The 50,753-nt window shown below is 67.1% G+C and carries 50 protein-coding genes and 3 pseudogenes; 16 read left to right on the forward strand and 37 right to left on the reverse strand.

All coding sequences use genetic code 11. The features are described from left to right. Positions 1-7: 7 nt before the first annotated feature. The 4 genes from prcA to dop all read right to left on the reverse strand — a co-directional run bounded on the left by prcA (position 8) and on the right by dop (position 3,489). The gene (prcA, locus tag AC2VOK_RS09945; protein WP_428900325.1) at positions 8-757 is read right to left on the reverse strand and encodes a proteasome subunit alpha; all 750 of its coding nucleotides are present in this window, start codon (positions 755-757) and stop codon (positions 8-10) included. Continuing rightward, on the reverse strand, positions 754-1,632 hold the full coding sequence (gene prcB / locus AC2VOK_RS09950) for a proteasome subunit beta (protein WP_428900326.1): 879 nt from the start codon (positions 1,630-1,632) through the stop codon (positions 754-756). The genes prcA and prcB overlap by 4 nt, the downstream gene beginning before the upstream one ends. Continuing rightward, positions 1,629-1,823, reverse strand: a complete 195-nt coding sequence (locus AC2VOK_RS09955) for a ubiquitin-like protein Pup (protein WP_428900358.1) — start codon at positions 1,821-1,823, stop codon at positions 1,629-1,631. The genes prcB and AC2VOK_RS09955 overlap by 4 nt, the downstream gene beginning before the upstream one ends. Before the next feature lie 157 nt (positions 1,824-1,980). Beyond that, positions 1,981-3,489, reverse strand: a complete 1,509-nt coding sequence (gene dop, locus AC2VOK_RS09960; protein ID WP_428900327.1) for a pup deamidase/depupylase — start codon at positions 3,487-3,489, stop codon at positions 1,981-1,983. Between the two features lie 161 nt (positions 3,490-3,650). On the opposite strand from dop, the gene AC2VOK_RS09965 reads away from it, so the two are divergent. Beyond that, complete coding sequence (locus tag AC2VOK_RS09965; protein WP_428900328.1) at positions 3,651-4,841, forward strand: hypothetical protein; 1,191 nt, start codon at positions 3,651-3,653, stop codon at positions 4,839-4,841. A 9-nt stretch (positions 4,842-4,850) separates the two neighbouring features. Further along, positions 4,851-5,495 carry a hypothetical protein gene (locus tag AC2VOK_RS09970; protein ID WP_428900329.1) on the forward strand — a complete coding sequence of 215 codons (645 nt, stop codon included), beginning with the start codon at positions 4,851-4,853 and terminating at the stop codon, positions 5,493-5,495. Positions 5,496-5,550: 55 nt separating this feature from the next. On the opposite strand, the gene arc is transcribed toward AC2VOK_RS09970, so the two are convergent. Further along, positions 5,551-7,380 (reverse strand): proteasome ATPase, encoded by a 1,830-nt coding sequence (arc, locus tag AC2VOK_RS09975; RefSeq protein WP_428900330.1) that lies wholly within the window; start codon positions 7,378-7,380, stop codon positions 5,551-5,553. A 278-nt stretch (positions 7,381-7,658) separates the two neighbouring features. On the opposite strand from arc, the gene lppK reads away from it, so the two are divergent. Then, on the forward strand, positions 7,659-8,237 hold the full coding sequence (gene lppK, locus AC2VOK_RS09980; protein WP_428900359.1) for a lipoprotein LppK: 579 nt from the start codon (positions 7,659-7,661) through the stop codon (positions 8,235-8,237). An 8-nt stretch (positions 8,238-8,245) separates the two neighbouring features. Continuing rightward, a complete protein-coding gene (locus AC2VOK_RS09985) occupies positions 8,246-8,557 on the forward strand; it encodes a DUF503 domain-containing protein (RefSeq protein WP_421530109.1) in 312 nt (103 codons plus the stop codon). Here the strand turns inward: AC2VOK_RS09985 and trmI are convergent. After that, positions 8,554-9,405, reverse strand: coding sequence for a tRNA (adenine(58)-N(1))-methyltransferase TrmI (gene trmI / locus AC2VOK_RS09990; RefSeq protein ID WP_421530105.1), 852 nt, complete (start codon positions 9,403-9,405; stop codon positions 8,554-8,556). The two genes, AC2VOK_RS09985 and trmI, sit on opposite strands and share 4 nt — an antisense overlap. Before the next feature lie 73 nt (positions 9,406-9,478). Here trmI and AC2VOK_RS09995 point away from each other — a divergent pair, with 73 nt between their 5' ends. Beyond that, a complete protein-coding gene (locus AC2VOK_RS09995; RefSeq protein ID WP_428900331.1) occupies positions 9,479-10,402 on the forward strand; it encodes a RecB family exonuclease in 924 nt (307 codons plus the stop codon). Here the strand turns inward: AC2VOK_RS09995 and AC2VOK_RS10000 are convergent. The 4 genes and pseudogenes from AC2VOK_RS10000 to AC2VOK_RS10015 form a co-directional block, all read right to left on the reverse strand. Further along, positions 10,384-11,748, reverse strand: a pseudogene (locus tag AC2VOK_RS10000) (FAD-containing oxidoreductase); the annotation flags it as partial. The gene AC2VOK_RS09995 and the pseudogene AC2VOK_RS10000 overlap by 19 nt on opposite strands. Beyond that, complete coding sequence (locus AC2VOK_RS10005; RefSeq protein WP_428900332.1) at positions 11,745-12,227, reverse strand: DUF4126 family protein; 483 nt, start codon at positions 12,225-12,227, stop codon at positions 11,745-11,747. The gene AC2VOK_RS10005 and the pseudogene AC2VOK_RS10000, both read right to left, overlap by 4 nt. Positions 12,228-12,342: 115 nt before the next feature. Further along, positions 12,343-13,197 (reverse strand): ATP phosphoribosyltransferase, encoded by an 855-nt coding sequence (hisG, locus tag AC2VOK_RS10010; protein ID WP_428900333.1) that lies wholly within the window; start codon positions 13,195-13,197, stop codon positions 12,343-12,345. 2 nt (positions 13,198-13,199) lie between these two features. Further along, positions 13,200-13,481 carry a phosphoribosyl-ATP diphosphatase gene (locus AC2VOK_RS10015; RefSeq protein ID WP_421529472.1) on the reverse strand — a complete coding sequence of 94 codons (282 nt, stop codon included), beginning with the start codon at positions 13,479-13,481 and terminating at the stop codon, positions 13,200-13,202. Positions 13,482-13,554: 73 nt separating this feature from the next. On the opposite strand from AC2VOK_RS10015, the gene AC2VOK_RS10020 reads away from it, so the two are divergent. Then, a complete protein-coding gene (locus AC2VOK_RS10020) occupies positions 13,555-14,355 on the forward strand; it encodes an enoyl-CoA hydratase/isomerase family protein (RefSeq protein WP_428900334.1) in 801 nt (266 codons plus the stop codon). Positions 14,356-14,471: 116 nt separating this feature from the next. Here the strand turns inward: AC2VOK_RS10020 and metH are convergent, their stop codons facing one another. Both metH and AC2VOK_RS10030 read right to left on the reverse strand, forming a co-directional pair. After that, on the reverse strand, positions 14,472-18,257 hold the full coding sequence (gene metH, locus AC2VOK_RS10025) for a methionine synthase (protein ID WP_428900335.1): 3,786 nt from the start codon (positions 18,255-18,257) through the stop codon (positions 14,472-14,474). A 94-nt stretch (positions 18,258-18,351) separates the two neighbouring features. Next, the gene (locus tag AC2VOK_RS10030; protein ID WP_428900336.1) at positions 18,352-18,645 is read right to left on the reverse strand and encodes a hypothetical protein; all 294 of its coding nucleotides are present in this window, start codon (positions 18,643-18,645) and stop codon (positions 18,352-18,354) included. A 172-nt stretch (positions 18,646-18,817) separates the two neighbouring features. On the opposite strand from AC2VOK_RS10030, the gene AC2VOK_RS10035 reads away from it, so the two are divergent. The 3 genes from AC2VOK_RS10035 (at position 18,818) to AC2VOK_RS10045 (ending at position 21,533) form a co-directional block, all read left to right on the forward strand. Then, entirely contained in the window at positions 18,818-19,693 is an 876-nt protein-coding gene (locus AC2VOK_RS10035; protein ID WP_421529475.1) for a PAC2 family protein, read from the forward strand. A 114-nt stretch (positions 19,694-19,807) separates the two neighbouring features. Next, positions 19,808-21,316, forward strand: coding sequence for an amino acid permease (locus tag AC2VOK_RS10040; protein ID WP_428900337.1), 1,509 nt, complete (start codon positions 19,808-19,810; stop codon positions 21,314-21,316). A gap of 76 nt (positions 21,317-21,392) precedes the next feature. Then, positions 21,393-21,533, forward strand: a complete 141-nt coding sequence (locus AC2VOK_RS10045; RefSeq protein WP_421529477.1) for a hypothetical protein — start codon at positions 21,393-21,395, stop codon at positions 21,531-21,533. A gap of 24 nt (positions 21,534-21,557) precedes the next feature. Here AC2VOK_RS10045 and AC2VOK_RS10050 read toward each other — a convergent pair whose 3' ends face one another. From AC2VOK_RS10050 to AC2VOK_RS10080, 7 genes are all read right to left on the reverse strand, one after another. Next, positions 21,558-22,442, reverse strand: a complete 885-nt coding sequence (locus tag AC2VOK_RS10050) for an SDR family oxidoreductase (protein ID WP_428900338.1) — start codon at positions 22,440-22,442, stop codon at positions 21,558-21,560. A gap of 25 nt (positions 22,443-22,467) precedes the next feature. Continuing rightward, positions 22,468-23,715 carry a cysteine--1-D-myo-inosityl 2-amino-2-deoxy-alpha-D-glucopyranoside ligase gene (gene mshC / locus AC2VOK_RS10055; protein ID WP_428900339.1) on the reverse strand — a complete coding sequence of 416 codons (1,248 nt, stop codon included), beginning with the start codon at positions 23,713-23,715 and terminating at the stop codon, positions 22,468-22,470. Between the two features lie 23 nt (positions 23,716-23,738). Then, positions 23,739-24,530: a 3'(2'),5'-bisphosphate nucleotidase CysQ gene (locus AC2VOK_RS10060; RefSeq protein ID WP_428900340.1), complete on the reverse strand. Its 792-nt coding sequence runs from the start codon at positions 24,528-24,530 to the stop codon at positions 23,739-23,741. A gap of 30 nt (positions 24,531-24,560) precedes the next feature. Continuing rightward, positions 24,561-25,391, reverse strand: coding sequence for an SCO1664 family protein (locus tag AC2VOK_RS10065; RefSeq protein ID WP_428900341.1), 831 nt, complete (start codon positions 25,389-25,391; stop codon positions 24,561-24,563). Then, entirely contained in the window at positions 25,375-25,962 is a 588-nt protein-coding gene (locus AC2VOK_RS10070; RefSeq protein ID WP_428900342.1) for a DUF3090 domain-containing protein, read from the reverse strand. The genes AC2VOK_RS10065 and AC2VOK_RS10070 overlap by 17 nt, the downstream gene beginning before the upstream one ends. 73 nt (positions 25,963-26,035) lie before the next feature. Next, positions 26,036-26,773: a histidine phosphatase family protein gene (locus AC2VOK_RS10075; RefSeq protein WP_428900343.1), complete on the reverse strand. Its 738-nt coding sequence runs from the start codon at positions 26,771-26,773 to the stop codon at positions 26,036-26,038. A gap of 105 nt (positions 26,774-26,878) precedes the next feature. Then, positions 26,879-27,181, reverse strand: coding sequence for a hypothetical protein (locus AC2VOK_RS10080; protein WP_421529483.1), 303 nt, complete (start codon positions 27,179-27,181; stop codon positions 26,879-26,881). Between the two features lie 182 nt (positions 27,182-27,363). Between AC2VOK_RS10080 and AC2VOK_RS10085 the strand changes: the two genes are divergently transcribed. Genes AC2VOK_RS10085 through AC2VOK_RS10095 form a run of 3 tightly spaced genes read left to right on the forward strand, consistent with a single transcriptional unit; the run spans position 27,364 to position 29,776 of the window. After that, positions 27,364-28,380, forward strand: a complete 1,017-nt coding sequence (locus tag AC2VOK_RS10085; RefSeq protein WP_428900344.1) for a YncE family protein — start codon at positions 27,364-27,366, stop codon at positions 28,378-28,380. Next, on the forward strand, positions 28,377-28,646 hold the full coding sequence (locus AC2VOK_RS10090; RefSeq protein WP_428900345.1) for a DUF5703 family protein: 270 nt from the start codon (positions 28,377-28,379) through the stop codon (positions 28,644-28,646). The genes AC2VOK_RS10085 and AC2VOK_RS10090 overlap by 4 nt, the downstream gene beginning before the upstream one ends. Positions 28,647-28,678: 32 nt before the next feature. Further along, entirely contained in the window at positions 28,679-29,776 is a 1,098-nt protein-coding gene (locus AC2VOK_RS10095) for a quinone-dependent dihydroorotate dehydrogenase (RefSeq protein ID WP_343709118.1), read from the forward strand. On the opposite strand, the gene AC2VOK_RS10100 is transcribed toward AC2VOK_RS10095, so the two are convergent. Genes AC2VOK_RS10100 through AC2VOK_RS10115 form a run of 4 tightly spaced genes read right to left on the reverse strand, consistent with a single transcriptional unit; the run spans position 29,723 to position 33,328 of the window. After that, positions 29,723-30,706 carry an SDR family oxidoreductase gene (locus AC2VOK_RS10100; protein WP_428900346.1) on the reverse strand — a complete coding sequence of 328 codons (984 nt, stop codon included), beginning with the start codon at positions 30,704-30,706 and terminating at the stop codon, positions 29,723-29,725. The two genes, AC2VOK_RS10095 and AC2VOK_RS10100, sit on opposite strands and share 54 nt — an antisense overlap. Before the next feature lie 53 nt (positions 30,707-30,759). After that, positions 30,760-31,578, reverse strand: a complete 819-nt coding sequence (locus AC2VOK_RS10105) for an HAD-IIB family hydrolase (protein WP_428900347.1) — start codon at positions 31,576-31,578, stop codon at positions 30,760-30,762. A 5-nt stretch (positions 31,579-31,583) separates the two neighbouring features. Beyond that, positions 31,584-32,723 (reverse strand): hypothetical protein, encoded by a 1,140-nt coding sequence (locus AC2VOK_RS10110; protein WP_428900348.1) that lies wholly within the window; start codon positions 32,721-32,723, stop codon positions 31,584-31,586. Positions 32,724-32,758: 35 nt separating this feature from the next. Further along, positions 32,759-33,328 carry a helix-turn-helix domain-containing protein gene (locus tag AC2VOK_RS10115; RefSeq protein ID WP_428900349.1) on the reverse strand — a complete coding sequence of 190 codons (570 nt, stop codon included), beginning with the start codon at positions 33,326-33,328 and terminating at the stop codon, positions 32,759-32,761. Between the two features lie 414 nt (positions 33,329-33,742). Here AC2VOK_RS10115 and AC2VOK_RS10120 point away from each other — a divergent pair, with 414 nt between their 5' ends. Continuing rightward, positions 33,743-33,889, forward strand: a complete 147-nt coding sequence (locus tag AC2VOK_RS10120) for a hypothetical protein (RefSeq protein ID WP_428900350.1) — start codon at positions 33,743-33,745, stop codon at positions 33,887-33,889. Positions 33,890-34,181: 292 nt separating this feature from the next. On the opposite strand, the gene AC2VOK_RS10125 is transcribed toward AC2VOK_RS10120, so the two are convergent. From AC2VOK_RS10125 to AC2VOK_RS10175, 11 genes are all read right to left on the reverse strand, one after another. After that, entirely contained in the window at positions 34,182-34,571 is a 390-nt protein-coding gene (locus AC2VOK_RS10125) for a hypothetical protein (RefSeq protein ID WP_428900351.1), read from the reverse strand. Positions 34,572-34,780: 209 nt separating this feature from the next. Continuing rightward, complete coding sequence (locus tag AC2VOK_RS10130) at positions 34,781-36,652, reverse strand: phosphoenolpyruvate carboxykinase (GTP) (protein WP_343709107.1); 1,872 nt, start codon at positions 36,650-36,652, stop codon at positions 34,781-34,783. Beyond that, entirely contained in the window at positions 36,649-37,014 is a 366-nt protein-coding gene (locus tag AC2VOK_RS10135; RefSeq protein WP_428900352.1) for a hypothetical protein, read from the reverse strand. The genes AC2VOK_RS10130 and AC2VOK_RS10135 overlap by 4 nt, the downstream gene beginning before the upstream one ends. A 30-nt stretch (positions 37,015-37,044) precedes the next feature. Then, a complete protein-coding gene (locus tag AC2VOK_RS10140; RefSeq protein WP_428900360.1) occupies positions 37,045-37,371 on the reverse strand; it encodes an ArsR/SmtB family transcription factor in 327 nt (108 codons plus the stop codon). A gap of 115 nt (positions 37,372-37,486) precedes the next feature. Next, positions 37,487-38,965: a hydrogenase large subunit gene (locus tag AC2VOK_RS10145; RefSeq protein WP_428900353.1), complete on the reverse strand. Its 1,479-nt coding sequence runs from the start codon at positions 38,963-38,965 to the stop codon at positions 37,487-37,489. Continuing rightward, complete coding sequence (locus tag AC2VOK_RS10150; RefSeq protein WP_343709110.1) at positions 38,962-40,434, reverse strand: proton-conducting transporter transmembrane domain-containing protein; 1,473 nt, start codon at positions 40,432-40,434, stop codon at positions 38,962-38,964. Before AC2VOK_RS10150 ends, AC2VOK_RS10145 begins: the two co-directional genes overlap by 4 nt. After that, complete coding sequence (locus tag AC2VOK_RS10155; protein ID WP_343709111.1) at positions 40,434-41,087, reverse strand: hypothetical protein; 654 nt, start codon at positions 41,085-41,087, stop codon at positions 40,434-40,436. Before AC2VOK_RS10155 ends, AC2VOK_RS10150 begins: the two co-directional genes overlap by 1 nt. Before the next feature lie 10 nt (positions 41,088-41,097). Next, positions 41,098-42,057: a respiratory chain complex I subunit 1 family protein gene (locus tag AC2VOK_RS10160; protein ID WP_343709112.1), complete on the reverse strand. Its 960-nt coding sequence runs from the start codon at positions 42,055-42,057 to the stop codon at positions 41,098-41,100. Next, positions 42,054-44,000, reverse strand: a complete 1,947-nt coding sequence (locus AC2VOK_RS10165) for a proton-conducting transporter transmembrane domain-containing protein (protein WP_428900361.1) — start codon at positions 43,998-44,000, stop codon at positions 42,054-42,056. The genes AC2VOK_RS10160 and AC2VOK_RS10165 overlap by 4 nt, the downstream gene beginning before the upstream one ends. 29 nt (positions 44,001-44,029) lie before the next feature. Beyond that, positions 44,030-44,509 carry an NADH-quinone oxidoreductase subunit B family protein gene (locus AC2VOK_RS10170; protein WP_428900354.1) on the reverse strand — a complete coding sequence of 160 codons (480 nt, stop codon included), beginning with the start codon at positions 44,507-44,509 and terminating at the stop codon, positions 44,030-44,032. Positions 44,510-44,522: 13 nt separating this feature from the next. After that, a complete protein-coding gene (locus AC2VOK_RS10175) occupies positions 44,523-44,870 on the reverse strand; it encodes a lsr2/espR transcriptional regulator (protein ID WP_343709114.1) in 348 nt (115 codons plus the stop codon). A gap of 238 nt (positions 44,871-45,108) precedes the next feature. Between AC2VOK_RS10175 and AC2VOK_RS10180 the strand changes: the two are divergent. Beyond that, positions 45,109-45,804, forward strand: a pseudogene (locus AC2VOK_RS10180) (thiolase family protein); the annotation flags it as partial. Positions 45,805-45,806: 2 nt separating this feature from the next. Here the strand turns inward: AC2VOK_RS10180 and AC2VOK_RS10185 are convergent. Beyond that, positions 45,807-46,703, reverse strand: a pseudogene (locus AC2VOK_RS10185) (acetyl-CoA C-acyltransferase); the annotation flags it as partial. A gap of 281 nt (positions 46,704-46,984) precedes the next feature. On the opposite strand from AC2VOK_RS10185, the gene AC2VOK_RS10190 reads away from it, so the two are divergent. Then, on the forward strand, positions 46,985-47,377 hold the full coding sequence (locus tag AC2VOK_RS10190; RefSeq protein WP_343709115.1) for a DUF5313 domain-containing protein: 393 nt from the start codon (positions 46,985-46,987) through the stop codon (positions 47,375-47,377). A gap of 196 nt (positions 47,378-47,573) precedes the next feature. Next, on the forward strand, positions 47,574-48,719 hold the full coding sequence (locus AC2VOK_RS10195) for a thiolase family protein (RefSeq protein ID WP_428900355.1): 1,146 nt from the start codon (positions 47,574-47,576) through the stop codon (positions 48,717-48,719). A gap of 328 nt (positions 48,720-49,047) precedes the next feature. Here AC2VOK_RS10195 and AC2VOK_RS10200 read toward each other — a convergent pair whose 3' ends face one another. Both AC2VOK_RS10200 and AC2VOK_RS10205 read right to left on the reverse strand, forming a co-directional pair. After that, on the reverse strand, positions 49,048-49,575 hold the full coding sequence (locus tag AC2VOK_RS10200; RefSeq protein ID WP_428900356.1) for a YbhB/YbcL family Raf kinase inhibitor-like protein: 528 nt from the start codon (positions 49,573-49,575) through the stop codon (positions 49,048-49,050). A 32-nt stretch (positions 49,576-49,607) separates the two neighbouring features. Continuing rightward, on the reverse strand, positions 49,608-50,753 hold a 1,146-nt coding region (locus AC2VOK_RS10205), incomplete at its 5' end, for a M20/M25/M40 family metallo-hydrolase (RefSeq protein WP_428900357.1).

Below are 50,753 nucleotides of genomic sequence, written 5' to 3' on the forward strand. Positions count from 1 at the left end.
GGTCCCGTCACTGCGACGAGTTGGTGTCTTTCGCATCACTGACATCGGCTTTGGGCAGCAGCTCTTCCAACGCCGACCCGGTGATCCGCCGAAACGCCCGCCGCGGACGGTTGGCATCGAGGATCGCCACCTCCAGGCTGGACACACCGAGTTGGGGCTGATCGTTGCCGGTGCCGTCGGCATTGCCCGCCCGCAGCGCGTTCAGCGCGATCCCCAACGCGTCGGTAAGTTCGGCGTTCTCGGCGTAGGTCTGCTTGAGCGCATTGGTCACCGGCTCGGTGGTGCCGCCCATGACCACGAAATACGGTTCGTCCGCGATCGACCCGTCATAGGTGACGCGATACAACTCGGGCGGTTTCGTCTCGCCGACATGGGCGACCTCGGCGACGCACAGCTCGACCTCGTAGGGCTTGGCCTGCTCGGTGAAGATCGTGCCCAGCGTCTGCGCGTAGACATTGGCCAACTGGCGACCGGTGACGTCCCTGCGGGCGTAGGCGTAGCCGCGGGTGTCGGCGAATTGGATGCCACCGCGCCGCAAGTTGTCGAATTCGTTGAACTTGCCCGCGGCCGCGAAACCGACCCGGTCATACAATTCGCTGATCTTCTGCAACAACCGCGACGGATTGTCAGCGACGAATAGCACGCCGTCGGCGTAGGTCAGGGCCACCACGCTGCGGCCGCGCGCGATGCCCTTGCGCGCGAGTTCGCTGCGCTCGCGCATCGCCTGCTCGGGCGAGATGAAATACGGGAAACTCATGACTCACCCCAGAGGTCTGCCTCCGGGCCGAAAGTGTCGGCGCGCGAACGACTTTCGATGACCTCGCGCGCGAGTTCGGCGATGCGTTCCTCGGGCACCTCGACCGCGCCGTCGGCGCCGATGGTGGCCGCCGTGGGGTAGATACCCCGCACCAGATCGGGACCGCCGGTGGCCGAGTCGTCGTCGGCGGCATCGTAGAGCGCCTCGACGGCCACCCGCAGGGCAGAGTCGGCATCGGTTACCCGCGAGTACAACTTCTTCATCGACGACTTGGCGAACACCGACCCGGACCCCACCGACTGGTAACCCTCTTCCTCCATGTTCCAGCCGCCGGCCGCATCGAAGGACACGATCCGCCCCGCCTTTTGCGGGTCCGCGGCGTTGATGTCGTAGCCGGCGAGCAACGGCAGCGCCACCAAGCCCTGCATCGCGGCGCCCAGGTTGCCGCGCACCATGGTGGCCAGCCGGTTGACCTTGCCGGGAAAAGTCAGCGGCACGCCTTCGAGCTTCTCGTAATGCTCGAGCTCGACCGCATACAGCCGGGCGAACTCGACCGCGATCGCGGCGGTGCCTGCGATGCCCGTCGCCGTGTAGTCGTCGGTGATGTACACCTTGTTGACGTCGCGGCCCGCGATCAAGTTTCCCTGCGTGGAGCGCCGGTCACCGGCGATGACGACGCCGCCGGGGTATTTCAGCGCAACGATGGTGGTGCCGTGCGCCAGTTGGCCACCGGCCTGCGCGCCTCCACCCCAACCCGCCGGCAGCAATTCCGGCGCTTGGCGGCGGAGCAGGTCGGCGAACGAGGACAGATTGAGTGCTGAGGCGTCGGAAATCGCGGGGTTAGTGGGCAGGCGGTCGGAGAACTGCCAGGTCACTGTCCACCCTTCTGCACGTACGCGCGGACGAAGTCCTCCGCGTTCTCCTCGAGGACGTCGTCAATCTCGTCGAGCAGATCGTCGGTGTCTTCGGCCAATTTCTCACGGCGCTCCTGGCCCGCGGCCGTGGTGTCGGTGAAGTCGTCGTCATCGCCGCCACCACCACCACGCTTGGTCTGCTCCTGCGCCATCGCCGCCTCCTGCTTGATGAACAGCCGCGTCACGCGCCTGCTGGTATTGCTCTACCCTACCGTTCCACTCCGACGTTTCTCGGCTCCACACCGGTATTGTCGGCCCGTCCCGCCATGTCGCACGTCGTGCGCCCGCAAACAATCGACTCACCCGATATCAGCTGGTCAACTGCTGGACCAGCTCGGCAGCACTGTCCACCGAGTCCAGCAGCGCGCCAACGTGGGCTTTGCTGCCCCGCAGCGGTTCCAGGGTGGGAATGCGGACCAGCGAATCGCCGCCCAGGTCGAAGATGACCGAGTCCCAACTCGCCGCCGCGATGTCGGCACCGAACCTGCGCAGGCACTCACCGCGGAAGTAGGCGCGGGTGTCCGTCGGCGGACTGTCGACGGCGTTGAGTACCTGCTGCTCGCTGACCAGACGCTTCATGGATCCGCGCGCCACCAGCCGGTTGTACAGACCCTTGTCCAGCCGGACGTCGGAATATTGCAGATCCACCAGGTGCAGCCGCGGCGCCGACCAGCTCAGGTTCTCCCGCTGCCGAAAGCCTTCCAGCAGTCGCAACTTGGCCGGCCAGTCGAGCAGCTCGGCGCAGTCCATGGGGTCGCGTTCGAGTTGGTCGAGCACGTGCGCCCAGGTCTTGACGACGTCGGACGCGCGCGGATCAGGGTCGCGGTTGTCGACCAGCTTCGCCACCCGATCCAGGTAGATACGCTGGAGTGCCAGACCCGTCAGCTCACGACCGTCGGCCAGGGCAACGGTGGCGCGCAGCGCGGGATCGCGGCTGATCGCGTGGACGGCCTGCACCGGACGGGCCAGAGTCAGGTCGCTGAGGTCTATCCCGTGGGCGGGGCCCTCTTCGATCACGTCGAGCACGAGCGCGGTGGTGCCGAGCTTGAGGTAGGTCGAGGTCTCGGCAAGGTTGGCGTCCCCGATGATCACGTGCAGCCGTCGATACCTGTCCGCATCGGCGTGCGGTTCGTCACGGGTGTTGATGATCCCGCGCTTCAGCGTGGTCTCCAGCCCGACCTCGACCTCGATGTAGTCGGAGCGCTGGGACAGCTGGAAGCCCGGCTCGTCACCGGATGGCCCGATACCCACCCGGCCGGAGCCGGTCACCACCTGACGCGACACCAGGAACGGGGTCAGCCCGGCGATGATCGCCGAAAATGGCGTCTGCCGGCTCATCAGATAGTTTTCGTGCGTGCCGTAGGAGGCGCCCTTGCCGTCGACATTGTTCTTGTAGAGCTGCAGCTTCGCTGCGCCTGGCACGCTGGCGACGTGGCGGGCTGCGGCTTCCATCACGCGCTCGCCGGCCTTGTCCCAGATCACCGCGTCGAGGGGGTCGGTGCACTCGGGCGCGGAGTACTCGGGGTGGGCATGGTCGACGTAGAGCCGCGCCCCGTTCGTCAGGATCATGTTGGCAGCACCGACCTCGTCAGCGTCGACCACCGGCGGCGGTCCGGTCGACCGGCTCAGATCGAAGCCACGGGCGTCGCGTAGCGGCGATTCGACCTCATAGTCCCAACGGGTGCGTTTGGCGCGCTGAATGCCGGCGGCGGCGGCGTAGGCCAACACCGCCTGTGTCGAGGTGAGGATCGGGTTGGCGGTCGGGTCCGAAGGCGACGAGATACCGTACTCGACCTCCGTCCCGATAATCCGTTGCATGCCATCAGCCTAGGCCCGCCGACCCCGGACCTCCGAGCGGCCTGCGAGGCGGGGCGGGAGGAGGCGGGCGCGACGCAGATGCCGGGGACGTGTCCGTCGCCGGACCCCGACACGGCGCTGTCGCCGGCGCACCGGGCGCGCCGGCCGTAGGGTGAGCCGTCATGGGCCTTACTCTTCGCCGCCCGCCGGCCGGACCGTCGCCAGGCGACGCGACCGAAAGTTGGTTCCTGGCAAGAGGCTTGCCGTTGGTGCTGACTCCGCGGGCGCGGGGACGGCGGCTCTGGCCCCGGTCGGCTCCCGTGTTGGCGGCCTACGCGACAACCGAGGGCTGCGAACTCGCGATCTGGATGATCACCGGCGACCGCAACGTCGACATCGTCGGAAACCCGACTGCTGTCGAATGGGGACTGCTGGCCATACTCGGCGCCATGCTGCCGCTGGCCGCCGTCGTCGGCTGGCTGGTGTCCCGAATGTCGGGCAGCCGCAGCCGCACGGTCGTCGCATCCATGGCGGTGGCCTTCGCAACGATGACCGGAACCCTCGAAACCGGCCCGATTCACGTGCTGCGGATCGCCGGCCTGGTAGCGCTGGTGTTGCTCCTGACCTCCTCCGGCGCCGGGGCGGTGCTTGCCTGGGCCGTGCGGATGACCTTGTCGCACCTCGCGGCGGTCGGCTCAATGGCGGTGCGGGCCCTGCCCGTCGTGTTGCTGACCGTCCTGGTGTTCCTCAACCCCTACGTCTGGCTCATGGCGGCGACGATCAGCCAGCAGCGGCTCTGGCTGGCGCTGCTGTTTCTGGTCGCCATCGCGGCGGCGTTCGTCGTATCGGGAAGTCTGGAACGGGTCCGGCCAATGCTCCGGGCGACTGCCGCACCGCCCCATGACTGCGAACGGCTGACGGGCACGCCCTTTGCGAACATGACCGACCCGCCGAACAGCCCTCCACTTACCCGGGCCGAACGCGTCAACGTGGTGTTCGTGCTCGCCACCTCGCAGCTGGTGCAGATCCTGGTGGTGGCCGCGGTCATCGCCACGATCTTCTTCGTGCTCGGGCTGACCCTGCTCAGCGAACCGCTGCTCGCCGAATGGACCCACAACAAGGGATCGACCCACGGGACGCTGCTGGGAACGACGATTCCGGTGCCGCAGCCGCTGATCAACACTTGTCTGTTCCTCGTCGCGCTGTCGTTCATGTACATCGGTGCCCGTGCGGTCGGCGACGGCGAATACCGTTCCACCTTCCTCGACCCGCTGATCGAGGACCTGCATGTCACCCTGATCGCGCGCAACCGCTACCGCGGTGCCCTCGCAACGGCCGCGCCCGCTGTTGACGCCTCGCACGGCACTGGCTAATTTCACCGTGTGTCCGCCCCCGAATCCGACCCCGTAGCGGGTCAAGATGCGACCGACTTGGCCGGGAAGCGTTACGGCGAAGTGCTTCTGGTCCAGGTTGACGAGTCGGGCCCGCAGGCCACCGTCTACAACAGCTTCCCGCTCAACGACTGCCCCGCCGAGCTGTGGTTGGCGCTCGATCCCCGGGCCATCGCCACCGAACACGGCGCGGCCGCGGCACTACTCAACGGCCCGCGCTACTGGCTGATGAACGCCATCGAAAAGAAGCCGCAGGGCCCGCAGGAGACGAAGACCTTCGGCGGGATCGACATGATCCGCCAAGCCACGGTCGCGATGTCGTCGATGAACCCGGCTCCTTACAGCGTCAACGAGGTGGACCGCAACACCGTCTTCGTCTTCAACGCCGGCGAGGAGATCTACGAACTGCTCGACCCCGACGGGCGATGCTGGGTCATGCAGACCTACAGCCAGGTCGCCGATCCGGGCCTGTCACGCACGGACCTGCCCGGGCTTGCCGACCGGCTCACGCTGCCCGAAGGCTGGAGCTACCAACCGCGGGTGCTCACCGAGACCCTGCGCATCGACACCACGACCAAGCCGGCCAAGGTCACTCAGGACGACCTCACCAACAGCTATTCACTCGCCGAGACATAAAATACGAACACCCTGCCCGGCGTGTCGTGTGCGTGGCTTATGTGTCGCTGTGGCGCTACAAGTACTGGCCCAGGTTGGACTCGGTGTCGATGGCCCGCGACGCGCTCGACGACTTGCCGGTGACCAAGGTGCGGATGTAAACGATCCGCTCGCCTTTCTTGCCAGAGATCCGGGCCCAGTCATCGGGGTTGGTGGTGTTGGGCAGGTCCTCGTTCTCGGCGAACTCGTCGACGATTGAGTCGAGCAGGTGCTGGATGCGCAGACCCGGCTGCCCCGTTTCGAGCACCGACTTGATGGCGTTCTTCTTCGCCCGGTCGACGACGTTCTGGATCATCGCCCCGGAGTTGAAGTCCTTGAAGTACATGACTTCCTTGTCGCCGTTGGCGTAGGTCACTTCCAGGAACCGGTTGTCGTCGATCTCGGCGTACATCCGGTCGACGACCTTTTCGATCATCGCCTTGATGCACGCCCCGCGGTCGCCGCCGAATTCGGCGAGGTCGTCGGCGTGCACAGGCAGCGACTCGACGAGGTACTTCGAGAAGATGTCCTGTGCCGCTTCGGCATCGGGCCGCTCGATCTTGATCTTCACGTCGAGGCGGCCGGGGCGCAGGATCGCCGGGTCGATCATGTCCTCGCGGTTGGAGGCGCCGATCACGATGACGTTCTCGAGCCCCTCCACGCCGTCGATCTCGCTCAAAAGCTGCGGGACGACCGTGGTTTCGACGTCCGATGAGACACCGGTTCCCCGGGTGCGGAAGATCGAGTCCATCTCGTCGAAGAACACGATCACCGGCGTTCCCTCCGACGCCTTCTCCCGGGCGCGCTGGAAGATCAGCCGGATGTGCCGCTCGGTCTCGCCGACAAACTTGTTGAGCAGCTCGGGGCCCTTGATGTTGAGGAAGTACGACTTGGCCTCGCGGGCGTCGTCGCCGCGCACCTCGGCCATCTTCTTGGCCAGCGAGTTGGCCACCGCCTTGGCGATCAGCGTCTTACCGCAGCCAGGCGGACCGTAGAGCAGCACGCCTTTGGGCGGACGCAGCGCGTACTCCCGGTAGAGTTCCTTGTGCAGGAACGGCAACTCGACCGCGTCGCGGATCTGCTCGATCTGGCGGGTCAGCCCACCGATATCGGAGTAGCTGACGTCGGGCACCTCCTCTAGGACCAGGTCTTCGACCTCGGCCTTGGGAATGCGCTCGAAGGCGTAGCCGGCTTTGCTGTCGACCAGCAGCGAGTCACCGGGGCGGAGCTTGCGGGGCTTGGTGTCGTCGTTGAGCGCATCCGGGACACCGTCGGGCAGGTCCTCGGCGACCAGCGGCTCGGCGAGCCACACGATGCGCTCCTCGTCGGCGTGGCCGACGACCAGAGCCCGGTTGCCGTCGGCCAGGACTTCCCGCAACGTCGAGATCTCGCCGACCGATTCGAACGTGCCGGCCTCGACGACGGTCAGGGCCTCGTTGAGCCGGACCGTCTGGCCCTTCCGCAGCACCGTGGCATCGATGTTCGGCGAGCACGTCAGGCGCATCTTGCGGCCTGACGTGAACACGTCGACGGTTTCGTCGTCGTGGGTGCCCAGCAGGACGCCGTAGCCACTGGGCGGCTGCCCGAGCCGATCGACCTCCTCGCGCAGCGCCAGCAGTTGCTGGCGGGCTTCTTTGAGGGTCTCCATCAACTTGGAGTTGCGGGCCGCCAGCGAGTCGATACGGGCCTCGAGTTGGTGCACCTCACGGGCTGTGCGGCCACCACCGTTCGTGCCAACGGCCTGCTCGAGTTGCTCGCGAAGCAGCGCCGCCTCACGCCGTAGTTGCTCCAATTCGGCAGCGTCGCCACTGGACGGGTTCGGCCCCCGGGTGTCACCGAATGCATCAGAACGCTCTGAGTCACCCATGTTGCGCTCCTTTCCCGCACCAGGAATTGGTGCAGCGGATACTTCAACGCTACCGGCGATTGGCTCGTGATGTGTGGATCCGAATGCCGCCGAAAGGTTAAAACTGTGATGCCGCTGGTAACGTCGCGTTGCAGTCGGCGGATCGGAAGGGAATGCGTGACCCCAAAACCCCTTGCCACGGGAATAACCAGCGCCGACGTCACCGGCGCGGGAACCTCCGATGTGGCATGTACTGCGGTCGCCGACGCGGACGGGCAATGGCGGGGCTGAGCGACTGGATGCGCCGGCAACTCTGCCTTGCACTGGCCGCTGTGGCCGCGTTCGGAATCTCGGCGTGTTCACCCTCCAAGCCCACGGTGGCGTTGCCGCTGTCCTCGCGGGCGGTACCGACGTCGCCACCTCCGGTGGCCACTCCCCCGAAGGTCGACTTGCCCACACCCCAGGCGCTGACCGACGTGCTGAACCGGCTCGCCGACCCGAATGTCCCTGCCGCCGACAAGGTCGACCTCATCGAGGGCGCGACCCCCGAGAATGCGGGCACCCTGGACAAGTTCACCACCGCGCTGCACGACAACGGCTATCTGCCGATGACCTTCGGTGCCGACGACATCGCGTGGTCGGACACCAACCCCTCGGACGTCAAGGCCACGGTCACTGTCCACACCGCCAAGGCGGACAACCGCAACTTCACCTTTCCCATGGAGTTCACTCCCTCCCAGGAAGGCTGGCAGTTGTCGCGACCGACGGCGGAGATGCTGTTAGCGCTGGGCAAGTCGTCATCGCCGACGACCTCCGGCCCGCCGGCCGCCCCCGCACCGGCTCCTCCCCAGGCTCCGGTTCCGGCTCCGCCGCGTTGACCGGCGTGATGTGGATCGGCTGGATCGAGTTCGACGTGCTGCTCGGTGACGTGCGATCACTGAAACAGAAGCGCTCGGCGGTTCGTCCGGTGGTCGCCGAGCTGCAGCGCAAGCTCGGTGTGTCGGCGGCCGAAACCGGTTCCCTCGGGCTGCATCGGAGGGCCGGCATCGGTGTGGCCGTGGTTTCCGGCGACCGCAGCCATGCGGCCGACGTCCTCGACGCCGCCGAGCGTCTCGTCGCAGCGCATCCCGAGTTCGAACTGCTGTCCGCGCGGCGCCGACTGGTGCGCAGCGGCGACCTGGACGGCCACCAGCGCTAGCCGTCGCGTCCCGGGCGCTTGCGGCCCAACGGCGCCGGGGCCACCGCGCCGGGAGCGAGCCGCCGCGTGAAGATCAGGAACGCGGTGTGCCCGCGCATCGTGTGTTGCGGCCGCACGGCCAGGCCGACCACGTTCCAGCCCCGCTGCAGGGTCTCCCAGGCGCGCGGCTCGATCCAGCACTGCTGGGCCCGCAGCGCCTCGACCGCCTTGGACAGCTGAGTTACCGTGGCAACGTAGATGATCAGGACCCCGCCGGCCACCACCAGCCGAGACACCGTGTCCAGCACGTCCCAGGGCGCGAGCATGTCCAGCACCGCGCGGTCGAAAAAGCCGTCGGGAAAGTCGGAGTCGCAGACGTCGCTGACGATCAGCTGCCAGTTCCCGGGCGGACGGCCCGGATCGCCGGAGAAGTCAGCGACGTTGCGCCGGGCGTGCTCGGCGTGCTCGGCGCGCTGCTCGTAGGAGACCACCCGCCCGTCGGGCCCGACCGCGCGCAGCAGCGAAAGGGTCAGCGCGCCGGACCCGGCCCCGGCCTCGAGCACGCGCGCGCCCGGGAATATGTCGCCCTCGTGCACGATCTGGGCGGCGTCTTTGGGATAGATCACCTGCGGCCCGCGTGGCATCGACATCACGTTGTCGACGAGCAGCGGGCGCATCACGAGGAACAGGGCGCCGTTGCTGGATTTGACGACGCTGCCCTGCTGCAGACCGATCAACGCGTCGTGGGCGATCGAGCCGCGGTGGGTGTGGAACTCGGCGCCGGGGGCCAGCGACAGCGTGTAGCGCCGGCCCTTGGCATCGGTGAGCTGGACGCGTTCCCCGCTGGTGAACGGACCGGTGGCAAACACGCCGTCCAGCGTGCCAGCCGACTCACCGTCGCCGGTGCCCGGGGTTGTCGGCGCGCAGACCTAGGCTGCGGGAATGACCGTCCAACCGGAGACACGCCCGCCGCGGCCGGCTCCAAAACCGGCTCCAAAACCGGCACTGTCACCGTCGCGGGCGGCGGACTTCAAGCAGTGCCCGCTGCTGTACCGGTTCCGGGCGATCGACCGGTTGCCCGAGGCCCCGTCGGCGGCGCAGTTGCGGGGTTCGGTGGTGCACGCCGCATTGGAGCAGCTCTACGGCCTGCCGGCAGTGCGGCGCGGCCCCGACGCAGCGCGGTCCCTGGTGGAGTCGGCGTGGGAGCACGTGGTCGCCGCGGAGCCCGACCTGGCCGGCCAGTTCGATCCCGACCAGCGGAGCCGGCTGATCGAGGAGGCCCGGGACCTGCTCTCCGGCTACTACCGGCTCGAAGACCCGACCCGGTTCGACCCGCAGTGCTGCGAAGAGCGGGTGGAAGTCGAACTTGCCGATGGCACGCTGCTGCGCGGCTTCATCGACCGCATCGACGTCGCCGCCACCGGCGAGGTGCGGGTGGTGGACTACAAGACGGGCAAGGCGCCGCCGGCCGCACGGGCTGCGGGGGGCTTCACGGCCGAGTTCAAGGCGATGTTCCAGATGAAGTTCTACGCGGTGGCACTGCTGCGTTCCCGCGGTGTGCTGCCCACCCGGCTGCGCCTGATCTACCTCGCCGACGGTCAGGTGCTGGACTACTCGCCGGATCACGACGAGCTGCTGCGCTTCGAGAAGACGCTGATGGCGATGTGGCGCGCCATCCAATCCGCCGGCCAGAGCGGCGATTTCCGGCCCAAGCAGTCGCGGCTGTGCGACTGGTGTCCCCACCAGCAGCACTGCCCACTGTTCGGGGGAACGCCCCCGCCCTACCCCGGCTGGCCGGAGACCTCTGCGGTCGAAGGTGTTCCGCCTTGCCCCTCAGCGCTGTCACAGAGCGGCGAGAGCTCCTGAAGCATCGTGGGGACGAGCTCGCTGACGGTGGGGTGGATGTGCATGGTGCGCGACAGCGTGGTGTAGGGCGCGTCGGCGGACATGACATCCAGGATGGCGTGAATCGCCTCGTCGCCGCCGACCCCCAGGATCGCCGCCCCCAGGATCTTCTCGGTGTCGGCGTCGACGATGATCTTCATGAAGCCTTGCGTTTCGCCCTTTTCCACAGCTCTGCCGACCCGGGTCATCGGCCGCTTACCGAGCAACGCCCTGCGACCCGAGGCCCGCACCTGGGCGACGGTCATGCCGGCCCGCCCCAGCGGCGGGTCGATGTAGAGCGCGTAGGCGGTGATGCGGTCGCTGACGTGCCGCGTATCACCGTCGAGCAGGTTGGCGGCCACGATCTCGAAGTCGTTGTACGAGGTGTGGGTGAACGCACCCCGGCCGTTGCAATCGCCCATCGCCCAGATGTGATCGACGCTCGTCTTGAGCCCGTCGTCGACCACGATGTAGCCGCGGCCGTCGGTCTGCACACCGGCCGCCGGTAGACCCAGGTCGTCGGTGTTGGGCCGTCGCCCCACCGCCAGCAGCAGATGGCTGCCTGCGACCGGCGCGACACCAAGGCCAGGTGTGAGCTCGAACCCGTTGGCGTTGTTGGTGATTCGCACGTCGTCAGCGCCAAGGACGACGTCGATCCCTTCGTTCTCCAAGATGTCCTTGATGGCTCCCGACACATCGTCGTCTTCGCGGGACGCAAGCCTGCGACCCCGCTCGACGACGGTGACCCGGGACCCGAACCTCCGGTACATCTGCGCGAACTCCAGCGCGATGTAGCTGCCGCCCACAATGACCAGATGCGTTGGCAGCATGTCCAATTCGAGGACCGACACGTTGGTCAGGTAGTCGACGCCGCTGAGTCCGGGAATGTCGGGCACCACCGCACGGCCACCGACGTTGAGGAAGATCCGCTCGGCGCTCAGCAGGTCGTCCCCGACCCGCAGGGTGTGCGGGTCCTCGAAACGCGCATGGCCGCGAACGACGGTGCAGCCGTCCATGCCGGCCAACCAACTTTCGACACCCTCTCGGTCCTTGAGCATGATCTCGTCTTTGCGCGCCTTGACTCTCGCCATGTCCACGCTGATCGGCCCGGTTCCGATGCCGTAGTCCGCGCCGCGCCGGGCCAGATACGCGGCGTGCGCGCTGGCCACCAGCGTTTTGGTGGGAATGCATCCGGTGTTGACGCAGGTGCCTCCGATGAGCTTGCGTTCGACGATGGCGACGCGCTGCCCGGCGGCCGTCAGCCGGCCGGCCAGCGGCGGTCCCGCTTGGCCGGCACCGACGATGATCGCATCGAAACGCTTTGTCACAGGCCGGCCGTCAGCGCCAGGATCGCGAACCCACCCAGGATGGCGACCGCGTCCTCGAGCAACGCGATCGGCAGGTCCTGCCCGCCGCGGGCTTCCACCAGCCGCCGGCGCACCTGATAGCCGCCCATGGTGCCCAACACCGCGCCGATCACACCGCAACCCAGCGCGGAAAAGGTGAAATGCCACGCAGCGCCGAGCACCGCGCCGGCGAATGCCCCCATCGTGATCCGTGCGGCGAACGGCGGTAGCGCGGTGCGCGGCGGCGTCTTCGGGAGCTTGTCGGTGACGAGTTCGGCGATCGCCAGGACGGTGACGATGGCGACCGTGATCCCATTGCCCATCCAGGATGCCCAGGTTTCCTGTACGTCGATCCACCCGAACATGGCGGCCCACGCGACGACAGCGGGGGCCGTCAGGGTACGCAGCCCGGCGACGACGCCGATCAACAAGGCCATCAGCAAAACAAGCGCATGTAACACGCAGGTCCTCCCGGCAACGAGCGGTCCGGCGACCGTCGGGGTAACAGCCCATGGAGACAACGCGGATGACGGCCTTAGGCGGACGTTAACACAGCCGTGCGCGTCGGACCCACTATCAGAACCGGCAAAACCTGATGTCCGAAGCGAGAATCGCCTTCGCGCCGATCGCGGCGAGCTCGTCCATGACCTCGTTGACGCCCCGTCGGGGCACCAGTGCGCGGATGGCGACCCAGTCCGGGTCGGCGAGCGGCGCGATCGTCGGCGACTCCAGCCCCGGCGTGATCGCGGTGGCCCGGTCCAGCACCGAGCGCGGGCAGTCGTAGTCGAGCATCAGGTACTGCTGGCCGAAAACCACACCCTGGATCCGCGCCACCAGTTGGTCGCGCGCAGCCCTGGCCTGCTCGGCCTCGTAGTCCATGCTCTCGATCAGCACCGCCTCCGAATCGCACAGCGGCTCGCCGAAGGCGACGAGGTGATGCAGGCTCAGTGTCCGTCCGGACCCCACCACGTCGGCGATCGCGTCGGCGACCCCGAGTTGCACCGAGATCTCCACCGCGCCGTCGAGCCCGATGACGGTCGCCTCAATACCCCGCTCGGCCAAGTCTTTCCGGACCAGGTTCGGGTAGGCGGTCGCGATGCGTTTGCCGGCCAGGTCGGCCGTCGTCCACTTGTGCCCGGCCGGGCCGGCGTAGCGGAAGCTGGACGACCCGAAGCCGAGCGCCAGGCACTCGCGCACCGCCGCACCCGAATCGCACACCAGATCGCGTCCGGTGATCCCGAAATCGAGTTCTCCCGAACCGACATAGATCGCAATGTCTTTAGGGCGCAGGAAGAAGAACTCGACTTGGTTGACTGGGTCGAGGACTGTCAAGTCCTTGGGATCGGATCGGCGACGGTAGCCGGCCTCCGCGAGGATTTCGGAGGCCGGCTCGCTCAGCGAACCCTTGTTGGGAACCGCGACCCGCAACATGTTCACAGCTTCCGGTAGATGTCGTCGAGGGACAGGCCGCGCGCGATCATCAGCACCTGCGTCCAGTAGAGCAATTGGCTGATCTCCTCGGCGAGCGCGTCGTCGGCTTCGTGCTCGGCGGCCAGCCACACCTCGCCGGCCTCCTCGAGGATCTTCTTGCCCAGCCGATGCACCCCGCCGTCCAGCGCGGCGACCGTGGCGCTGCCGGCGGGTCGGGTGCGGGCGCGGTCGCCCAGTTCGGCGAACAAATCCTCGAAGGTCTTCACGGCCAGCGATTGTGTCATGCGGGGGAAGGCACAGTCACGGCGGTTTCGCCCCGCATCGCCAAGACCGGCCGCTCGCGGCATACGGTGGGGCATGGATTTCTCCGAGATCGTCGTCACCGTTGCGGGACCCCGGGGCGACATCACCTTGAACCGCCCGGAGAAGCTCAACCCCCTGAGCACGACGACGCTCAACGAATTGGTCCTGGCCGCGCGATATCTCGATTCCCTGCCCACCGTCAAGGTGGTCGTCGTGGCCGGCAACGGACGGGCCTTCAGCGCGGGCGCGGACCTCGCGTCGTTCGCGACGCCGCGCGATCGCGGCGACCCGGCAACTGTGGGCGCGACGCGCGAGGCGGCCGACGCCGGACGGCGGATGGCCGATGCGATCGAGGCAATGAACGCGGTGACCATCGCGCGTCTGCACGGCCACTGCGTCGGGGGTGGCGTCGTTCTGGCGGCGGCCTGCGACTTGCGTGTCGCGGCCGACGACACCCGCTTCGTGATTCCCGAAGTCGACCTGGGCATTCCGCTGGCCTGGGGTGGTATCCCCCGGCTGGTGCGCGAAATCGGTCCCGCCAGGACGAAGGAACTTGTCATGACCTGCCGCCCGTTCGACGCGAACGAAGCGCTTGCTGTCGGCTTCGTGAACCGGATGGTGCCCGCGGCCGGGCTCAGCGCCGCCGTCGACGAACTCGTCGGCCGGCTGGCCGCGAAGTCCGCGCTGACGCTGACCGCCACCAAACGCCACACCAACGCGGTGACCGAGTCGATGGTCGGGACAGCGCGGGCCTGGAATGACGCCGATTCGCTGGCCACCGCGCTGCGCGACCCCGAATCGCGGGCGGCGGGAACGGCTTACCTGAAGCGCTTGGGCCGCGACTACACGGGTTGAGCGTGAACGAGGCCGACCTAAATTCACCGAACCTGTAGATCTGTAGCGAAAGTGCGAGTAGTGCTCTGCAGAATTACAGGCTCGGCGGCCCCGCCGGCCAGTCCTCTCCGAGCCGTTCAGTCCTCCGGGTTGTAGCCGAGGTTGGGGCCGAGCCAGCGCTCGGCTTCGGCCAGCGTCCACCCCTTGCGCTTCGCGTAGTCGGCTACCTGGTCCTGGGCCATCCGGCCCACCACGAAGTACTGCGACTGGGGGTGCGAGAAATACCAGCCGCTGACGGCAGCACCGGGCCACATCGCCATCGACTCGGTCAATTCGATACCGGTCCGCTCCTTGACGTCCATCAACGTCCAGAGCGTCGCCTTCTCGGTGTGCTCCGGGCAGGCCGGATAACCGGGGGCAGGGCGGATTCCCCTGTACTTCTCATCGATGAGCGCCGCGTTGTCCAGCTGCTCGTCGGGCTCGAATCCCCAGAACTCCCTGCGGACCCGTTGGTGCATCCGCTCGGCGAACGCCTCGGCCAGCCGGTCGGCGATCGACTCCAGCAGGATCGCACTGTAATCGTCGACGGCTGCCTTGAACTCCGCGATCTTGTCACCGCCGCCGAGCCCCGCGGTGACGGCGAACGCGCCGATGTAATCGGCCAGACCGGTGTCCTTGGGCGCGATGTAGTCGCCGAGGCACCGGTTCGGGATGCCGTCCCGGTGCTCACCCTGCTGACGGAGGTTGTGCAACGTGGTCAACACCTCGGTGCGGGTGTCGTCGGTGTAGACCTCGATGTCGTCGAAACCGGGGCCGACCGCGTTCGCCGGGAAGAATCCGATGACCCCGTTGGCGGTCAGCCACTTTTCCTTGATCAGGGTGTCGAGCATCTCCTGGGCGTCGTCGTACAGCTTGCGGGCAGCCTCGCCGGTGGCCGGGTTGTTGAGGATGTCGGGGAAGCGACCCTTCATCTCCCAGGCGTTGAAGAACGGCTGCCAGTCGATGTATTCGCGCAGTTCGGCGAGGTCGTAGTCGTGAAACTCCCGCACGCCCAGCCCCTGGGCGGGCACCGGCGGCGTGTAGCCGTCCCACACGATCGGAGTCCGGTTGGCGCGGGACTTCTCCAGCGTCAGCATCGGCCGCTCGTTCTTCTGGGAGTGCCGCTCGCGAAGGGATGCGTAGTCGGCCTCGGTGGCCTCCAGCAGGGCCGGACGCTGCTTGTCGTCGAGGAGGGCCGCGGCGACCGGCACCGAACGGGACGCGTCCTTGACCCAGACCACCGGGCCGCTACGGCGCGGCGCCACCTTCACGGCCGTGTGGGCGCGCGAAGTGGTCGCGCCACCGATCAGCAGCGGAATCTTCAGCCCCTCGCGTTCCATCTCGACGGCGAAGTTGACCATCTCGTCCAGCGAGGGGGTGATCAGCCCCGACAGCCCGATGATGTCGGCGTCGTGCTCCTTCGCCGCGTCCAGGATCTTGCTCGCAGGCACCATCACACCGAGGTCGATCACTTCGAAGTTGTTGCACTGCAGGACGACCCCGACGATGTTCTTGCCGATGTCGTGGACGTCGCCCTTCACGGTCGCCATGATGATCGTGCCGTTGGTGTCTTTCCCAGCTGCGGCGCCGGATTCTTCCTTCTCCGCCTCGATGTACGGCAGCAGGTACGCAACGGCCTTCTTCATCACCCGGGCCGACTTGACGACCTGGGGCAGGAACATCTTGCCCGAGCCGAAGAGGTCGCCGACCACGTTCATGCCGTCCATCAGCGGGCCCTCGATCACCTCGATCGGGCGACCACCCGCGGCGGCGATCTCGGCCCGCAGCTCCTCGGTGTCGGCATCGACGTGGGCATCGATGCCTTTGACCAACGCGTGCGTGATCCGTTCGCGGACCGGGAGACTGCGCCACTCGGCCGCGACCGGGTCGTCAGCCTTCTCCGTGCTGTTGAACCGCTCGGCGATCTCCAGGAGCCGTTCGGCCGCATCCTCGCGGCGGTTCAGGACGACGTCCTCGATGCGGTCGCGCAGCTCGGGGTCGATCGAGTCATACGGCACCAGCGCGCCGGCGTTGACGATGCCCATGTCCAGGCCCGCCTTGATGGCGTGGAACAAAAACACGGCGTGGATCGCCTCGCGGACGGGATTGTTGCCCCGGAACGAGAACGACACGTTCGAGATACCGCCGGAGATGTGCACCCCGGGCAGATTCTCCTTGATCCAGGCGCAGGCCTCGATGAAGTCGATCCCGTAGGTGGCGTGCTCCTCGATACCCGTCGCCAGCGCGAAGCAGTTCGGGTCGAAGATGATGTCCTCGGCCGGGAAGCCGACCTCTTCGGTCAGGATCCGGTAGGCGCGCCCGCAGATCTGTTTGCGGCGCTCCAGGTTGTCGGCCTGGCCCTGCTCGTCGAAGGCCATCACGACGACAGCGGCGCCGTACTTGCGGCACAGCCGTGCCTCGCGGACGAACTTCTCCTCGCCCTCCTTCATGGAGATCGAGTTGACGATCGGCTTGCCCTGCACGTTTTTCAGGCCCGCCTCGATGACCTCCCACTTGGAGGAGTCGATCATCACCGGGACGCGGCTGATGTCCGGCTCGGCCGCGATCAGCTTGGTGAACCGGTCCATCGCGGCGACGCCGTCGATCATGCCCTCGTCCATGTTGATGTCGATGACCTGCGCACCGACCTCGACCTGTTGCAGGGCGACCGACAGCGCGGTGTCGTAGTCCTCGGCCTTGATCAGGTTGCGGAACCGGGCGGAGCCGGTGATGTTGGTGCGCTCACCGATGTTGACGAACAGCGAGTCGTCGGTGATGTTGAGCGGCTCCAGTCCGGCCAGGCGAGTGGCCGCTTGATTTTCTGGGATCTCCGGCACCTCGCGCGGCGGCTTGCCCTCGACGACCTTGGCGATCTCCGCGATGTGCGGCGGCGCCGTCCCGCAGCAACCACCGACGATGTTCACCAGGCCCGCCTCGGCGAAGTCTGCGATGTAGCTCGCCTGACGCTCGGGGGACTCGTCGTACTCGCCAAAGGCGTTGGGCAGCCCGGCGTTCGGATAGCAGGAGACGAAGGTGTCCGCGATCCGCGACACTTCGGCGATGTACGGCCTCATCTCCGGCGCGCCCAGGGCGCAGTTGAGGCCGACCGCGAGTGGCTTCGCGTGCCTGATCGAGTTCCAGAATGCTTCGGTGACCTGACCGGACAACGTCCGCCCGGAAGCGTCGGTGATGGTGCCCGAGATGATGACGGGCCAGCGGCGTCCGCGGTCCTCGAACAGAGTCTCGACGGCGAACACGGCCGCCTTGGCGTTCAGCGAGTCGAAGATCGTCTCGATGATGAGGAGATCAGCACCACCGTCGACCAGGCCGTTGGCTGATTCGAGGTAGGCCGCGACCAGTTGGTCGTAGGAGACGTTGCGGGCCCCGGGGTCGTTGACGTCCGGCGAGATCGACGCGGTGCGCGTGGTCGGGCCGATTGCGCCGGCGACGTAGCGGGGCTTGTCCGGGGTGCTGAACTCGTCGGCGGCCGCCCGCGCCAGAGCGGCACCGGCGTAGTTCAACTCGTAGCTCAGCTCGGCCATCTCGTAGTCGGAGAGCGAAATCGCGTTCGCGTTGAACGTGTTGGTCTCCAGGATGTCGGCGCCCGCCTCGAGGTACTCGCGGTGGATCCCGGCGATGATCTGTGGCTGCGTCAGGCTGAGCAGGTCGTTGTTGCCCTGAAGCGCGGTCGGCCATTCGGTGAACCGATCGCCGCGGTAACCGGCCTCGTCGGGCCGGTCGCGCTGGATCGCCGTGCCCATCGCGCCGTCGATCACCATGATCCGCTGGCGCAGAGCCGCCGTCAGTACGTCGGTGCAGTCTGGGCGGATGTTCGGCGCGAAGGTCTGAGACGCCGAGGCGTTTACGGTGGCGTTCACGTGCATTCCTTCCGTTACGGAAGGCGTCCTTGACTCTGCCGAGCGTGGCGGATACCGGCAGGGACCCGGATCCGTTGCAACGCCTCTCGACCAGGAAAGTCTACGTTGTCACCCGACGTCTGGACGCCCAGCTCGACCCGACCCGCTCAAGCATCGCGGAGCCCTCCAGCGCCGGCTTGCGAATCGTGTCGGCAATCTCGTCGTTACCAACTCTAACCAGATGGCAGTCGAACATATTTCGTCTCGACCGCGGCGACCGCCGGCTGCCGAAGTCATCGAGGCCCAGGTCAGCCGCCTGCGGCCGGGTACCCGTCACGCCGTCGCCGACCACCGCACGCCGCGCCAACGCATCGAGGACGCCAATGTCGTAGCGGGCTTGGCTTCCGACAGTCACCCGCTTAAGGATAGTCGGCCTGTGAAATCGTTCGGCCGACGGCGTTCGAACCTGCCACCCCGGGGTTTGCCGCGCGGCCCGCATCGTCGGCGGGCCACACCTCACGGCCCACCTCCTCAACGGCCCACCGCGCGGCCCGCATCGTCGGCGGGCCAGGCCGTACCCTGACGTTGTGACTCCGCCCGCCGGTAGCGCCGCGCTGCCCGAACTGCACAACACCGTCGTCGTGGCGGCGTTCGAGGGCTGGAACGACGCGGGTGACGCGGCCAGCGACGCGCTCGAGCACATCGAGGCCATCTGGGAAGCGGAGCCCATCGTCGAGATCGACGACGAGGCGTACTACGACTACCAAGTGAATCGTCCCGTCATCCGCCAGATCGATGGGGTCACCCGCGAACTGGTGTGGCCCGCGATGCGCATCTCGCACTGCCGCCCACCGGGCAGTGACCGCGACGTGGTGCTCATGCACGGGGTGGAGCCCAACATGCGCTGGCGCACCTTCTGCGCCGAATTGCTGGCCATCGCCGACAAGCTCAACGTCGACACCGTCGTCATCCTCGGCGCGCTGCTGGCCGACACCCCGCACACGCGGCCGGTTCCGGTCTCCGGCGCGGCCTACTCGCCGGAATCGGCGAAGCTGTTCGGTCTGGAGGAAACCCGTTACGAAGGACCGACCGGGATCGCCGGCGTCTTCCAGGACGCGTGCGTGGCTGCCGGGATCCCGGCGGTGACGTTCTGGGCGGCGGTGCCGCACTACGTATCGAGCCCGCCCAACCCGAAGGCGACGGTGGCGCTGCTGCGGCGCGTCGAAGAGGTACTCGACATCGAGGTGCCGCTGGGCGACCTCCCCGCGCTCGCCGAGGAGTGGGAACAAGCGATCAGCGATGTGGCCGCCGAGGACGAGGACCTGGGCGAATACGTGGAGTCGCTGGAGCAGCGCGACGCCGAGGTCGACATGAGCGAAGTCCTGGGCAAGATCGACGGCGACACGCTGGCCGCCGATTTCGAACGATACCTGCGCCGCCGCCGCCCCGGACACGGGCGCTGAGTCCGGCCACTAAAGGAATCGCCACGATTTGCCGTCGTCGGCGGTGATGCGAAAACATCGGCAATTCGGCGGCGAGCCCGGCCGGACGGCGCAAGCGACGACGAGAGGAGCCGCATGGCCGCATGGCCCGATCCCGACAACCCTCGGTTGACCGCCGACCAGGTCGATCCGGTCCCGGACCGCCTTGGCGAAGAGGCCGGCTACCACAAGGGGCTCAAACCGCGGCAGCTGCAGATGATCGGCATCGGGGGTGCGATCGGCACCGGGCTTTTTCTCGGTGCCGGCGGCCGGCTGGCCAAGGCCGGGCCGGGGCTGTTCCTCATCTACGCGCTGTGCGGCTTCTTCGTCTTCTTGATCCTGCGGGCGCTCGGAGAGTTGGTGTTGCATCGTCCGTCATCAGGCTCGTTCGTGTCCTATGCGCGCGAATTCTTCGGCGAGAAGGCCGCGTACGTCGTCGGGTGGATGTACTTCCTGAACTGGGCGATGACCTCGATCGTGGACACCACCGCGATCGCCACCTATCTGCACCGGTGGAGTTTGTTCGCCCCCGTCCCCCAGTGGCTTTTGGCCCTGATCGCTCTGGCGGCCGTCCTGGGTATGAACCTGATCTCGGTGGAATGGTTCGGCGAGCTGGAGTTCTGGGCCGCGCTGATCAAGGTGTTCGCGCTGATGGCCTTTCTGGTCGTGGGGACCGTCTTTCTTGCCGGGCGCTACTCCATCGACGGCCGCAGCACCGGATTGAGTTTGTGGACGGGCCACGGCGGCTTCTTCCCAACCGGTCTGGCGCCTCTGCTGGTGGTCGCCTCGGGCGTCGTGTTCGCCTACGCCGCGGTCGAACTGGTGGGCACCGCGGCCGGGGAGACCGCGGAGCCGGAGAAGATCATGCCGCGGGCCATCAACTCCGTGATCGCGCGCATAGCCGTCTTCTACGTCGGGTCGGTTGCACTGCTGGCGCTGCTGCTGCCCTTCACCGCCTACAAGTCCGGGGAGAGCCCGTTCGTCACCTTCTTCTCCAAGGTCGGCTTCTACGGGGCCGGCGACCTGATGAACATCGTGGTCCTCACCGCGGCGCTGTCGAGCCTGAACGCCGGCCTTTATTCGACCGGCCGCGTCATGCACTCGATAGCCATGAGCGGCAGCGGCCCGAGGTTCGCCAAGCGCATGTCGCGCAACGGCGTGCCCTACGGCGGCATCGCGATGACGGCCGTCATCTGCCTTCTCGGTATTGCACTGAATGCCTTCAACCCCGGTGAGGCGTTCGAGATCGTGCTCAACGTCGCCGCACTGGGCATCATCGCGTCATGGGCCACGATCGTGCTCTGCCAGCTTCAGCTCTACCGGGTGGCGCGTGCGGGGCTGCTGCAGCGCCCGCGGTTCCGCATGCCGCTGTCGCCGTACAGCGGGTACGCGACCCTGGCGTTCTTGGTCGCGATCCTGGTGCTGATGGGCTTCGATGCACCGATCGGCACCTGGACCGTCGCATCGCTGGTGGTGATCGTCCCGGCCCTGGTCGTGGGATGGTACGTGGTGCGCCACCGTGTCATGGCCGTCGCGGGTCGGCGTACCGGCCTCACCGAGCCGCGTCCGCCGATTGCCAACCCGCCGATGCAACCGTCAGACTGATGCCCGTCGCCAGACCCACTGCAGGAGAGAAACGATCATTCGCAACCGCTACGCAGCCACGCCGCCGCTGTACGGGATGGCCATGATCTTCCTGGCCATCGCCGTGGTCGCGGTCACCGCGTATCTGCACGCGGGCTGGTGGTCGGCGATCGGGTACGGCGCGGCCGCACTCATCGCCGTGGTCGGCTTCGCGCTCGTCTTCCGCGACCTGTCCTGACGCGACCTGTCCTGACGCGGCGGGTCAGGCCCCGGGCGTCTGCAAATCCTCGTTGTAGGCGCTCGTGGAGCGGCCGAGCGCGGCGACCTCGGCGTCCATCCGCGGCAACAACTCGGCGGTCGTCTTGCGGATGGGGAACGCCCCGACCCGGGTGGACAACACCGGCTTGAGCCAGCGGAACGCGCCGACCCAGGGCGGACAGTAGACGTGGTCCCGGCGGCCCTCGATGCCCTTCACCAGGGCGTCGGCGCACTTGTCGACGGTGGTCGTCGTGTTCAGCGGCCACGGCAGCTTGGCGAGCAACTCGCCGAACGAGGGCAGGTCGGTCTTGGTGTCGCGGACCAGCGCGGTGTCGATCCAGGACATGTGCGAGGAACCCACGCCGACCCCCCGGTGGGCCAGCTCCAACCGCAATGCGTCGGCCAGGATTTCGACGCCGGCCTTCGACGCGTTGTAGGGTGCCAGTCCCGGGGCCGCGGCATAGGCCGCCAGCGACGAGACGACCAGCACGTAGCCCCGGCGGTCGATCACCGACGCCAGCGTGGCCCGCACGGTGTGGAAGACACCCAGCACGTTGACGTCCAGCACCCGCTTGAAGGCCTCGGGATCGACCTGCAGCACCGACCCGTAGCTGGCGATGCCGGCGTTGGCCACGACGACATCGATGCCGCCGAAGCGTTCGACGGCCTGCGCAGCCGCCGCCTCCATGGCGGGCAGATCGCGCACGTCGGCGACCGCGGTCAGCACGCAGTCCTCGCCGAGTTCGGCGGCCCGCGCGTCGAGTTCGGCCTTGTCCAGGTCCGTCAGCACGAGTTGGGCGCCCCGGTCCCGCAGGCGGCGGGCGATCTCGGCTCCGATCCCCCGGGCGCCACCGGTGATGAACACGACCTTGCCCTGCAGCGATGTCATGGCCGACAAGGTACCGTCGCGCCGGTCACAGGTCCACCCCGAGCAGCGCATCGGCCGCGGTCGCGACCAGCCGCGGCGCGGCGGTGTCATGGCCGCCGTATTCGAGCGCGTCGGTAACCCAACCATCAAGGGCAGCAATGGCTTTGGGGGTATCTAGATCGTCGGCCAGGTAACGCCGCACCCGGGCTACGACGTCGGCGGCGTCCGGCCCCGACGGCAACGCCGCCGCGGTGCGCCAGCGCTGCAGCCGGGCTGTGGCCTCGTCGAGCACCTGCTCGCTCCAGGACCGGTCCGTGCGGTAGTGCCCGGCGAGCAGTCCGAGCCGGATGGCCGTCGGCTCGACGCCCCGGGCGCGCAGCGCCGAGACCAGCACCAGGTTGCCGCGGCTCTTGGACATCTTGTGCCCGTCCCAGCCGATCATCCCGGCGTGCACGTAGTGCCGCGCGAAACGCCGCTCCCCGCCGACGCATTCGGCATGGGCGGCGGTGAACTCGTGATGCGGGAAGATCAGGTCGCTGCCACCGCCCTGGATGTCCACTCCGCTGCCGAGGCGGCTGAGCGCGATCGCCGCACATTCGACGTGCCAACCGGGCCGGCCGGCGCCGAACGGCGACGTCCAGCTGGGCTCGCCGGGCCGCGCGGCCCGCCACAGCACGGCGTCGAGGGCGTCGGACTTGCCGGGGCGCTCCGGGTCGCCACCGCGCTCGGCGAACAGCCGCAGCATGGTCTCGCGGTCGTAGCCGGACTCGTAGCCGAACTGCAGCGTGGCATCCGCACGGTAGTAGACGTCGGGGTATTCCCCGTCGACGGCGTACGCCGCGCCGGCGGCGACCATCTTCTCGACGAGCTCGACAACCTCGGCGATCGCTTCGGTGGCACCGACGTAGTCGTGCGGCGGCAGGACGCGCAGCGCGGCCATGTCGTCGCGGAACAGGGCGACCTCGCGGTCGCCGAGTGCACGCCAGTCGATGCCGTCGCGATCGGCACGCTCGAACAACGGGTCGTCGACATCGGTGACGTTCTGCACGTAGCGCACGTCGTGACCGGCGTCCAGCCAGTGCCGATACACGAGGTCGAACGCCAGATAGGTGGCCGCGTGACCCAGATGGGTCGCGTCATACGGCGTGATCCCGCAGACGTACATGCCGGCGACCGCGCCCGGCCCGATCCCGACCGCGACCGGACGGACCTGACGATCGGAGGTGTCGTAGAGACGCAGCTCCGGGCCGCGACCCGACAACTCCGGCACGCCGGGCGAACTCCACGACTGCATCCCTCGACTCTAAACGCGGCCGCTCAGCGGTAGGCGTCGCGTATCGCTGCAAGCAGAATGGGCGCCAGCTCGGCGCGGCACATCACGAAGTCGGGTAGGTACGGGTCGAACTGGTTGTAGCGCAACGGGGAGCCGTCGAGGCGCGACGCGTGCATGCCGGCGGCCATCAACACCCCGGCCGGCGCCGCCGAGTCCCATTCCCACTGCCCGCCCGCGTGCAGGTAGGCGTCGACCTCGCCGTCGATCACGGCCATCGCCTTGGCGCCCGCCGAGCCGATGGCCACCGGCTGGATGGGCAGCATCTGGTGAATGCGGTAGAGCACTGCGGGAGGCCTGCTGGCGCTGACCGCGATCCGGATGGTGCCGCCCACGCCGACGCGCGCGGCATCGGCGGTCACCGTGTCGCTGCGGTACACGATGTTGCCGCGGGCCGGCAATGCCACCGCGGCGTCGGTGATCTCGCGCTGCCCGTCGGTGGGCCGCTGCCACAACGCGATGTGGACCGCCCAGTCGTCACGGCCGGGGGTGGAGAACTCGCGCGTGCCGTCGAGCGGGTCGACGATCCATACCCGGTCGCGCTTCAGCCGGACCAGGTCGTCGTCAGCTTCCTCGCTGAGTACCGCGTCCCCGGGCCGTTCGGCCCGCAGCCGTCTCAGCAGCAGGTCGTTGGCCAGCCTGTCGCCCGCGTCGCCGAGCATCCCCGGATGGCCGAAACCGATCTCCGCGCGCACCGTGAGAAGCAGCTCCCCGGCGTCGGCGGCGAGATCGGCGGCAAGTGCGGCATCGGTCATCTCATCCGCGTCGGGGCTCACCATCTCAGTATCACCGACGCCCCGGAGCCCGCGTCAGAACGCCGGCCACGGGATGGGACGGTGCCGACTGGGTGCGGGCATCACCGGCTTGTCCAGCAGCGCCTGGGCGCGCCCGCGCAGAGCCATGATCTCCGCCGGGGTCATGTGCCCGGCCAATTCGTCGCACAGCGAGTCGCCTAGCGCATCGACGAGGCCGGCGACCGCCTCGCACGTCTGGTCGTCGATCGGCGTGCCGGCCCAGCCCCACAACACCGTGCGCAATTTGTCCTCGACGTGCAGACACACACCGTGATCGACCCCGTACACCCGACCGTCGATGCCCAGCAGGACGTGACCACCCTTGCGGTCGGCGTTGTTGACCAGGATGTCGAAGACCGCGATCCGCCGCAGCCGAAGGTCGTCGGCGTGCATCAGGACGACCTCGTCGCCGGCATAGTCGTAGGCCCGCAGCACCGGCAGATAGCCCGGCTGAGGCCTGCCGGCCGGAAACAGGTCGATGAGGTCCGGTCCCGGGCGTGGCTCGGAGTCCACCGCGTCGCCGGGTTGCTGCACCCACAGCTGCACCATGCCCGGACCCGCCGGTCCGTCGCGAATCAACGTGTAGGGAACGATGTTCCAACCCAATCGCGCCGACACCAGATAAGCTCCGAGCTCCCGGCCGGCCAGCGTCCCGTCCGGGAAGTCCCACAGCGGTTGTTCCCCGGAGACGGGTTTGTACACGCAGTGCACCGTGCGCGCGCCCGAACCCGACCCGCCCAGGGCCGCCTCGCACAGGAAGGTGGCGTTGCTGGCAGAGCGGATCCGCCCGAGGATCGTCATCTCGCCGTCGCGCAGCACCTCACGCCGGTCATTCGTCGACGTCATCGCCGGGCCCCAGCAGCGCGCCGCGTCTGTAGCCGTTCGTGCGCGCACAGATGTGGCCGTCGGGATCCAGCGGTTCCTCGCACAACGGGCAGGGCGGCCGTCCCGCGGAGATGACACGGTTGGAGCGGGTGGCGAACTGCCGCGCCGACTCCGGCGTCAGGAACACCCGTACGGCGTCGGGGCCGTCGTCGGTGTCGTCGAGCACCACCGAGGCGTCGAACTCGGCGTCGGTGGCCGCCAGCAACTCGACCACCACGGTCTGGGCCTCCGAGTCCCAGCCCAACCCCATCGTGCCGACCCGGAACTCCGCGTCGACGGGCGTCACCAACGGGCTGACGTCGTCGATCTCGGAAGGCTCCGGCGGCACGGGCGTACCGAATCTGCGGTTCACCTCGAGCAGCAGCGCACCGATGCGTTCCGCCAGCACCGCAACCTGCTGCTTCTCCAAAACGACGGACACCACCCGCGAATCGTGCACCGCCTGGATGTAGAACGTGCGATTGCCGGGGTAGCCGACAGTCCCGGCCACGAATCGGTCGGGGGTGCGGAAGACATGAATTGCGCGGGCCATGGCACTTCCAAAATACCGGCTCGTGCCGTCGCTGCGCGATCCGACAGTGCCCGACCGTCGGACCGCAGCGAAATCAGTCGGTCGAGCCGCCGACCACCGCGTCGCTGGACGGCACCGCGGGGGCCGGTTTTTCCTGCGGCCGCCGCGACTCCTCCCGGGCATCGTCCCTGGGCGGGCTCACCGCCCGCAACGCGGCCGACAGGCGCGCGCCGGTGTGGTTGACGTGCAGCACGAACGGCCGCAGCTCGGTGTAGCGGATGACGCTGACCGAAATCGGGTCGGCGGTGACGCGCTGGAAGCCGTCGAGGTGGATGCCGTAGGCATCGGCGATCACCGACTTGATGACGTCACCGTGGGTGCACGCCACCCACAACGCGTCGCCCCCGTGGTACTCGGCCAGCCGGCGGTCGTGTTCGCGTACGGCGGCCACCGCCCGGGCCTGCACCTGCGCCAGTCCTTCGCCACCGGGGAACACGGCCGCGCTCGGATGGGCCTGGACCACCTTCCACAGCGGCTCGCCCGCCAGGTCGCCCAGCTTGCGACCCGTCCATGCCCCGTAGTCGACTTCGGCGAGCCGGTCGTCGACCAGCGGCTCCAGGCACAGGGACTCCGCGAGCGGTTCGACGGTACGAAGGCAGCGCAGCAGCGGAGAGCAGATCACCGCGCGGATCGGCAGGTCGCCGATCCGGTCGATCAGGCCGGCTGCCTGCTCACGGCCCCTGTCGTCGAGATCGACACCTTCGGACCGGCCCGCGAGGACGCCCGCGGTGTTCGCGGCGGACCGGCCGTGCCGCAGCAACATCACGGTCATGCCGCTGCATCCGCAGGCGGGACGACGTCCGGGAGCCGAGTCATCGACGCAGCCGCAGTCACGGAGCCGACGGTACCTGGTGCGAAGGGCCGCCGACCGACCTGACTAGCGTGTGACGGGCGCTGCGTGCGCGACCGAGTCGCGCACCGCCGCGGTCAGGCTGCGCTCGTCGGTGAGGTCGATGTCGACCAGGCCGCGGACCGCGGTGGCGACCACGTCTTCGGCCTGTGGAACCGGGCCGGCCAGGTACGGCCGGTACACCTCGACGATGAGGGATCGATGCTCGATGCGGAAGGAGAAACTACGTCCGTCTCCGACCTGCCCGTAGCCACTCGCAAAAATCCCCGTCAACATGTCTTCGACCACGAACTGGTCGCCCGTAACATGCCGGTCAACGATGACGGTCATGTCGCGACCATACCTCCGCGGTACGGCCCGGTGTAGCCGACATGGCCGAATTGGATGCGAAACCGTTCCCTAAAATTCGACGGTTCCGTCACCTGAGCCGAGGTAACCCATTGCTGTCGCGACAGAGATCCGCTGAACACGCCGCCCAGAGCTGCAGGTCGGCAAAACTCACGTTGCTGCTGATGGCGCTGCTGCTGTCCGTGCCGGGAGCTGCGTGCTCCTCCAATCCGCTCCAGGCTCCCCCGCCCACGATCGAACCTGGCCGGCCTGCCGCGTCACCGCCGGTGTCGCAGGATCCGGCGGGTTCGGTACGGCCCCTGGCGGGACACGCCGCGGCGGCGGCGTTCGACGGGGCGACCCACATGTTGGTGGTCCTGACACCCGGGGCCGATCCGGCGGCCTCCGCCGGGCTCACCGTGTTCGGCGATCCCCGGGGCGCGCCGCGCGTCGTCACGCTGCCCGGCCCTGCACCGGCGCTGACCGACGACGGCCGCGGCACGGTCTACCTGGCCACCGACGGCGGCTACTTCGTGGTTGAGGTGTCCACCGGCCACAACGCCCGGGTGACCGTCGCCGGCGCCGAGCAGACCCGGTTCACCGCGATCGCTCAACGCGCCGACGGCAAGTTGGTGCTCGGCAGTGCCGACGGCGCCGTCTACATCCTCGCCTCCCCGAATCCGGACCGCGAGGGCACCGCGGCCGTCAGCAGCCGCAGCAAGATCTTCGCCCGCGTGGATGCCATTGTGGCCCAAGGGGACACGACGGTGGTGCTGGACCGGGGACAGACGTCGGTGACGGCGATCGGCGCCGACGGCCGCGCGCAGCAGGCGCTGCGCGCCGGCGAGGGCACGACCACCCTGGCCTCCGACCCGCTGGGCGTAGTGCTGGCCGCCGACACCCGCGGCGGCCAACTGCTGGTGTACAGCGTCGACCCGCTGATCCTGCACCAGGCCTATCCGGTGCGTCAGTCCCCCTACGGTCTGGCCGGATCCCGCACATTGGCCTGGGTATCCCAGACCGCATCCAATAGGGTGGTCGGTTACGATCTGTCCACCGGAATTCCCGTCGAAAAGGTGCATTACCCCGCCGTGCAGCAACCGAACTCGCTGGCCTTTGACGAAGCGTCAGACACCTTGTACGTGGTGTCGGGGTGCGGTGCGGGGGTCCAGGTCATCGAACACGCGGCGGGCGCGCGTTGACCGCGCCGCGCCGGACCGGCTTGCCCGCGGGCTGGGATACCGAGATGTCCGACGAATATGAGTGGGCGCCGCTGCGCCTGCCCCCGGATGTGACCCGGATCAGCGCATCCATCCGGCTGTCGATCGAGGCCGAATATCGCGGCTGGGAGCTGACGCGGGTACGGCTCTACACCGACGGCAGCCGAAGGGTGTTGTTGCGACGCAAGAAAACTCGCGTGGACAGAGCCAACTCCGCCGGGCGTTGGCCCGAACAGCCCGGATTGTGACGGCCCTCGAAAGGCGCGAATCGGCCCGTCGCCTGTACGGTCTGGTGCGCCGGCTGTTGTTCCTCGTTGCGCCCGAACGGATCCACACGCTGGTCTTCGCCGCGCTACGCGGCGCCACGGCCCTCGTCCCGGTGCGACGGGCACTGCACCGGTTGTTGGCGCCGTCGGATCCGGTGCTGGCCGGCACGGTGTTCGGGGTGCGGTTCGCGGGCCCGCTGGGGCTCGCCGCAGGTTTCGACAAGGACGGCACGGGCCTGCACACGTGGGGTGCGCTCGGGTTCGGCTATGCCGAAGTCGGCACCGTCACCGCCCGCCCGCAGCCCGGCAACCCGGCACCCCGCATGTTCCGGCTGCCCGCCGACCGGGCCCTGCTGAACCGGATGGGCTTCAACAACCGCGGCGCGGGCGCGCTCGCGATCCGGCTCGCCCGGAACCGGCCCGATGTGCCGATCGGGGTGAACATCGGCAAAACGAAGACGGCCCCGGCCGCCGAGGCCACAGACGACTACCGCACGAGCGCTCGCCTGGTCGGCCCGCTCGCGTCATACCTGGTGGTCAACGTCAGTTCGCCGAACACCCCCGGGCTGCGCGACCTGCAGGCCGTCGACTCGCTGCGACCGATCCTGGCGGCCGTGCTTGCCGAAGTTTCGGGCCCCCCCGGGCCGCAGACCCCGGTGCTGGTCAAGATCGCACCGGACCTGTCCGATTCCGACGTCGACGACATCGCGGACCTGGCCGCGGAGTTGGGCCTGGCAGGAATCGTCGCCACCAACACCACCGTGTCGCGCGCCGGACTGAGTACCCCCGACGTCGACCGGCTGGGCCCGGGTGGCATCTCCGGACCGCCGGTGGCGCCCCGCGCCACCGAGGTGCTGCGCCGGCTCTACGCACGCGTCGGTGATCGGCTGGTGCTGATCAGCGCCGGGGGCATCGAGACGGCCGACGACGCGTGGGAACGCATCACCGCGGGGGCGTCGCTGCTGCAGGGCTACACCGGTTTCATCTACGGCGGCCCCTTGTGGGCCAAGCATATTCACGACGGCATCGCCCGCCGGCTACACGAAGGAGGGTTCGCCTCACTCGGCGACGCCGTCGGCTCGGCGGCCGGGCCGGGACATGCACCGCCGTGACGCGGGCCCTGCATGCCCCGGCGCCGATGGTTCGCAGGGGGAGCCCGCGTTCGCGATCGGGTGAGCGGGATCGAGTCGCGCTTGAAGTTCAGCGACTCTCGCGCGGGTGGCCGACCATACCGTTCCGGCCGGAGCGCGCATGTCGGGATGACGTGTGGACAGCACGACATCGACCGGTCGCGGTGCGCATGACCTGTCGGCTGCCGCGGCCACCGCAGGGGCGGGCTTTGCGAGCAGCCCGGCGATATACCCTGCCCACTCCAATTTCGTCACTCCGTCGACGCCCACGGCGTGATAGATACCTCGCCGGGCATTCGTCGCCATGGTCATGGCGGTCACCCGCACGACATGCTCCAACGGAATCGGATAGCGTCTCCGGCCGTCGCAGCGAAGCGGTGCACCCTGTCGTATCGCGTTGAACGCTTCGCCAACAAAGTCTCTGCTCCCGAACAACAGCGGGAGACGTATCACCACGTTGTCGCCGTCGCCGAGCAGCAGCTGTTCGGCCTCGGACTTGTGACGGCCATACACCTGCAGAGGCGCCACCTGAGCGTCCTCGAAGTAATTCCCGGGCGCCCCGAAGACGTAGTCGGACGAGTAATAGACGACACGACTCCCGATACCTGCCGCCGCCGCTGCCACCTGGCGTAACCCACGAACGTTGACATCGTAGGAGACCGACGGATTCCGCTCGCACCGATCTGGATCGGACAGAGCCGCAGCGTAAATCACGACGCGTGGTCGGACAGCTTCGATGCATTCGACCACGTCACTGCCGGATCGGACGTCAACCCCGCGGGTGTTCGACGCAGTCGGGTTTCGCGAAGCGCTGCTGATCGACACTCCGTATCCGGGTAGCAGCCGGCTCAATGCTTCCCCGACGCGACCGCCCGCACCGAAGATCAGGACGTCAGTGCGCGAAACAGCCATCGGACCAGGGCTTGGACATCATCGCGACCACTATCGCATTTTTCGTTCTCACATCAGTCCGACATCGCGATTCTGTCCACCCACACGGCCAGGGCATTCGAGCCTGGACCATCGATGTGCTCGCGCGCCGCCAACTTCGCACGGTCAGTCGCCGCACCCACGGCCACACCGTAGCCGGCCATGTGCAGCATCGGCGCATCCGAGTCGCTGTCGCCAAAGGCCACGACGTCGTGCATGCCTACGCCGAGGTCCTGGCACAGCACCCGCATTGCCTGCGCCTTCCCTACGCCCTTGGTCTGAATGTCACAGCAATCGCGCCCGCTGGCCACGGCGTCCAAGCTCGAATATGTTTCCATATCGCGGAGCAATTGTTTGCAGGCCGCTTCCGCACCCCGACACATGACTTTCAACACAGAGATCCCGGCTAGATTCGGCAGCGCATCCGAGGTAAGTCGCTCGTCAGCGGTCAAACCAGTCGCTCGTTCTTCCACGTCCATGAATTCGGCGGGTCCGAACGCCAACCAGCGGAGTCCCTCACACAGGTAAAAGTTCACCGCACCGCCAGCGATGGAAAACCGGCGGAGAACCTCGGTCAATTCCCCGTTTATCACAAAACCCTCGGCGATCAACTGCCGGCCGGACGCACTCCTGGCCAGTGCGCCGTTGTACGCGATCAAGTGCGCGTCCACCCCGATCGCCCGCGCAAGCAACACCAAGGATGCGATCGGCCTGGAGCTGACGAAAACTATCTCAAGCCCTCGCGTCTGCAGTTCTCGGAGGGATGCCGCCGTGGCGGTGGCAACCGGGTTGTCCAAGTCCAACAACGTACCGTCGATATCGAATGCGACGAGTCGCGCGTGGACATCGTGCATATCGCCTACCCCTCGAGTCGCCATTCATCGTGATCGACATCGTTCATACGACTCAACCCGCTGCGATGCGATTCACTCGAGAACGGCAGTTCAATTGACAGTTTCCGCAGCACATCCGCAAGCAGCAAAGCACCCGTCGCATAGATAGCTACCGCCACATTCGGCGACGCCTCTGGGTGGATATGAAACGGCATGTCGGAACAAAAATGCATGGCCTCGTTGAAGTTGATCCTGAGGTCCATTTCTTCGGTATCCGCGCGCAGAACGTCTGCAACGACCTTCTGCATGGAGTTCTTCAATCGCCGATATATCCCGACCAGATGCGGCGATCTGAAGCCGAATTCGACAACTGCCGCATCGGCCTCGAGACGGTGTCTTATCTCGTGGCGGCCCTCATGCAACAAGTCGTAGAGACCGTTGTAGCTGTGCGCCAACTTCCCGATGTCATAGTAGATGTCACAGGCGGGATACCCGCGCGGATCGACCAGCCAAAACTTGTCCGATTCCTGATCGTACAAGATGTTCTCCAAGTGCAGGTCACCGTGAATGTAGGGCGATACCCCGGGCGGCGCCAATTCTGTCGACGCACGACTGCTGCGTTCTAATTCGAGCAACATCGCGGGGATGTTCGGTATTACTCTCCCATTGACCTGCAAGCAACGACTCTCTACCAGCAGAGATAATTCCGCGTCGAGATCGATCGAAACTCCGAGACGATTCCAGACGCGGCTGAAATGGTAGTCCTGCACGTAGGTCGACGGCGGCTCGGCCAGATACGGAAGGTATGCCTGATGGTACTCGTAGTCAAGCACTTGCTTCAGTACAGAAGCCGCTTGATCGGGCGTGATGCGAAGGTTGAGCAGTAAGTCACGGAGGTTTGGCTGGCCGACATAGTCAAGCCCGAGACAGACAGCATCACCTTCCTCGTGGGAAAACAACAATTTCGGGTAGTAAGGGCTGAGCGCGGCCGGAAGACGGGCATAGAAACGCTTCTCATCACTCAACTTCACCGAACCGCGGCCGTCGGCTTGTTTATGAAAATATTTGCGTATGCCCGACTTGGCGAAAGAACCTCCGACGCGAACCGCATCATCGGCGACGAGTTCTTCGACGGTGTAGCGGTGCAAGCCCCTGGTGTCGCTCAATTTGCGCAGTTCAGAATCGAAGGCACACGGGTCGGTCAGTTTATCCTCAGCAAATCGGCGCACTCGAGACGGGCCGCCACGATCTGACCGCTGTCGCTGGGATCCCACACGATGAAATGCGCAGGCAGGCGCACCGACCTCAACGTCAAGAGGCGTACCACCGGAGGTATCAACTCCCGGCCCGAACGGATGACGATCACGTCGTCGTCGGGAGGACAGTTGTCCATCAGCTCACCGAGATCATCGTTGGCGTAGAGCGTGATCACATCGTTCACGCCGTAGCGTTGAAGCTGATACTGGATGGATTCGTGCAGAGCGTCCGGCTCTGCATCGGAATAGGTTCGTTGCGATTCGTCCACGATTATTCCGTGTACGCGTGCGCTGCGGCCGAGCGCTGCCTGGATGAACTCGCTGAGCGGAGCGCCCAAAATCTTCGCCAGCCTGTCGAGCACGGTGACATCGGTCAGGACGCGTTCGCCTCGTTCAACCTCAGACACCCAGCTGACGGCTTTGTCCATCTCGGAGGCCAGCCGCTCACGCGACAAGCCGGCTAAGCGGCGATGTTGGTGGACGAGGTCGGCGACGGTGGATTCAGGCTCAGCCACGATGCCCCATGAGCGGTGATCGCTCGGCCGCACCGTTCGCGGGTCGGAGCCACCGTGGTCTGGGCCTGCGGGCGAAGTTCTCGCTCGGGCAACCGGATAGTGACTGTGCCGACGGTCGTAGGCCCCCAGGCCAGCGCAGTGCAAGGAGGCGCGGTTGCACGCCGGGCAGGGCGCGGGTGGCCGAAACCCGGGCGTCGACACCCGGTGTGTCCAGACCCGGGGGCGGGCGGTCAGACATCTCCAACTCGCTGACGAGTGCGAACATCAATGCCTTTCTGGGCTCATCGCGACGTGGTTGAGGCACCGACAACGTGAATGTCAGCCAGTATCGAGGCTACCGAATCCCCAGCCGAGGGTGCCGCTACAGGGTGTAGGAGTCAAGCGGTGTAGCTTGCCCGAGAGAAGGTGAGCACTGTGGCTGGTGCGATGGTCGATGAGAAGACCGCCGAGGTGGTGCTGATCCTTGGTCCCGGCCGGCAAAAGATGTTGACGATCTTCATCACCGACACCGACACCGACAGCACCGCTGAGACCTTCGCCACACACCACATGCACCGCTGACCGTTCGAGACCGCGATCGCGGCGGCCAAGCAACTCCTGGGCATTGGGCATTGGGCATCGGGCATCGGGCATCGGCCAAGCCCGTAACCGCCTCCAGCACGCGGTCGAACGCACCGTGCCATGCCAGTTTTACGTCCACGTCCGCGTCATTATCTGGTACGCACTGCGCGGCCACCACGCCGGGGACCTCGCCGGACCGGCCGCCAAAATCAACTCTGGAACGCGCACAAGACCGAACCCGCCTTCGAGGACACAATCGCCGAGCTCCGCAGAACGCTTGTCGTAGAACGAATTACGGGCGCTTTCGCGCCGCGACCTGCCCCTCACGGATACCGCGACCACGAACTGGCCTGCGCGGCAGCCGCCGCATACTCTCACTGCGAAACTCATAGAGAATGATGCTCGGCACTACGTCGTGAGATAGCCTGCGGCGCCGCAGGCCGTATTCGTCCTGGGCGACTTCGGTTTCCGGGCCGGACAAGGCGCGGTGCGCTTCCTCGATCGGGCAGGTGATCTTCCCGGTGAACTCCACACCCCAACCGGCAGCGGTAACGTAGTCGGTGATCGACCCAACCGACGGGGTCGCTAGCTCGTTGCAGCATGCGCGCGACAAGGCGTCACCGGTCTTGACCGCATTGATCCGACAGCGCCGCCGCAAGCCCACCAGCGATTCGCCGACCACCAGCGGCTACCGAGCCACGCATGCCCGCCATGCGCACTTGCGACCAGCTCTTGGTGAAAACCGTTTTCTGGCAACTCGTTCGGCAAACCGGACGCGGCGGTGAGGTTAGCCTACCGCAAGCACGCCCGTGGTCTCGTCCGCATTGACCTCGAGGTACGCGTGATGGCCGTCTGGGAACCTACGACCAAAACAGCAACGATCCGACAACTTCATTGAGAAGCTTCTTGTCCAGCGAGGTTGCCGGTGGCGCGTCCTGCGGCCGTGAAGCGTTCTCTGAGGTTACCGAGTTGTTGGCGCAGGACATCGGGAAGTTTGTTGCCACCGATGCAGGCATACCATTCATCAATCAATTCGATTTCGCGTTTCCACTCGGTCGGATCCACCTTCAGTGCAGCAAGGACTGCCGTGTCGTCGTATGCGCGGTCAAGGCCGGTGAGATCGAGATCCTCAAGGTACGGGATGTCGCCGATCGGCGTCCGTAGCGCGTCGAGGCTGCCCTCCACGCGCTGCAGCGCCCATTTGAGGACGCGCGAATTGTCGCCGAATCCCGGCCACAGGAACGAGCCGTCATCGTCGCGGCGGAACCAGTTGACGTAAAAAATCTTCGGCAATAGATCCTGGTTTGCGTTCGCGCCGATGTCGAGCCAGTGCGCAAAGTAGTCGCCGACGTGGTAGCCCAGGAACGGCAGCATCGCCATCGGGTCGCGGCGCACGACTCCGACTGTGCCGGTGGCGGCGGCGGTGGTTTCCGAGGACAGGGTGGAGGCCAGGAACACCCCGTGCTGCCAGTCAAATGCCTGGGTAACCAGCGGGATGGTACTGGCGCGCCGCCCGCCGAAGAAGATCGCCGAGATGGGCACGCCGGCTGGGTCGTTCCATTCGTCGGCGACAGTGGGGCATTGCGCGATGGGCGTACAATAGCGCGAGTTAGGATGCGCCGCAGGCTCTTCCGACTGCGGCGTCCAATCGCGGCGCTTCCAGTCGATAAGATGCGCGGGCGGGTCGGCGGTCATGCCTTCCCACCAGACATCTCCGTCGTCGGTGAGGGCAACGTTGGTGAAGATGGAGTTGCCGCGCTCGATCGTCGCCATCGCGTGGGGGTTGGTGTGAGCGCCGGTACCGGGGGCGACGCCGAAGAAGCCGGCCTCGGGGTTGACCGCGTAGAGGCGGCCGTCCTCACCGAATCGCATCCACGCGATGTCGTCGCCGATGGTCTCGGCCTTCCACCCCTCAAGCGTCGGGGAGAGCATGGCCAGGTTGGTTTTGCCGCACGAGGAAGGGAAGGCGGCGGCGATGTAGTACACCCGCCCCTCGGGGGAGGTCAGTTTGAGGATCAGCATGTGCTCGGCGAGCCAGCCTTCGTCGTGGGCCATCTTGGAGGCGATGCGCAGCGCGTAGCACTTCTTACCCAGCAAGGCGTTGCCGCCGTATCCGGAGCCATAGCTCCAGATCGTGCGTTCCTCGGGGAAATGACTGATGTATTTGGTGTGGTCACACGGCCACGCCACGTCGTCCTGACCGGGGTGCAGGGGTGCGCCGACCGAGTGCAGGCATCGGACGAACTCAGCGCCGGTGTCAAGCTTGTGCCACACCGGTGTTCCCGAGCGGGTCATGATCTGCATGGAGACTGCGACGTATTCGGAGTCGGTGATCTGCACACCAAGCTTGGGTTCGGCGGCATCCAGCGGCCCCATGCAAAACGCGATCACGTACATGGTGCGCCCGGCCATCGCCCCGCGATACTCCTCGGTCATCACCGTTTTCATGTCGACGGGATCCATCCAGTTATTGGTGGGCCCGGCATCGGAGGAATGCTGAGAGCAGATGAAGGTGCGGTCCTCCACGCGAGCGACATCCTCGGGGTCTGACGCGCACCAGAAGGAGTTGGGCTTTTTCGACAGCGCGACGAAGGTTCCTTTGTCCACGAGAAGTGTTGTCAGCCTGTGCCATTCGGCCTGAGAGCCATCGCACCACACGACCGCGTCGGGGCTGGTCAGATCGGCCACGCTGTTAACCCAGTCCACGATCGCGGTCGCGGTGGTCGGCGCAGTGTCGAGGCCGGTGATGGCGACGGTGCTCATGATGATTCTCCTCCGGAATGTTGGTGCAGGGTGACTGGCTGCTGCGGTGTGGCGTCGCCGTGGCGCGGCGTGGCGCGAGATGCGGCGAAGCGATGCTCGCCCAGGGCCCGGACCACCTCTGCGTTCACCGTGGGTACCAGCAGCGGTTCGGTGAGCGCAGGCACGATCTGGTCGGGCGGGCTGCCGGCGAGGTCGATCGACAGGTCTTCGTGCGCCATGACGGCGCGCAGCGGATTACCCTCCGCGTCGCGCCGGTTGCAGGTCGTCAGCATTCCGGTACCCGCCTTGAGCGGCAGCGGCCGAATTCGCGGCGCGACCTCTGGGTTGACCCGCGACGACAATCGTGCGATCCGCGCGGCCACGGTGTCGGTGCCTGCCTTTCCGTCACCCGTTCAGCCCGCCCGCTCGGCCACCAGTGATCCAGGGAGGTCTTCAAGGGTTTCGGCCTGACCCGCGACCACCCTGCTGAGGATCGACCGGGCGACGCTCAACAGCTCGGCCACCTGGGGTGAGGTCAGCTCGTAGCACACCGACAGCCCCTCCCGGCGAGCGGTGACCAGACCGGCGCGACGCAGGATGGACAGCTGCTGTGACAGGTTGGCCGGCTCGATGCCGACCTCAGGCAACATCTCGGATACCGCGTGTTCGCGGGCGCTCAGCAGCTCGAGGATCCGGATGCGGGCCGGATGGCCCAGTGTCTTAAAAAAGTCCGCCTTCATCCGGTACAGCGGCTGGTGTGCGTCCGTCACGATGCCCCTCCCAACCCAACAACATATTTGTTAATTGCGAACTTTAGCAAAGTGATGCAATAGAGGGAAGGGCGCCGGTGCGCGCTCACAGGTCGTTGCCGGCGTAGGACAGATTGAAGCTCTTGTTGGTCAGCGGGAAGTCGGGGACGATCGTGTCGGCCATGGCGACCGGCAGCGCGGGCCAGTTGAACCAGGACGGGTCGACGATCTTGGCGCGGGTAATGCGCGAATCGGCGTCGATCTCGACGCGGTGCACGATGGTGCCGCGCCAGCCTTCCGTGATGCCGACTCCGCTGCGCGGGCTCCCCAGCACTGGCATGGGTGTCCTGTATTCGATGGGGCCACCGTGTGATTCGACCAGGTAGCCGGCCAATACGGCGGAGGCCGCGAATTCGTCGCGCCGGACCGCGTAACGCGCCAGGACATCGCCGGCCGACTGGCTGATCTCGGTGATGGGCAGCGTGGTACTGGGATGCTCGAGCCGGGCGTCGGTGCGGATACCGCTGGCGCGTGCGACATAGCCCAGGCAGCCCATGGCGCGGGCGTCGTCGACGGCGAGCACGGCGGTGCCGGCGAAGCGGTCGTAGACGACGCTGTTACCCAGCGTCAGCTCGGCGACCTCGGCGAGGTCGGCGGCGAGGCGGAGCAGCTGCCCGGGATCGGGCAGCTGGTGCAAGGTCACCCCGCCCGGGCGGATGGCCCCGCGCAGCAGCCGGTGCCCGCTGACGGCGGCGTTGATGCGAAGTAGTTGTTCGCGGATGCGTTGTGCGTGCCCGTTGGCCAGCGCGAATCCGACGTCGTTGGCGAGCGCACCGAGATCGGCGGCGTGATTGTAGAGCCGTTCCAGTTCCACGATCAGGGCCCGCAGCCGGTGGGCGTGGTCGGGCAACGCTATCCCGAGGGCGTCTTCGACGGCGAGGCTGTGCGCGAGGGCGTGCGCTGCAGAAGTGTCGCCACTGACCCGTTCGGCGAGGTCCCCCGCATCACCGGCGATGCGGCCGTGGAAGAGTTGCTCAAGGCCGCGGTGCACGAACCACAACCGCGCTTTCAGCCGCAGCACGGTTTCGCCGACGACAGAGAACCGGAAGTGACCGGGCTCAATAATCCCGGCGTGCACCGGGCCGACCGGTATCTCATAGACCCCGGCGCCGTTGACCGTGAGGAACGGGAAGTGGCCGCTCGACGCGAACTGCGGCGCCGGGCCTGCGTCGACACGCATCGGGTACCAATCTTCGGGCCAGTGCGCGTGTCGAACCAGCCGGCGGGGGCGGGGATGCCCCTTCGGCCGAATGCCGTACAAGTCGAGCATTTCGCGTTCGAAGCGGCCCGCCGGGAAAGACAGATACGCCAGCGACTGCACCGACGGACTGTCAACGGGGACGACGCATTCGAGCTCGACACGGCGGTCGGGCCAGCCGGCGAGGAACAGGTAGATGACCCGCAGCCGGTCGCCGTCGTCGTGGGCGGCAACCAGCGCCAGCCGGAAACCGCTCGCCAGGAGTTCTTCGGCCTTGTCGGTCAGCCCGTCGTCGGACACCCGGTACCGCAACCACGTCGGGCTCACCGAACTACTCCCAGGTGACTGGCCGCGGTCATGAACAGCTGAGCCAGCGGCCCGGCGGTGACACCCAGCACGCACGAGGCGGCGACGCCGACGAGCAGGGCCCCCGCGACGGAGGCAGGCACGGGGATGGGGGGCGCGGCGCCATCGGCCGCAGCGCCGAGCAGCATGCGGCCCGCATTGCGCACCAGCGCGGCGAAGGCGATGGCGATCAGCAGCATCGCGACGCCGAGGACCCACGCCAGCCGGGCATCGGCCAGCGAGCGGGCGATGGCCAGCTCGCTGGCGAACATGGCGAACGGCGGCAGGCCGAGCAAGACGATCAGCCCGACGGCGAACGACCCACCGATCAGCCGCGAGCGTTGCACCACCGCGGTGATATCGGCGATGGCGGTGGAGCCGTGTGCAGCCTGCAGTTGTCCGCTGGCGAGGAACAACACCGTCTTGCCGATACCGTGGGCCAGGACGTGCAGCAGCAGAGCGGCGATCGCCACTGCGGTCCCGGCGGCCGCAGCGATCGCGATCAACCCCATGTTTTCCATCGACGAGTACGCCAGCATTCGCTTGACATCACCTGTCACGGTCAGCATCAGCGCAGCGATCACCAATGTGGCCAGCCCGGCCGTGAGTAAACCTTCGCGCAAGAACGCCGGACCGGCGGCGGCGTCGACGATCGGTTTGATCCGCAGCAGCACCGAAATCGCGACCGAGAGCAACACCCCGCTCATCAACGCCGACACCGGGGCCGGTGCCTGGCTGTGCGCATCGGCCAGCCAGGTGTGAAATGGCGCCAGACCGACCTTGGCGCCGTAGCCGATCAGTAGCAGACCGCCGGCGAGTCGGGTGACCGCCGGATCCAGGGTGTGTGCCCGCGCGGTCAGGGTGTCGAGGTTCAGTGCGGCAGTGACCGGCGCGCCGGCGTGACGGGCGGCGAAGTACAGCAGCACGGTACCGAGGAAGGCGATCGCGATACCGACCGAGCAAATGATGACGTATTTCCAGGTCGCTTCCAGTGCGGTGCGGGTGCGGCGGTGCCCGACCAAAAAGGCGGTGACAACGGTGGTGGCCTCGACGGCCACCCAGATCACGCCGATGTTGTTGGCGCACACCGCAACGACCATCGCAGCGAGGAAGGCGGGCGTGAGCGCCCCGTACAGGCGGGCCCCGTCGGCGTCGGTGTGGCCGTGGGCGCGTTCGGCGTCGATGTAACCGATGCTGGCCCAGGTGGCCAGGGTGCCGACAACTCCGATGACGATCAGCATGGTGACTGACAAAGCGTCCACGCGCAGCAGGCCACCGAGCGCCAGATTTTGACGCGACCCGACACCGAAGCCGAGCATCGCACCGCAGCCCAGAACCGTGGCCGCCGAGAGAACTGTCAACGATGCGGTGAGGCGGCGCCAACCGAGCGCCACCGCGGCGCCCGAGGCAGCCAGCGGTGCGAGTATCGCGGCCAATAGCAGGCTTGTCATCAGTCGCGCAGCTCCCGTAGTTGGTCGAGGTCGGCGCCGCCGAAGGTGCGGCGCAGGCGGCCGGTAAGCACTCCGATGACGATCACGGCGAACAGCACGTCCAGTGAGGCGCCGAGTTCCACGATCAGCGGCACACCGGCGGTCAGCAGGAACGCGGTCGCAGCGATCCCGTTGTCCAGCATCAGAAATCCTGCGGCCTGAGACAAGGCGTGCACCCGGGTCGTCATCACGAACAGGGCGATCAGAATCACGCCGAACGCGGCCGGGACCGCATTGGTCGTGGCGCTCGGTTCCAGGTTGGCCATCGGCCGGGTGACCGCGAACGCGACAACGGTCAGCGCCGCGGCGATCAGCAAGGAGGTCGCCGTGTTGATCAAGGGGGTCGCCTCGCGGTGGTCGCGTTGCTCGGCGCCCACTGCGCGGGCCAGCAGCCACGGCAAAACCAAGGCGCGCAACAGTAGTACCGCAACGCCCACGGCGATCAGCGCCGGGTCGTTGTCATGCGCTCCCCGCACGATGGGAATGGTGGCCAGCGCAACACCTTGCCAGGCCAGTAGGCGCCCGATGGCGCGCACGTCGCGGCGCCACACGATCAAGACCGCCGCTAACAGGAGACCACCCGCGGCGAAATCGGTCATGATCGCGAAGTTCATTGCTGCCTCTCTAGCCCTGGGTGGTGAAGAAGTCGGCCGCCGTCACCGCGAGCAGGGCAAGCAGAAAAGAACCGGACAGCAGCTCGGGCACCCTGAACAGGCGCAGCTTGGCGATGAATACTTCGGCGGCCGCGAGCAGCACCGCCAGCACAGCGATTTTGACCGCGATCGCCGCGAGGCCGATCACGACGTCGAGCGGGCGCGGGTGCCCGCCGGCGATTCCCCACGGCAAGAACAGATTGGCCAGCAGCGCCAGCAATACGGTGAGCCGCATCCCGGAGGCCCATTCGACCAGCGCCAACTTCGGGCCCGCGTACTCGAGAACCATCGCCTCGTGCACCATCGTCAATTCCAGGTGCGTGGCCGGGTTGTCGACCGGCAGCCGCCCGGTCTCGGCGATGATCACGATCACCAGCGCGACGAACGCCAGCACTCCGGTCAGTGACGCCACCTGTCCGGGATGGCTGAGGGTGTTGGCTACCAGGGCACCGAGATTCGCCGATCCGGCGGGAATGGAAAGCGCGAACACGGCGAGCAGAATCGTCGGTTCCACCAGTGCGGCGATGGTGATCTCGCGGCTGGCGCCCATGCCGCCGAACGACGTGCCGGTGTCGATGCCCGCGAGAGTCAAGGCGACGGTGCCGACGAACAGCAGACCGACGACGGCGAACAGGTCGGCGGCAGCATCCAGCGGGGACCCGATCGCGACGATCGGTGCGATCGCGGCGATGAGCAGCGTCGTCCCGGCGACGATCGCCGGCGCAGCAGCGAATACCACCGTGGTGCCCTGCGGGGTGATTTGCTGTTTGCCCAACTGTTTGCGCAGATCCCGCCAGGGCTGCAGCACCCCACCGCCGGCACGCCCCTCCAGCCGCGCCCGCACCTGCCGCATGACGCCGATCACCACCGGCGTGCCGAACATGACCGCACCGATCTGGGCGGCGCCCGCGACGTAGGAAAAGACGTTCATCGGGCGATCACCAGCACCACCAGCACACCGAGCATGCCGTAGGCCAGGTAGAGGTGGACGCTGCCGGTGTGTGCCCGCCGGACCAACTCGGCGGCCGCGGCCACCGCCCCGATGATCGGGTTGTAGAACCGCTCCTCGATCGCATCGGCGATCCGGGCCCGATAGGTGACGGCCTCCGCCAGGTACCGCGACTCGGTCAGATGGGTGATCTCGATGTCGGTGTCGGGGCGCAGCACGTCGTCGAACACCCGCTGCAGGGGCTCCGCGAACGATGTGGCGGTGTATTGCATCCGTGGACTGAGTTCTTCTGCACCACAGGCCCACAACGGCAGCGTCACCGAAGCGGGACGCCGCCGCGAGCGCCAACTCGCCGCGCCAACCGCGGCCAGCACAGCGGCAGTCAACGCCGCGGCGATCCCGCCCGGCGCGATCGACCCGTGCACGCCCGGCAGCCGCAGCACGGCGCCGAAGTCGGTGAACGCAACGTCGTGGGAAGCGCACAGCCCAGTAAGCACGCGCCGCAATGTGGACCCGACAACCAACGGCGCCACGGCCACCACGACGCATACGGTTGCGGCGAGCGCCATTCCGGCGAGCATGCTGAGGGGCGCCTCACCCGCGTCGGCAGCGGGCTGCGAGCGTGGGCGGGCCAAAAAGCCGATGCCGAATGCTTTCACCATCGCCGCCACCCCGAGCCCGGTCGTGAGCGCGACCGCCCCGACCGCCAGGGGCGCCGCCAACGCCAGGGCCGTGTGGTGCTGCGGCGCGGCGTGAATCAAGGACTGGACCAGCAGCCACTCGCTGACAAAACCGGCGCCCAGCGGTAATCCGGATGCACCCAGGGCGGCAACACCGAACAGGACCGTCGTCGCAGGCATCCGCCGGGCCAGGCCGCCGAGCCGGTCCAGGTCGCGCAGCCCGGTTGCGGCCAGCACCGATCCGGCCGCGAGAAACCCCAAACATTTGAACGCCGCGTGCCCAACCAGGTGCAGCATCGCCGCGGCGATCGCGATCGTGGCCGCCGAGTGCGCGCCCGAATCCGCGAACAGCGTCGCTGCACCCAAGGCGAGGGTGATCAGGCCCATGTTTTCGGTCGTCGAATAGGCAAGTAGCCGTTTGAGATCGGTCGCTACCGAGGCCTGCAACACCCCATAGAGCGCGGATAGGGCGCCGACGACCAACAGGGTCAGTCCCCACCAGCGCGGACCCGGGCCCAACAACTGAAGATCGAAGCGCACGATGCCGTATACCCCCAGGTTGACCATCGCCGCACTCATCAGCGCCGACACCGGGCTGGGGGCCTCGGGATGGGCCCGCGGTAGCCACGCATGCAGCGGCAACAGACCCGCCTTGGACCCGAACCCGGCCACCGTCAGGACGAACACAGCGGTCCGTGCACCCTCGCTCACCCGCGTCAGGTCCGCGAACCGGTCGGCGCCGCCCGATGCCGACAACACCATCAGCCCTACCAGGACGGCGACGAACCCGAGCTGGGTCATCACCGCGTAGAACAGACCCGCCGAACGGACCTCCGGCCGGGTGTGTTCAGCCAGCACGAGCAGCAGCGAAGCGGTCGCCATCAACTCCCATGCCAAGAGAAAGGTGCTAATCGAGCCGGCGGCCGGCACGAGCAGCATCGCCGCGACGAACAGCGGCACCACCGCCAGCGGGACCCGGCTCGCAAGGTGGTGGTAGCCGATCAGGTAAACGCCCACCGCGACCGCGACCGCTCCTGTCACCGCCATGAAAAACCCGCCCGTTGGGTCGAGGTCCAACCACACCCCCGAAAGCGGAAGCAGCCAGCCGATGTGTACCGGCCGCGTCGACCCGAAAACCCCCAGCAGACCCAGCCACACCCCCAACCCGCCGACACAGCTCGTCAGGACTCCCGACAACGCGCGCCGGAAGCCGTCCCCGGCCAACAACTTCGGCGCGGCCGCCATGGCCGGCGGGGCCGGCGTCAACGTCACGGTCATCTGCCGGTCACCGATCGCAGGGCTGCGACGATGTCGCTCGGAGTCGGCGGACACCCCGGGATCTCGACGTCGACGGGCACTACCTCACCCACCGCACCGACGACGCCGTAGGCATCTCTGAACACCCCCCGGTTGAGGGCACAGTCCCCGCATGCGATCACCACCCGCGGCCGCGGAGTCGCTGCCACGGTGTTTTGCAGCGGCTCGGCCATGTTGCGCGTCACCACACCGGTCACCAGCAGCGCATCGGCGTGCCGCGGGGAAGCCACCAGCCGCGCGCCGAACCGCTCCGCGTCGTAAACCGGGCCGAAGGCGCCCGAGATCTCCACCTCGCACCCATTGCAGGACCCGGCATCGACGTGGCGGATCTGCAACGAACCCTTCACGCCAGCAGGCGATTCCGTCACCACAGCCGGTGTCGGCCCAGCAGGCTCCACGACGCGGCCAACCCGCATGATCTTACCGATCCATCCCATTCGGGCCACCCCGCTACCGGACGTCCGACAGGCCGTCGGCGCGCAAGTCCTCCAGCACCGCAACCCGGTCGCTCAGCATCCCGGTCAACACTTTGCGCGCGACCGCGAGTAGTTCGGCGATATCGCGCGAGGCGATCGAGTAGATCACCGTGTTGCCGTCCTTGCGCGCATCGACCACCCCGGCCCGCCGCAACACCCCCAGCTGCTGAGACAGGTTGGATGACTCCAATCCCACCTCGGGAAACAATTCGCCCACCGAACGGTCCTCCACCGCGAGCAGCTCCAGAATCCTGATGCGTGCCGGATGCCCGAGCGTCTTGAACAACTCACCCTTGAGCTTGTACAGCGGCTCCGACATCACCGGTCTCCTGAAGACTTCCGATTTCTTATCTTCGATTGATTGAAGAACTTATCAGATAGCCGACAGTCGGGATCAGGGGTGCCTGCGTCGGCCACCAGCGCATCGCTGGTCGGCGGCCGTACCGGGGCGGCGACGACGGATCTGCGGCGACGCCCGTGACTCGCGGGATGTCGAAGTCGTTCTCGTTTTACGTCGGCTACATCCGCAACAGCCCTGCTCCTTCGAATGCCCAGGCCACATCGGCGTCGCGTGCGGCATCGAGGCGATGAGCCAGGTCCCCCTCGGCGCCAACGTAGGTACCGAGGCGGGACCGCGTCACCCGCCGACCTGGAACATCGACATGCCCAACCAGTTCGAGGCAGCCGAGCGCATCGCCGAGCGGCGCGGCCTGACGCGCGAAGACATCGAGGTGCTCGGAGTGCGCTCCCAAGCCCTGGCCAAGCAGGCCTGGGCGCAGGGCCGCTTCGACCGCGAGGTCCTCCCACTGAAAGCCCCAGTCGTCGACGCGGAGGGCAACAAGACCGGCGAAACGCACATCGTTTCTCGTGACCAGGGCCTACGCGACACCACCGAAGAGTCCCTGGCCAAGCTCGAGCCGATCATCGAGGGTGGCATCCACACCGCCGGCACCTCCTCCCAGATCTCCGACGGCGCCGCCGCGGTGTTGTTGATGGACGCCGAGCGCGCCCAGTCACTCGGACTGCGGCCGCGCGCACGGATCGTCGCCCAAGCACTCGTCGGCGCCGAACCTCGGTTCCACCTCGACGGCCCTGCGCAGGCCACCACCCGGGTGCTGCAGAAGGCCGGCATGAAGATCGGCGACCTGGACCTGTTCGAGGTCAACGAGGCCTTCGCGTCGGTAGCGCTGTCGTGGGCGCAGGTACATCAGCCCGACATGGACAAAGTCAACGTCAACGGCGGCGCCATCGCGCTGGTGTCGTTCATCGTCAAGCCGGTTCGTTCCAGCGCGTACCCGGTGGCCGGGATAGGCGCGGTGAGCATCAAGATCGGGTCGGCGCCGCGGGCACTCAGGTGGTGTATCCGGGCGCGGGGCCTGAGCCCGTGTGCCTTCACCGCGGCATGCGACGCCACCAGCGTTGCGCTGGCGCCGTCGCAGATCTGACTGGCCAGCGCCGCCGTCAGACGGCCACCCTCCACGAGGCAGTTCAGGCTCGCCATCTTCTCCAGGCTGGTCTCGCGCGGGAACTCATCCAGCACGAAGCCACCGACCGGCACGATCTCGTCGTCGAAGCGGCCATCGTCGATCGCGGCGCGGGCGCGCTGGTGACTTTGCAGGGCCCAGCGCTGCATCTCTTCGCGGCCGATGTCCCACTTCTCAGCAATCAGTTCGGCAGCGCGGAACTGCGAAATCTCCTCGTCGCTGTAACGGCGCTCCCAGCCGACCGAACCCTCGAACGGGGTCTGGAACCCGAATTGCTGGCCGACGGCCATCGCGGCGGCGATCGGGATCATGCTCATGTTCTGCACACCACCGGCAACCATCAGCTCGGCGGTGCCACTCATCACCGCTTACGCGGCGAAGTGCAGCGCCTGCTGGCTCGAGCCGCACCGGCGATCGACGGTGACACCAGGGACGTGCTCGGGGAAACCGGCGGCGAGCCATGCCGTGCGCGCAATATTGCCCGCCTGCGGTCCGATCGCCTCGACGCAGCCGAAGACCACGTCGTCGATCGCTGCCGGATCGACGTGATTGCGCTCCAGCAGATGGGTGATCACCAGGGCACCGAGATCGGCGGGATGCACCCGGCACAACGCGCCGCCCTTCTTGCCGACCGCGGTGCGAACGGCGTCCACGATGTATGCCTCACACATCCAAATCCTTCCCGGCGGGCCCAAGCTTTCCAAACCGCGCCCAACAGAATCGAATTCATCGGTGGCCCCTGAAGCGGAATCGCCCGCACCCTAACCAAGCAAGTGCTTGGTCGACGCTAGCACGTGCGGAACCTCGAGCAAACTGTGAGCAACGTCGCGGTTGCCCGCCTATGCGAACCCGGTATCTTTTAGATTGCTAATATTCGAAACTGATTGAATAGCGCCGCGGCCCGATCGGCCAAGACCTCGACCGGCAGTGGCGCATCGCAGCCAGGAGTCCGATGAGTAACGACCCGCGGCGTCGTCGACCGACCGCCCTGCAATACCTCGCGTACTGCTACGGAGCGGTCCTGCCCGCCTCGATGCACGACTGGGTGCGCAACGACCTGACCGGCAAAGGCGCCGCACGGCGGACCATGATCCGGGCCGTCATTCCTGCCTTTCTGGTACTCGCCCCGTTCTGGCTGATCCCGACAACGCTGTACGTCCACGCCAGCATGACCCTGCCGATTTTCCTTCCGTTTATCTTGTTCACGCATGCGCTCAACAAGGTGTGGCGCCGCCACCGACTGGCCCAGCATGGTTTCGATCCCGACATCGTCGACGACTACATACGTAAGCGCGACGCCCACGTCCACCGCGCCTACATCGAGCGCTACGGCCCCCGGCCATAGCCAGCCAGAACCCGACCGCGCACCGACCTGAGTAGGGCGCAACGCTGCTCAGCCGGAACGAAAGTAGTGACCAGCCGTGTTCGGTGATGACGAATCAGCAGTGGGTTGATCCGGCAAAACTGATGTCCTTCGTTCACTGACATATCCCCCACCTACCTCGTTGGCAAAGGCCAACACCTCTGCGAAGGAGAAGTTCATGGCCGAAGCGGTCATCGTCGAAGCGGTGCGATCACCGATCGGTAAGCGCAACGGCGGTCTATCCGGTGTACACCCCGCCGAACTGTCGGCTCAGATACTCAACGGGTTGGTGCAGCGCGCCGGTGTGGATCCGGTCCTCGTTGACGACGTCATCTGGGGATGTGTGATGCAGGCCGGTGAGCAGGCCCTGGATGTCGCCCGTACCGCGGTGCTCACCGCCGGCTGGCCCGACACCGTCCCGGGTGTAACCGTGGACCGTCAGTGCGGGTCGAGCCAGCAGTCGGTGCACTTTGCCGCCGCCGGCGTGGTGGCCGGCCACTACGACATCGTCGTTGCCGGCGGTGTCGAGTCGATGTCGCGAACCCCGATGGGCTCGTCGCTGGCCAATGGTGGGCACCCCTACCCGGAGGCATTCCGTGCCCGCTACACCCAGACCCCCAACCAGGGCCTCGGCGCGGAGATGGTCGCACAGCGGTGGGGCTTCGACCGCACCTCACTGGACCAGTTTTCCCTGGACTCTCACGAAAAGGCCTCCACAGCACAGGATTCCGGTGCCTTCGATGACGAGATCGTGACGATCAAGGACCAGGACGGAAACCCGGTGAGCACCGACGAGGGTATCCGCCGTGGCACCACGCTGGAGAAGATGGCTCAGCTCAAGGCCGCGTTCACCGAGGAAGGTGTGATCCACGCCGGTAACTCGAGTCAGATTTGCGATGGCTCGGCCGCGCTGCTGTTCATGTCGGCCGAGAGGGCAAAAGCCCTGGGGCTCAAACCACTTGCGCGCGTGCACACCGCGGTGCTGGCCGCTGCCGACCCGGTGATCATGCTCAGCGCACCCATCCCGGCGACCCAGAAGGCACTGCAGCGGTCCGGTCTGGGCGTCGACGATATCGGCGTGTTCGAGGTCAACGAAGCGTTCGCTCCGGTGCCGATGGCCTGGCTGAAAGACATCGGCGCCGACGAGAAGCGTCTCAACCCTAATGGTGGCGCCATCGCGCTGGGCCACCCTCTCGGTGGGTCGGGGGCGCGCATCATGACCACGATGCTGTATCACATGCGGGACAAAGGGATTCGGTTCGGCCTACAGACCATGTGCGAGGGTGGCGGTCAGGCCAACGCGACCATCGTGGAGCTGCTGTAGCGCGACGCAGAGTGCCCTCGGTGTCCGCCAGCCGCGCTGGGCAGCAGCGCTCGGGCTATGTCGCGATCATAATCACAAGCCAGCCCGAGGTCGACGTCACCGGCCGGGTTCACGCGTATCGCGGCCGCCGGCTGCGCAACCGTCGCATCCCAGACGTCAGTCCCTCACTGCGCACACTCCCCTGAGTCGCGGCAAACGCAGGACGAACAACTCGCCAACCGCAACGCCGTCGACTCCGGTGCCTACCCGCGGGCGTATCAGGCTTCGCAAGTAGGTTCGATTCCAGTCGGGCCCGCCGAGAAGTCGAGGCAAGAAGCCCGGCGCCGCCCTACCGCTGCTCGTAGGTGCCGTAGATGTAGGCGCGCGCGATCGCGTGCTGGAAGAGGTTGAACCCCAGGAAGGCCGGGCTGGCGTCCTCGGTGAGGTCCAGCTTGTCGACGTCGACGGCGTGCACCGCGACGTAGTACCGGTGCACGCCGTGGCCGGCAGGCGGCGCGGCGCCGATGTAGCGGCGCATGCCGGCGTCGTTGACGAGGGTCACCGCGCCTCCCGGTAGCTCAGCGCCGTTGCCGGCGTCCGAGGGCAACTCGGTGACGTCAGCCGGCAGGTTGGCCACCGCCCAGTGCCAGAATCCCGACAGCGTCGGGGCGTCGGGGTCGTAGACGGTGACTGCGAAGCTGCGGGTCTGCGCCGGGAATCCCGACCAGCTCAGCTGCGGGCTGACGTCCTCGCCGCCCGCACCCATGATTCCGCTGATCTGTGGTGTGGCCAGCGACTCGCCATCGGTGATCGAGTTGGACGTCAGGGTGAATGTGGGCAGCGTGGGCAGCGCGTCGTACGGGTCGGGCGAGCTCATGAAGGATCCTTTCGTGGCGTGATGTTGCTCGGTCAGCAATCGGTCAGGAAGCGCCCCAGCACCTCGGTGCCGAACCGCAGCGACTCGACGGGTACCCGCTCGTCCACGCCGTGGAACAAAGCGGCGAAATCAAGATCGGGCGGCAACCGCAGCGGACTGAACCCGAAGCACCGAATGCCCAGGCGCGCAAAGGCTTTCGCGTCAGTCCCGCCGGAAAGCATGTACGGCACCGTCCGGCCGTCCGGGTCGAGCGCCAACACCGCGGCGTTCATCGCGTCGACCAGGTCACCGTCGAAGGTGGTCTCATAGGACGGCAGGTCCCTGATCCATTCCCGCGTCACATCCGGGCCGATCAGCTCGTCGACCTCGACCTCGAACGCCTCTTTGCGGCCCGGCAGGATGCGGCAGTCCACCACCGCCTCCGCGGTCGCGGGGATGACGTTGGCCTTGTAGCCGGCCCTGAGCATGGTCGGGTTAGCGGTGTCGCGCAGCACCGCGTTCAGCATGCGGGCCATCGGGCCCAGCTTCTCGATCGTCCCCTCCAAATCGGGGGACTCAATGTCGAACGCGATGCCGGTCTCCTCCCCCACGGCGGCCAGGAACTGAGCGACCGCGTCGGTCATCACCAGCGGGAACCGGTGGCGGCCCAATCGGGCCACCGCCTCGGCGACGGCGGTGACCGCGTTCTGCTGGTGCACCATGGAGCCGTGCCCCGCCGGGCCCCGGGCGGTCAGCCTCATCCACGACAGACCCTTCTCGGCCGTCTCGACGAGGTAGAGCCGACGTTCGCCGCCGTCGCGGCGCGGCACGGTCAGCGAGAAGCCGCCCACCTCGCCGACGGCCTCGGTGACGCCGTCGAACAGGTCGGGCCGGTGCTCGACCAGCCAGTGCGCGCCGTAGCGACCGCCGTGCTCCTCGTCGGCGACGAAGGCGAACACCAGATCACGCGGTGGCACGACGCCCGCCCGCTTCAACTGCCGGGCCACCACGATCATCATCCCGACCATGTCTTTCATGTCGACCGCGCCGCGGCCCCAGACGTAGCCGCCCTCGACGGCGCCGGAAAACGGGTGCACGCTCCATTCGGACGGCTCGGCGGGCACCACGTCGAGATGCCCGTGGATCAGCAGCGCTCCGCGCCCGTTGTCGGCGCCCTCGAGGCGGGCGAACACGTTGCC

This window comes from Mycobacterium sp. TH-M116 (assembly GCF_057473685.1).

Coding starts and splice junctions, on each gene's coding strand:
- prcA (WP_428900325.1), bottom strand. CDS start 757: ATGAGTTTCCCGTATTTCATCTCGCCCGAGCAGGCGATGCGCGAGCGC.
- AC2VOK_RS09955 (WP_428900358.1), bottom strand. CDS start 1,823: ATGGCGCAGGAGCAGACCAAGCGTGGTGGTGGTGGCGGCGATGACGAC.
- dop (WP_428900327.1), bottom strand. CDS start 3,489: ATGCAACGGATTATCGGGACGGAGGTCGAGTACGGTATCTCGTCGCCT.
- AC2VOK_RS09965 (WP_428900328.1), top strand. CDS start 3,651: ATGGGCCTTACTCTTCGCCGCCCGCCGGCCGGACCGTCGCCAGGCGAC.
- arc (WP_428900330.1), bottom strand. CDS start 7,380: ATGGGTGACTCAGAGCGTTCTGATGCATTCGGTGACACCCGGGGGCCG.
- lppK (WP_428900359.1), top strand. CDS start 7,659: ATGCGCCGGCAACTCTGCCTTGCACTGGCCGCTGTGGCCGCGTTCGGA.
- AC2VOK_RS09985 (WP_421530109.1), top strand. CDS start 8,246: ATGTGGATCGGCTGGATCGAGTTCGACGTGCTGCTCGGTGACGTGCGA.
- AC2VOK_RS09995 (WP_428900331.1), top strand. CDS start 9,479: ATGACCGTCCAACCGGAGACACGCCCGCCGCGGCCGGCTCCAAAACCG.
- hisG (WP_428900333.1), bottom strand. CDS start 13,197: ATGTTGCGGGTCGCGGTTCCCAACAAGGGTTCGCTGAGCGAGCCGGCC.
- AC2VOK_RS10015 (WP_421529472.1), bottom strand. CDS start 13,481: ATGACACAATCGCTGGCCGTGAAGACCTTCGAGGATTTGTTCGCCGAA.
- AC2VOK_RS10020 (WP_428900334.1), top strand. CDS start 13,555: ATGGATTTCTCCGAGATCGTCGTCACCGTTGCGGGACCCCGGGGCGAC.
- metH (WP_428900335.1), bottom strand. CDS start 18,257: ATGCACGTGAACGCCACCGTAAACGCCTCGGCGTCTCAGACCTTCGCG.
- AC2VOK_RS10040 (WP_428900337.1), top strand. CDS start 19,808: ATGGCCGCATGGCCCGATCCCGACAACCCTCGGTTGACCGCCGACCAG.
- AC2VOK_RS10045 (WP_421529477.1), top strand. CDS start 21,393: ATGGCCATGATCTTCCTGGCCATCGCCGTGGTCGCGGTCACCGCGTAT.
- AC2VOK_RS10050 (WP_428900338.1), bottom strand. CDS start 22,442: ATGACATCGCTGCAGGGCAAGGTCGTGTTCATCACCGGTGGCGCCCGG.
- mshC (WP_428900339.1), bottom strand. CDS start 23,715: ATGCAGTCGTGGAGTTCGCCCGGCGTGCCGGAGTTGTCGGGTCGCGGC.
- AC2VOK_RS10060 (WP_428900340.1), bottom strand. CDS start 24,530: ATGGTGAGCCCCGACGCGGATGAGATGACCGATGCCGCACTTGCCGCC.
- AC2VOK_RS10065 (WP_428900341.1), bottom strand. CDS start 25,391: ATGACGTCGACGAATGACCGGCGTGAGGTGCTGCGCGACGGCGAGATG.
- AC2VOK_RS10070 (WP_428900342.1), bottom strand. CDS start 25,962: ATGGCCCGCGCAATTCATGTCTTCCGCACCCCCGACCGATTCGTGGCC.
- AC2VOK_RS10075 (WP_428900343.1), bottom strand. CDS start 26,773: ATGACCGTGATGTTGCTGCGGCACGGCCGGTCCGCCGCGAACACCGCG.
- AC2VOK_RS10080 (WP_421529483.1), bottom strand. CDS start 27,181: ATGACCGTCATCGTTGACCGGCATGTTACGGGCGACCAGTTCGTGGTC.
- AC2VOK_RS10085 (WP_428900344.1), top strand. CDS start 27,364: ATGGCGCTGCTGCTGTCCGTGCCGGGAGCTGCGTGCTCCTCCAATCCG.
- AC2VOK_RS10100 (WP_428900346.1), bottom strand. CDS start 30,706: ATGGCTGTTTCGCGCACTGACGTCCTGATCTTCGGTGCGGGCGGTCGC.
- AC2VOK_RS10105 (WP_428900347.1), bottom strand. CDS start 31,578: ATGCACGATGTCCACGCGCGACTCGTCGCATTCGATATCGACGGTACG.
- AC2VOK_RS10130 (WP_343709107.1), bottom strand. CDS start 36,652: ATGAGCACCGTCGCCATCACCGGCCTCGACACTGCGCCGACCACCGCG.
- AC2VOK_RS10140 (WP_428900360.1), bottom strand. CDS start 37,371: ATGAAGGCGGACTTTTTTAAGACACTGGGCCATCCGGCCCGCATCCGG.
- AC2VOK_RS10150 (WP_343709110.1), bottom strand. CDS start 40,434: ATGACAAGCCTGCTATTGGCCGCGATACTCGCACCGCTGGCTGCCTCG.
- AC2VOK_RS10155 (WP_343709111.1), bottom strand. CDS start 41,087: ATGAACTTCGCGATCATGACCGATTTCGCCGCGGGTGGTCTCCTGTTA.
- AC2VOK_RS10160 (WP_343709112.1), bottom strand. CDS start 42,057: ATGAACGTCTTTTCCTACGTCGCGGGCGCCGCCCAGATCGGTGCGGTC.
- AC2VOK_RS10165 (WP_428900361.1), bottom strand. CDS start 44,000: ATGGCGGCCGCGCCGAAGTTGTTGGCCGGGGACGGCTTCCGGCGCGCG.
- AC2VOK_RS10170 (WP_428900354.1), bottom strand. CDS start 44,509: ATGGGATGGATCGGTAAGATCATGCGGGTTGGCCGCGTCGTGGAGCCT.
- AC2VOK_RS10190 (WP_343709115.1), top strand. CDS start 46,985: ATGAGTAACGACCCGCGGCGTCGTCGACCGACCGCCCTGCAATACCTC.
- AC2VOK_RS10195 (WP_428900355.1), top strand. CDS start 47,574: ATGGCCGAAGCGGTCATCGTCGAAGCGGTGCGATCACCGATCGGTAAG.
- AC2VOK_RS10200 (WP_428900356.1), bottom strand. CDS start 49,575: ATGAGCTCGCCCGACCCGTACGACGCGCTGCCCACGCTGCCCACATTC.